General features: G+C 44.9%; 46 protein-coding genes and 1 other annotated feature (2 of these 47 cut by a window edge). Of the genes, 25 read left to right on the plus strand and 21 right to left on the minus strand.

Translation table 11 applies throughout. The features are described from left to right. A protein-coding gene (locus A0256_07935) for a transporter (protein ID AMR34473.1) crosses the window boundary here: on the minus strand, positions 1-571 show its 5' portion. It extends 320 nt beyond the left edge of the window; 571 of the gene's 891 nt are visible here — the first part of the coding sequence; the start codon lies at positions 569-571; the stop codon falls past the left edge of the window. 98 nt (positions 572-669) lie between these two features. Here A0256_07935 and A0256_07940 point away from each other — a divergent pair, with 98 nt between their 5' ends. The 3 genes from A0256_07940 to A0256_07950 all read left to right on the plus strand — a co-directional run bounded on the left by A0256_07940 (position 670) and on the right by A0256_07950 (position 4,655). Beyond that, on the plus strand, positions 670-1,548 hold the full coding sequence (locus A0256_07940; protein ID AMR31359.1) for a glycosyl transferase: 879 nt from the start codon (positions 670-672) through the stop codon (positions 1,546-1,548). A 241-nt stretch (positions 1,549-1,789) separates the two neighbouring features. Beyond that, the gene (locus tag A0256_07945; GenBank protein AMR31360.1) at positions 1,790-2,773 is read left to right on the plus strand and encodes a glycosyl transferase family 9; all 984 of its coding nucleotides are present in this window, start codon (positions 1,790-1,792) and stop codon (positions 2,771-2,773) included. A gap of 55 nt (positions 2,774-2,828) precedes the next feature. Continuing rightward, positions 2,829-4,655, plus strand: a complete 1,827-nt coding sequence (locus A0256_07950) for an antibiotic ABC transporter ATP-binding protein (protein ID AMR31361.1) — start codon at positions 2,829-2,831, stop codon at positions 4,653-4,655. Here the strand turns inward: A0256_07950 and A0256_07955 are convergent. The 5 genes from A0256_07955 to A0256_07975 form a co-directional block, all read right to left on the minus strand. Further along, positions 4,652-5,905 carry a hypothetical protein gene (locus tag A0256_07955; GenBank protein AMR31362.1) on the minus strand — a complete coding sequence of 418 codons (1,254 nt, stop codon included), beginning with the start codon at positions 5,903-5,905 and terminating at the stop codon, positions 4,652-4,654. The genes A0256_07950 and A0256_07955 overlap by 4 nt on opposite strands. After that, positions 5,902-6,585: a hypothetical protein gene (locus tag A0256_07960; protein ID AMR31363.1), complete on the minus strand. Its 684-nt coding sequence runs from the start codon at positions 6,583-6,585 to the stop codon at positions 5,902-5,904. Before A0256_07960 ends, A0256_07955 begins: the two co-directional genes overlap by 4 nt. After that, on the minus strand, positions 6,585-7,763 hold the full coding sequence (locus A0256_07965; protein AMR31364.1) for a hypothetical protein: 1,179 nt from the start codon (positions 7,761-7,763) through the stop codon (positions 6,585-6,587). The genes A0256_07960 and A0256_07965 overlap by 1 nt, the downstream gene beginning before the upstream one ends. Then, complete coding sequence (locus A0256_07970) at positions 7,760-8,854, minus strand: hypothetical protein (GenBank protein ID AMR31365.1); 1,095 nt, start codon at positions 8,852-8,854, stop codon at positions 7,760-7,762. The genes A0256_07965 and A0256_07970 overlap by 4 nt, the downstream gene beginning before the upstream one ends. Positions 8,855-8,984: 130 nt before the next feature. Further along, positions 8,985-9,668: a hypothetical protein gene (locus tag A0256_07975; GenBank protein AMR31366.1), complete on the minus strand. Its 684-nt coding sequence runs from the start codon at positions 9,666-9,668 to the stop codon at positions 8,985-8,987. 182 nt (positions 9,669-9,850) lie between these two features. Between A0256_07975 and A0256_07980 the strand changes: the two genes are divergently transcribed. After that, positions 9,851-11,569, plus strand: a complete 1,719-nt coding sequence (locus A0256_07980; protein AMR31367.1) for a glycoside hydrolase family 3 — start codon at positions 9,851-9,853, stop codon at positions 11,567-11,569. Between the two features lie 8 nt (positions 11,570-11,577). On the opposite strand, the gene A0256_07985 is transcribed toward A0256_07980, so the two are convergent. Beyond that, positions 11,578-13,158 carry a hypothetical protein gene (locus A0256_07985; protein ID AMR31368.1) on the minus strand — a complete coding sequence of 527 codons (1,581 nt, stop codon included), beginning with the start codon at positions 13,156-13,158 and terminating at the stop codon, positions 11,578-11,580. Positions 13,159-13,304: 146 nt separating this feature from the next. Between A0256_07985 and A0256_07990 the strand changes: the two genes are divergently transcribed. The 9 genes from A0256_07990 to A0256_08030 all read left to right on the plus strand — a co-directional run bounded on the left by A0256_07990 (position 13,305) and on the right by A0256_08030 (position 23,455). Then, positions 13,305-13,922, plus strand: coding sequence for a peptide-methionine (S)-S-oxide reductase (locus tag A0256_07990; protein AMR31369.1), 618 nt, complete (start codon positions 13,305-13,307; stop codon positions 13,920-13,922). Beyond that, positions 13,922-14,443 carry a peptide-methionine (R)-S-oxide reductase gene (locus tag A0256_07995; GenBank protein ID AMR31370.1) on the plus strand — a complete coding sequence of 174 codons (522 nt, stop codon included), beginning with the start codon at positions 13,922-13,924 and terminating at the stop codon, positions 14,441-14,443. Before A0256_07990 ends, A0256_07995 begins: the two co-directional genes overlap by 1 nt. Positions 14,444-14,626: 183 nt before the next feature. After that, positions 14,627-15,439, plus strand: coding sequence for an N-acetylmuramic acid 6-phosphate etherase (locus A0256_08000; GenBank protein ID AMR31371.1), 813 nt, complete (start codon positions 14,627-14,629; stop codon positions 15,437-15,439). A gap of 82 nt (positions 15,440-15,521) precedes the next feature. Next, entirely contained in the window at positions 15,522-16,091 is a 570-nt protein-coding gene (locus A0256_08005; protein ID AMR31372.1) for a hypothetical protein, read from the plus strand. A gap of 12 nt (positions 16,092-16,103) precedes the next feature. Further along, on the plus strand, positions 16,104-16,670 hold the full coding sequence (locus A0256_08010; protein ID AMR31373.1) for a hypothetical protein: 567 nt from the start codon (positions 16,104-16,106) through the stop codon (positions 16,668-16,670). A 101-nt stretch (positions 16,671-16,771) separates the two neighbouring features. Continuing rightward, entirely contained in the window at positions 16,772-17,512 is a 741-nt protein-coding gene (locus A0256_08015; protein AMR31374.1) for a hypothetical protein, read from the plus strand. Positions 17,513-17,745: 233 nt separating this feature from the next. Further along, positions 17,746-17,855: a binding site (SAM riboswitch class I), on the plus strand. A 166-nt stretch (positions 17,856-18,021) separates the two neighbouring features. Continuing rightward, positions 18,022-21,741: a methionine synthase gene (locus A0256_08020; protein ID AMR31375.1), complete on the plus strand. Its 3,720-nt coding sequence runs from the start codon at positions 18,022-18,024 to the stop codon at positions 21,739-21,741. Positions 21,742-21,865: 124 nt separating this feature from the next. Further along, positions 21,866-22,219, plus strand: a complete 354-nt coding sequence (locus A0256_08025) for a four helix bundle protein (protein ID AMR31376.1) — start codon at positions 21,866-21,868, stop codon at positions 22,217-22,219. A 279-nt stretch (positions 22,220-22,498) separates the two neighbouring features. After that, positions 22,499-23,455 (plus strand): methylenetetrahydrofolate reductase [NAD(P)H], encoded by a 957-nt coding sequence (locus tag A0256_08030; GenBank protein AMR31377.1) that lies wholly within the window; start codon positions 22,499-22,501, stop codon positions 23,453-23,455. Between the two features lie 199 nt (positions 23,456-23,654). On the opposite strand, the gene A0256_08035 is transcribed toward A0256_08030, so the two are convergent. Both A0256_08035 and A0256_08040 read right to left on the minus strand, forming a co-directional pair. Continuing rightward, a complete protein-coding gene (locus A0256_08035) occupies positions 23,655-25,304 on the minus strand; it encodes a hypothetical protein (GenBank protein AMR31378.1) in 1,650 nt (549 codons plus the stop codon). A 25-nt stretch (positions 25,305-25,329) separates the two neighbouring features. After that, complete coding sequence (locus tag A0256_08040) at positions 25,330-26,871, minus strand: aldehyde dehydrogenase (protein AMR31379.1); 1,542 nt, start codon at positions 26,869-26,871, stop codon at positions 25,330-25,332. 245 nt (positions 26,872-27,116) lie between these two features. On the opposite strand from A0256_08040, the gene A0256_08045 reads away from it, so the two are divergent. The 3 genes from A0256_08045 (at position 27,117) to A0256_08055 (ending at position 29,909) form a co-directional block, all read left to right on the plus strand. Continuing rightward, the gene (locus A0256_08045; protein ID AMR31380.1) at positions 27,117-28,520 is read left to right on the plus strand and encodes a hypothetical protein; all 1,404 of its coding nucleotides are present in this window, start codon (positions 27,117-27,119) and stop codon (positions 28,518-28,520) included. A gap of 271 nt (positions 28,521-28,791) precedes the next feature. Then, on the plus strand, positions 28,792-29,550 hold the full coding sequence (locus A0256_08050; GenBank protein ID AMR31381.1) for a phosphosulfolactate synthase: 759 nt from the start codon (positions 28,792-28,794) through the stop codon (positions 29,548-29,550). 92 nt (positions 29,551-29,642) lie between these two features. Next, entirely contained in the window at positions 29,643-29,909 is a 267-nt protein-coding gene (locus tag A0256_08055; GenBank protein ID AMR31382.1) for a hypothetical protein, read from the plus strand. Between the two features lie 70 nt (positions 29,910-29,979). Here the strand turns inward: A0256_08055 and A0256_08060 are convergent, their stop codons facing one another. The 7 genes from A0256_08060 to A0256_08090 form a co-directional block, all read right to left on the minus strand. Beyond that, a complete protein-coding gene (locus tag A0256_08060) occupies positions 29,980-30,747 on the minus strand; it encodes a phospholipase (GenBank protein AMR34474.1) in 768 nt (255 codons plus the stop codon). A 168-nt stretch (positions 30,748-30,915) separates the two neighbouring features. Beyond that, on the minus strand, positions 30,916-32,265 hold the full coding sequence (locus A0256_08065) for a beta-glucosidase (GenBank protein ID AMR31383.1): 1,350 nt from the start codon (positions 32,263-32,265) through the stop codon (positions 30,916-30,918). A gap of 109 nt (positions 32,266-32,374) precedes the next feature. After that, a complete protein-coding gene (locus A0256_08070; protein AMR31384.1) occupies positions 32,375-33,910 on the minus strand; it encodes a carbohydrate-binding protein SusD in 1,536 nt (511 codons plus the stop codon). A gap of 9 nt (positions 33,911-33,919) precedes the next feature. Then, a complete protein-coding gene (locus tag A0256_08075; protein ID AMR31385.1) occupies positions 33,920-36,919 on the minus strand; it encodes a SusC/RagA family TonB-linked outer membrane protein in 3,000 nt (999 codons plus the stop codon). 260 nt (positions 36,920-37,179) lie between these two features. After that, a complete protein-coding gene (locus A0256_08080) occupies positions 37,180-40,065 on the minus strand; it encodes a transcriptional regulator (GenBank protein ID AMR31386.1) in 2,886 nt (961 codons plus the stop codon). 104 nt (positions 40,066-40,169) lie between these two features. Beyond that, the gene (locus A0256_08085; GenBank protein ID AMR34475.1) at positions 40,170-41,135 is read right to left on the minus strand and encodes a hypothetical protein; all 966 of its coding nucleotides are present in this window, start codon (positions 41,133-41,135) and stop codon (positions 40,170-40,172) included. Between the two features lie 122 nt (positions 41,136-41,257). Then, entirely contained in the window at positions 41,258-43,738 is a 2,481-nt protein-coding gene (locus tag A0256_08090; protein AMR31387.1) for a hypothetical protein, read from the minus strand. 138 nt (positions 43,739-43,876) lie between these two features. Between A0256_08090 and A0256_08095 the strand changes: the two genes are divergently transcribed. The 4 genes from A0256_08095 to A0256_08110 all read left to right on the plus strand — a co-directional run bounded on the left by A0256_08095 (position 43,877) and on the right by A0256_08110 (position 47,275). Further along, positions 43,877-45,067 carry a glycine C-acetyltransferase gene (locus A0256_08095; protein AMR31388.1) on the plus strand — a complete coding sequence of 397 codons (1,191 nt, stop codon included), beginning with the start codon at positions 43,877-43,879 and terminating at the stop codon, positions 45,065-45,067. Between the two features lie 168 nt (positions 45,068-45,235). Further along, the gene (locus A0256_08100; GenBank protein ID AMR31389.1) at positions 45,236-46,276 is read left to right on the plus strand and encodes a phenylalanine--tRNA ligase subunit alpha; all 1,041 of its coding nucleotides are present in this window, start codon (positions 45,236-45,238) and stop codon (positions 46,274-46,276) included. Continuing rightward, a complete protein-coding gene (locus A0256_08105; protein ID AMR31390.1) occupies positions 46,277-46,690 on the plus strand; it encodes a hypothetical protein in 414 nt (137 codons plus the stop codon). It abuts the gene before it with no gap. Positions 46,691-46,693: 3 nt separating this feature from the next. Further along, complete coding sequence (locus A0256_08110) at positions 46,694-47,275, plus strand: TetR family transcriptional regulator (protein ID AMR31391.1); 582 nt, start codon at positions 46,694-46,696, stop codon at positions 47,273-47,275. Between the two features lie 7 nt (positions 47,276-47,282). On the opposite strand, the gene A0256_08115 is transcribed toward A0256_08110, so the two are convergent. Next, positions 47,283-47,888, minus strand: a complete 606-nt coding sequence (locus A0256_08115) for a hypothetical protein (protein ID AMR31392.1) — start codon at positions 47,886-47,888, stop codon at positions 47,283-47,285. Between the two features lie 189 nt (positions 47,889-48,077). Here A0256_08115 and A0256_08120 point away from each other — a divergent pair, with 189 nt between their 5' ends. Further along, complete coding sequence (locus A0256_08120) at positions 48,078-49,418, plus strand: hypothetical protein (GenBank protein AMR31393.1); 1,341 nt, start codon at positions 48,078-48,080, stop codon at positions 49,416-49,418. Positions 49,419-50,143: 725 nt separating this feature from the next. Next, a complete protein-coding gene (locus A0256_08125; GenBank protein AMR31394.1) occupies positions 50,144-50,836 on the plus strand; it encodes a hypothetical protein in 693 nt (230 codons plus the stop codon). An 86-nt stretch (positions 50,837-50,922) separates the two neighbouring features. Here the strand turns inward: A0256_08125 and A0256_08130 are convergent, their stop codons facing one another. From A0256_08130 to A0256_08140, 3 genes are all read right to left on the minus strand, one after another. Continuing rightward, complete coding sequence (locus A0256_08130; protein AMR31395.1) at positions 50,923-51,987, minus strand: branched chain amino acid aminotransferase; 1,065 nt, start codon at positions 51,985-51,987, stop codon at positions 50,923-50,925. Positions 51,988-52,095: 108 nt separating this feature from the next. Further along, the gene (locus A0256_08135) at positions 52,096-53,052 is read right to left on the minus strand and encodes a tryptophan 2,3-dioxygenase (protein ID AMR31396.1); all 957 of its coding nucleotides are present in this window, start codon (positions 53,050-53,052) and stop codon (positions 52,096-52,098) included. Next, the gene (locus tag A0256_08140) at positions 53,052-53,261 is read right to left on the minus strand and encodes a hypothetical protein (GenBank protein ID AMR31397.1); all 210 of its coding nucleotides are present in this window, start codon (positions 53,259-53,261) and stop codon (positions 53,052-53,054) included. Before A0256_08140 ends, A0256_08135 begins: the two co-directional genes overlap by 1 nt. A gap of 7 nt (positions 53,262-53,268) precedes the next feature. On the opposite strand from A0256_08140, the gene A0256_08145 reads away from it, so the two are divergent. Both A0256_08145 and A0256_08150 read left to right on the plus strand, forming a co-directional pair. After that, on the plus strand, positions 53,269-54,606 hold the full coding sequence (locus A0256_08145; GenBank protein AMR31398.1) for a voltage-gated chloride channel protein: 1,338 nt from the start codon (positions 53,269-53,271) through the stop codon (positions 54,604-54,606). A 57-nt stretch (positions 54,607-54,663) separates the two neighbouring features. Then, on the plus strand, positions 54,664-55,143 hold the full coding sequence (locus A0256_08150; protein ID AMR31399.1) for a hypothetical protein: 480 nt from the start codon (positions 54,664-54,666) through the stop codon (positions 55,141-55,143). 68 nt (positions 55,144-55,211) lie between these two features. Here A0256_08150 and A0256_08155 read toward each other — a convergent pair whose 3' ends face one another. Continuing rightward, positions 55,212-56,501 carry a phosphoserine phosphatase gene (locus A0256_08155; GenBank protein AMR31400.1) on the minus strand — a complete coding sequence of 430 codons (1,290 nt, stop codon included), beginning with the start codon at positions 56,499-56,501 and terminating at the stop codon, positions 55,212-55,214. A 205-nt stretch (positions 56,502-56,706) separates the two neighbouring features. Between A0256_08155 and A0256_08160 the strand changes: the two genes are divergently transcribed. After that, positions 56,707-57,671: the 5' portion of a 23S rRNA (uracil-5-)-methyltransferase RumA gene (locus A0256_08160; protein ID AMR31401.1), read on the plus strand. Its footprint extends 472 nt past the window's final position; 965 of the gene's 1,437 nt are visible here — the first part of the coding sequence; the start codon lies at positions 56,707-56,709; the stop codon falls past the right edge of the window.

Here is a 57,671-nt window from a genome sequence, read left to right on the forward strand (position 1 = left end):
CACGGTCGGCTTTGTTGATGATGAAGGCATCGGCAATTTCCATCAGTCCCGCTTTGATATTCTGGATCTCGTCGCCGGCTTCGGGCACCAGTACAACGAATGTAGTATTGGCAAGCCCGGCTATTTCAACTTCAGATTGGCCCACGCCTACCGTTTCAACAATAACATGGTCGAAACCGGATGCACGCAGCACATCTGTCATTTCAATAGTTTTAGCAGACAAACCGCCCAGTGAACCCCGTGTAGCCAGCGACCGGATAAACACGTTGGGATTATTGAAGTGTGCCGCCATCCGGATCCTGTCGCCAAGCAATGAACCAAAATTAAATGGCGAGGTTGGGTCTATAGCCAGTATGGCTATCTTTTTATCTTTCGCCAATAGTTTAGCTATTATAGCATTTACCAGTGTGCTTTTGCCGGCTCCGGGCGGGCCGGTAATGCCGGTTACCGGTATATTACTATAAGGAAGCGATTTTAAAATTTCTACGGCTCCTTGCAGGTTATTCTCAACAATAGTGAGTTTCCGCGCAACCGAGCGGAAATCTATCTCTCCATTGTTAATATGTTGCATTGCGTTTTCCATTTGCCGGTAGCCCATAAAGTAACAAAAATAGAAGTTAATTAAACAACTGGCAGATGAGTATATTTGCCGCAAACACTATTTGCTGAATGAAAGTATCCGGTTTTACGTTTATCCGCAACGCAGTTAAAAACGATTATCCTGTTGTGCAGGCCATTATTTCCATACTGCCCTTATGCGATGAATTTATTGTGGCGCTGGGAGATAGTGACGACGGTACTGCCGATCTGATCAAAAGTATCGGCTCTGCCAAAATACGCATCGTAGAAACCGTTTGGGATAGCAGCGAGCGCAATGGCGGAAAGGTTTTTGCCGACCAAACCGACATCGCCTTTAAAGCTATAGCGCCAGATAGCGACTGGGCCTTCTATATCCAGGGCGATGAATGTGTGCATGAGCAATATTTGCCGCTGATCAAAAAGGAGATGGCGGATAATTTAACGAATGCCAATATCGAAGGGCTGTTATTTAAATACCTGCATTTTTATGGCTCTTTTGATTATTACGGGCAATCGCGCAGGTGGTACAGAAGGGAGATCAGGATTGTGCGGAACAATACGGCGGTACACGCGTACAGGGACGCGCAAGGTTTTAGGTGGGATGGCCGCAAGCTTAACGTTAAACTGATAGACGCCTATATTTACCATTACGGATGGGCAAAACCCCCGGCCGGACTAAATAATAAGATACGCAACTTTAACAAGTTTTATCATAATGATGAATGGCTGGCACAAAATGTCCCTGATACCTACCAGTTTGATTATAGCAATGCCGACCGGTTGCTGCCATTTACCGGCACACACCCGGCAGTAATGCAAAAGCGGATAGATGCCACCCGCTGGAATATTGATCTTGCGGACAAGCAATTAGATAAGAGTATGACCTTTAGGCGGAGGGCGCTGCAGTTTATTGAAGACCTTACCGGCTGGCGAATCGGAGAGTATAGGAACTACAAAATAGTGAAATAACCGCGATTGGGGAGTCTGAATTGGACAGGCTGTTTCACTTTGTGAATGCGAATCGGGTGAAACAGTATTGTTTCTGATTATTAGATAGTTGCATTTTTTTGTGAATCACTTTGGAGCAGCCTTATTGTTGAGTGTAACAGCGTAAATGACTATTAGTCAGCAAAATAAGGAAATACGGGTTAGGTTAGTAAAACACCATGAAACAACTTCGTGAAACACTTTTGAAACAACAAACAGGTTAATGAAACATATATTGATCAGTCGTACGGATGCCATTGGCGATGTGGTTTTGACGCTGCCTATGGCCGGTTATTTACGTCTCCTATATCCTGCTGCCAAGATCTTGTTCCTGGGCAGAACTTATACCGGGCCGGTGATTAGGTGCTGCACCAGTGTTGACGAGTTTATAGATTATAACGACCTGTTAAAACTGGATGAAAAACAACAAATTGCTTTTTTAAAGCACAAGCACATCGACACCATTATTCATGTGTTGCCCAATAAGCATATCGCGGCTTTAGGCAAACGGGCCGGCATCAAGACCAGGATAGGTACCCGAAACCGTGTTTTTCATTGGTTTTCATGCAATGTTCTGGTAAAACTGAGCCGTAAAAAATCTGACCTGCACGAAGCGCAGTTAAACCTAGTATTATTAAAGCCACTTGGGCTGGAGTCGGTTCAAACCATTCCGGCCATTGTAAATCATAACGAATTTAAGCCGACCATCGCAATACCAGCCAGGTTAAATGAATTACTGGTAAAAGATCGGTTCAACCTTATCCTTCATCCAAAATCTCACGGTAGTGGGGTGGAGTGGGGACTGGACAAATTCAAACAACTGGCAGAGGCATTAGCTGCCTCCGGTGTTAGGATCTTCATTACGGGGTCCGACAAAGAGCAGGCCTTATTGGCAGACTGGGTAAAAACCCTCCCCGCAAATGTAACTGATGTAACCGGGCAATTGACACTGGATGAACTGATCGCTTTTATTGCGGCATCCGATGGTTTGGTGGCATCCGGTACCGGTCCGCTGCATTTGGCTGGGGCTTTGGGTGTGCATACTTTAGGTTTATTCCCGTCATCGCGCCCCATCCATCCCGGCAGGTGGGCTCCAATTGGGAAAAAAGCCGAATATTTGGAAAGTGACGGCGGTGATTTGCGAAGTATAACGGTGGATATGGTAGCTAATAAAATTAACACCTGGCGCAGTGGATGTCGGCCATAAACGAGTGTTAATATACATCAGCTAAATTGTATAATTTTGTAAATTAATAATTTAAATGAAGACCTACTTTCGTCTGCTATCTTATGCAAGGCCAATTGGAAAATTTGCAGTCCCTTATATAATTTGCACGGTACTATATGTGATTTTCAGTACAAGCGTGATCGTGTTGATCGGCCCTCTTTTAAATACGCTTTTCCACATTGGAGGCCCGGTGTCGGGTGCAGCAAATGTGGCTAACCCGGGAGCGCTCGATCTTTCGGGCTGGTTTCAGCATTACCTCCAGTATTTTTTACATACTTACGATGAATGGACGGCTTTAAAGTTTGTTTGTGCAGTATGCGTTGCCTCGGTGTTTTTAGGAAACTTTTTCAGGTATCTGTCGCAGCGTATTATGGAAAACTTGCGTGTCTACACCCTATTGAACCTGCGCCGCTCGGTGTTTGATAATGTAATGAACCTACACCTCGGTTTTTTTAATAACGAGCGTAAAGGAGACATCCTGACGAAGGTTGCATCTGATGTTCAGGTGGTGCAATTCTCAGTAACCAGCACTTTACAGGTTGTTTTTAAAGAACCGCTACAACTTATTGGGTTTTTAGTGGCGCTTTTCTCTATCTCCGTAAAACTCACTTTAATTTCCTTACTGGTATTACCGCTATCCGGCTTTATTATCTCCCGCATCGTAAAACGGCTAAAGGCACAGGCTATAGCAGGGCAGCAATCCTATAGCAATATGATCAGCTACCTGGACGAGGCTCTTTCCGGTATTAAAATCGTGAAAGGTTTTAATGCTACAGATTTTGTTAAAGATCGCTTTAACGCCGAGAACGAGCGCTACTCTAAGATTTCAAAATCGATAGCCAAAAGACAGCAATTGGCGTCTCCAGTGTCCGAGGCATTATCTATTACTATGGTAGCTTTTATCATGCTCTATGGTGGTTACATGATCTTTCATAAGTCATCAGAATTATCTCCTGGTAGTTTTGTGGCTTACATTGCTTTGTTTTCGCAGTTAATGCGCCCGGCAAAGGCAATAACGGATGCGTTCAGTAATATCCATAGCGGTATCGCAGCGGGCGAGCGTGTGCTGGAACTAATAGATCAAAAGCCAGCTGTTACAGACGCGCCATGTGCAAGTACGCTCGACGTTTTTAGTGAATCAATGCGTTTTGAAAATGTGTCGTTTGCTTATGAGGAAAAGCAGGTCCTGAAAAATGTAAGCATAACGGTGCCAAAAGGCAAAACAGTGGCGTTAGTCGGCCCATCCGGCGGTGGTAAATCTACCATGATGGATATGATCCCTCGTTTTATGGATCCACAGCAAGGTAAAATAACTGTTGATGGGCACGATATCAAAATGGTTACTGCCAGTTCGCTGCGTGCATTGATGGGCATAGTTAACCAGGAATCAGTATTGTTTAATGATTCCATTTATAATAACATTGCCTTCGGTAAAAAAGGGATAAGCCGCGAGGAGGTAGAAGCAGCAGCCCGCATAGCAAATGCCCACAACTTTATTTTGGAGACGGAAAAAGGATATGAAACCAACGTCGGGGATCGTGGCGCAAAATTATCTGGCGGACAAAGACAAAGGATCTGTATCGCTCGCGCGGTGCTAAATAACCCGCCTATTATGTTGCTGGACGAAGCCACATCGGCCCTGGACACAGAATCGGAAAAGCTGGTGCAGGATGCTTTAAACAACCTGATGAAGAACCGCACCTCCCTGATCATCGCGCATAGGTTAAGCACCATTCAAAATGCCGACTTGATCATTGTGCTGGAAAGCGGTAAAGTGGCCGAGCAAGGCACCCATCAACAATTACTAAAGCAAAACGGAGTTTACCGCAAGCTGATAGATATGCAAACCTTTAACGATTAATCAAAATTGTTGCTTTTTATGTAGTTGATCATCTTATTAAACTTATTAATGACCGTTTCCCAGGTGTAATTTTTGGCAACGTATTTTTTAGCGTTGCTGCTTAACAGAGCAACATCAGTTTGTTGTTTAATGATCTTATCTGCGGCTGTTTTAAAACCAGCATAATCATGGTAAACAAAACCGGCCTGGCTTTTATCTATATGATCTTTTAAAACCTCGCAGCCTTCATTGGCAATTACCGGAATACCATAAGCCATACTCTCCAGCGTTACCATTGACAGACTTTCGTAGAACGACGGCATTAAAAGAGCCTGGGCATTTTGTAATAGGTTTATTTTGACGTCCTCATCCACAAAACCCATTTCAATAATAGCAGGGTGCCGCGGGATTTTCATGAAAGCCTGCCCTACCAACACCAATTTCACATCGGTTGTGGTAGCTTTTACATATGCCAAAAAATGATCGAACATTACTTGGCAACCTTTGCCACTATCTATCCGACCAATGTAAATGAAATAAGGTGCATCGGTTTTCAGCAAAGTTTTTACATCGTGTTTTACCGCAGGCTCGGTGGCTTCTACACCAACACCGGCAATGTTGCTGTAGATATCGCCATTATTAAAAAGAGTGTTCACGAAGCTTTTCTCGCTTTCGGTATTGTACATGATCGCCTTGGGCGTTTTAAAAAAGGGCTTAAAAAAGGGAAAGTAAATGGGGGCTTCGTCGTGAGCAGTTGGGATCAGTATCGATTTTTCGGGCGCTACTTTTATACCGAAAATGGTGGGGTGATATAAATAAGTGAAAAAGATCAGAGCATGATATTGCTGTTGATTTTCTTCCAGGTAATTTATAAGGCCCGGCAAATAAGGCCCTTGTTCTTTCACCCAGTTGTCGTTATCCTCCTGCGTAATGTTAGAGGGGACGAGCTTTTCGTAAAAATCAAGCAAGCCCAAATAGCGAAGCACTTTTTGATAGGGTTTACGCTTTTTAAATTTGCGGTTTAGCACCCGGAACTTTTTACGATCGCGCATGGTGTTCGTAGCGAAGCGGATCACTTTAATATCGTTGATTAGGGTTTCACCTTCCGCGTATTCATCCGCCCAGGTAAGGTAATTTTTGGCGCAGGAAGTTAATACTGTTACATCATAGGTGTCTTTCAAATGCTCGGCCAGAATGCGGCAATGAAATTCGGCTCCGCCGTTTACCTCCAGGCCGTAGCGTTGAACTATAAAGGCTATTTTCTGTTTCAAATGCTTGCTGGCTTTTTATTATCGTCTGTTGAAAGGCTGTCGTAAAACTCGTTTTGCTTTTCTTGCCGTACTATTTCCTTAACGTGTACAAGGCAAAACTCTTCTGATTCTGCGGGCAGGTGAAAAGATTTTTTAAAGCCGCACAACTTTTCGTGCACTTTATAGCGCCATTTAATTTTTCCATTCAGCCTGAATAACCTGAACTGGTAATCTGGGTAGTTTACCCGGTTCTGCTCGTCGCGGGTCCAGTTCCATTTCGTTATGTGCTCGTCGGTTAGCCCGTTTACAATATTAATGCGGGGCACCAAAAAACACTCAGCTTTTACTTTCCTGCGCACAATGCGTTTTATGTTTTTTATTAATGATGGCTTCGGGATCTCATCGGCATCTATCTGGAAAAGATAGCTACCCGTTGCCTCGGCTATCAGTACGTTTTTAAAAGTAGCAAAATCGCCATCCAGTTTGGCTCTAACATGTTTAATGCTTACTTTATATTTAGCAATAATTTCGTTCACTGCGGCATATTCCTGGGTTGTATCCTGTAACACAAGGACACTGTCGCGTTTACCAATCAGTGGGATCAGTGTACTTAGTAACTCATCCAATTCGCGCGCCTCGTTGCATACGGTTATGCCGTAAGTGATGCGGATCTGTTTAAACAAATTATAAAATATGCTCATCATTTACGGTAGTTATAAATCAACTCGGCTTCGTGCGTTGTTGATTGCTGTACCTCGAATTTTAATGCGCGGTGCTTAAAACTGGTTTTAGTTTCCCCTATAATTTTTTTCAACAGGGGCACTTCGCTATTTAAATGTTCTGTTATCACCTTGCTCAAATTTTCGATAACATGATACGATTTATGATTGAAGATTTCGCCGTTGATAGCTATTAAAACACCGTTAGTTTTTGGGGCATCATATGGCTTTATTTTATCGGCCAGGGCGAACGCCGTATTCGGTTGTTCATTGGCGATGTAAGGAGCGCAATCAAAATCGGTATACAAGGTACTGCACCAGGGCTCCAATTTATATAGAAGGTCGTCGGTCATGTTGGTTATGCAAAATCCAATATCGTAACGCTTTTTCACCGGCGAAAAATTAGCGAAGCCCCACTTACGTACAAAGTTACGGTTAGAATTTACTTCGATGCGTTTGGTAGTGGCCTGGTATTCTGCCGAAAAGCGGGACGTTTTACTTACAAAATGGTAAGCAATGGCATCCAGCGCCGTAAAAAATTTGAGGCCCGATAACTTTAGGCGCAGTAAAAGGTCGTCGTCTTCGCAAAACATGGGTTTAAAAAGCGGGTCGAGGCCGCCTATTTTCAAGAGTTTATCTCTATCGGCACATAAAAAAAATGATACATCGTCTAGGTGGGTAGTGCCGGCGGCTCTTTTGCTTGTTTCTTCGGCGAAGCTATACAGGTCGTTTAGCCTGAGGTTATCCAAGCTCTCTCCAAAGTCCTTAACAATTTTGCCTGGCCTTACATGGTCCGAAAATATCGGGGGCTCGATAGTAGTATAATAAACCACGTTTTGCGGCCCGGCATGCTGCAGTATATTTTGTATAAAGCCGGGCGTAAGCACCACGTCGTTATGGGCAAATGTCACATACGGTCTGGTCGCCAGCTCGGTACATTTATTATAGGTTTGGGCAAAAGTTTTATTCTCTGCCGAGTGAAAAGCAATGAGGTTTTTGTCGTCCAGTGAGTCGAGCCATTCGTGTGTGCCGTCGGTGCTGTTATAGCTGACGAATACGATCTCTACATCGGGATACAGCGCCCGGGTAGTCGCATAAAAATGCTTGCTGTAATCCAGGTTGTTCTTCAATCCAACTAAAAGCGATACATTGTAACTCATGCTGATGCTCCCGTTTTGGCTATTGTTTCGCTTAACAATTCCTGGTACAATCCTAAATAATTAAACGCTGTTTTATCCCAGGAAAATTGTGCCGCTCTTGCTATGCATTTGCCCGCCATCTGCTCTTTCTCAAATTTGTCCATCCCGTTTTTAAAAACGCTTTGCATATCCGCGGGCTCAAAGCTTTTAAAGTAAAACGCCTCATCGCCGCCAATTTCCGGCAGCGATGTTTTGTCTGATAAAAACACAGGCTTGCCAAACGCCATCGCTTCTAAAACCGGCAGGCCAAACCCTTCGGCCAGCGAGGGGAACAAAAAGGCACTGCAGTTTTTATAGTACCAGGCTTTTTCATCGTCGCTTATCGGCCCGGTAATTTGGATGCGGTTAGACGCACCATATTTTTCGGCTTCTGCCAAAAGTAATTCTTTATAAGCTAATACAGGTGTGATACCTGATATCACCATTTCGTAGTCATTATCCTTTAAAAGCGACGGTAAAACATGGAAGTTTTTTTTCTCGTTAAGCGGCCCCAGCGTAAAAAGAAATTTTTTTCGAGGAATGTAGGCAGGCTTAAAATCCGGTGCCACGGTAAGATCATCGGCTCCGTTATAAATTACACTTATCTTATCCGCACTTTCCGGGAAATTTCGCCTCACATCATCTGCTACAAAGTTTGATATTGCTATTACCTTATCGCAATATCTAATGCATTTTGCTAATTTCAATTTATACTTCTTTTTAAAATCATCACTGTAACCGGGTTGGTGCAGCTGGTTAAGATCATGTATGGTTAGTACCTTTTTCCCGAGTACTTTCCATGGCCGCAGGCGGCAATTTTGGTCGCTAAAATGTACGATATCGAAACGATAAAAAAAAGGGAAAAAAACTTTATGGAACTTGTACAGGTGGTATAACGCTAAGCCTTTAGAAAAAAATCCTGACTTGTCTTTTATATAATAATTTAGTTTAAATCTGCCCTGATTATGCTTATTTATATGTCCAAACAGTGCTTTCCCGAAATAATAGAAACCTGTATTGGGATCTTTCATCGAATCAAGCGTTAATAGCAGTTCGGGCTTTTTTATTCTCATCATATACTTACAGAGTTGTAAAGATACCAAACTTACAATAATGCCCTGAAAGTAATTTTGCTACGTCGCATTTGTAAAAAAATAAGGCCATCCTGATTGGACGGCCTTATCTGTGTAGCAAAAATTCTTCTTACTGAAACTTAAACCCAATTCCCACCTGGAACACCTGGTTTCGGAAATCAGGCAAACTAGAGTTATCGTCGCCACGGTTTTGGCTCAGATCCAGCGCGTAGCGGAAACGGAGTTCGGTATTGCGGTTGAGATCAATGCCCAAACCTATGAGGCCGGATATATAGCTTTTATCCCGCAGGTTATCGTAGTTGTCACGGTAAATGGTGTTGAAGCCATTATCATAAGTATTGCGTGTGGAAGTTTGGAACGTTAGCTGCGGGCCCACTACAAAGTTAAGTCCCCGTGTAACGCGGAACTTGGCCAGTAAAGGGATATCGATGAAGTTGGTACGGGAACGGAATGTACCGTCGACAGTTTCGGCTTTATAGCCCTTTTGCGAAAACAAAAATTCAGGCGCGAAAGATAGGGGATAAACGATAGGCAGCTCGAAAGTAAGCCCCACATGTGCGCCGGCGATGCTGCTGGTACTAAAATCGGAGTTATAGGCGTCAACCGTATTGCTGATATTTAACCCGCCCGCGACCCCTACTTTAGGGCGATACCAATCGTCCACCTGGCGTTCCCGCTGCTGATTGGGTAAGTGCCTGACTATGCGGCGCGGATAACGGCGGGGGCCATATTGCGCACTTGCAGTACCCGCTAAAGTTAACAGGCCCAGGGCTAAAAAAAGAAGTTTTTTCATCATGCTTGTTGTTTAATGGTTAAGAAGCCCACAGGGGTTTTACCCGGGCCGGTAGGCCTCTGTTGTAAATTTTTATAGCTTATAGAATGTTTTTTTTCGCCAAGGTTTATTTAGGTTTACAAAAAATTGGTACGTGTAACAAAACAATTACCCGCACCGCTTATTAAGCTACAATTACTACAATGCGATATAAACTACACTTTATCTACAGCCTGCTTTTGTTGATGGCTGGCACAGCCACCTCCTTCGCGCAAAAAGCAGCGTTCATCAGCTCTTTGTCCGAGCAAAACAAATGGGTAGATTCTGTTTATAATAAGCTTAACAGGCGCCAGCGTGTAGGGCAGTTGTTTTTTGTACGGGCGCATACCAATAAGGGGCAGGCCTATGCAGATTCGGTAGCGGATGTGATTAAAGATGAGCATGTTGGCGGACTGGTTTTTTTCCAGGGTGGGCCGGGCAGGCAGGCTAATCTCGTCAACTATTACCAGTCGGTTACCCGGGTGCCCCTGCTGATCGCTATGGACGGGGAGTGGGGCCTGGGCATGCGGCTGGATTCTACCGTTTCTTACCCGTACCAGATGACTTTAGGCGCTATACAGGATAATAACCTGATCTATAAAATGGGGGAGATGGTGGCCTATGATTTTAAACGCCTGGGGGTACAGGTTAATTTTGCGCCCGATTTCGACGTGAATAATAACCCGGAGAACCCGGTGATCAACTACCGTTCTTTTGGTGATAACAAGTTTAACGTGGCCCGTAAGGGAATTATGTATATGAAGGGGATGCAGGACGCGGGACTCATCGCGATAGCCAAACATTTTCCGGGCCATGGTGATACCAATGTAGATTCGCACTTTGATCTGCCTTTGCTGCCCTTCACCCGCGAACGGCTGGATTCGCTGGAAATGTACCCTTTTCGCGAGGCTATTAATGCCGGTATAGCAGGGGTGATGATAGCGCACATGAACATTCCGGCGCTGGATGCTACAAAAAATTTACCGTCTACATTATCCCGCCCCGTAATTACCGGTATCCTGAAAGATTCGCTGGCTTTTAAGGGGATAGTGGCATCTGATGCGATGGAAATGAAAGGTGTTACCAAGTATTTCCCTAACGGAGAGGCCGATTTGAAGGCCTTTTTGGCGGGGATGGATCTGATCGAACTCTCTACCAACTCAAAAAACGCAGCTAAGCTGATCCGCAAGGCGGTGCGTCACAACCAAATCTCGGCAGGAGAATTTGAAGTCAAAGTGAAGAAGATCCTGGCGGCAAAATACTGGGCCGGTTTGAACAACAAAGCGCACATTGCGCCCGGGGGCCTGGTGCAGGACCTTAACCGCCCGGCCGCCGCCGAACTGGTGCAGCAGCTGAGCGATGCCGCCGTTACCATGCTGAAAGGCGACAGCAGGACGATTAAACAGGATACCACCAAAAAAACCGCCATCATCAGCATAGGCGTTTCGGAATATACCACCTATCAAAAAGAACTTTCCAAAAGCTATCCCAACAGTAAAATGTATACGGTGGCAAAAAATGCCACAGCTACCAGTTTAAATAGCATGCTGGCCATGTGGAAACAATATGATCAGGTGATCATCGGTATTCACGATGCCCGCCTGCGCCCCCAAAGCAAACTGGATTACAGCAGCGATGTTAAATTGCTGATTGCGGATCTGGCCTCAAAAAATAATTCGGTAATCAGTGTATTTGCCAACGCCTATACCATTGCCGGTTTGCCTGGGATAGAAAAGGCAGGTGCCTTGCTGGTTTGCTACCAAAAGGATGATGCCCTGCAGCGCGCAGCGGTGAAAGTGATCACCGGTAAAATTAAGCCCACAGGTAAACTGCCGGTAAGCGTAAATACTTTCTTTACTACCGGGGCAGGTGTAAGCCTTTAAATCTTAAATTAAAGTGTCATTGCTTTTTTAAAGGTGTTGTCATCCTGGTTAAGCACTTCATAGTAAACGCTGTTGCCCCATTTAAAACGGGCAGCATTTGCTTTGATCAGTGTTTTGATGAGCCCCTCAGAGATCTTCATATCCTTTGCGCTGATCTCCTGGATGGTTTTTGCGGCATATTGCACAAAGGCCTCCAGTTCGTTGCTGGTAACGTTATATTGTTTCAGGAAGTCGGCCTTCGAGTTGTATTTTTTGAGCAGCGGCTGCAGCCGGTCAATCACGTAGGCGGTGAAAAGTTGTTTATCCGTTAGGTCCTCCAGCAACTGCGTGTTCTGCGAGGTATCTGCAGGCACAAAAACATCCGGCATAATACCGCCCGAGCTAAACACTCTGCGGCCGTTGGTGGTATGATAGGTGGATGCGCCAATAAAAGCGCTATCCGCCAGGCTGCTGCCAGCTGATAGCAGCTCGCCTTTTCTAACGCGGTCGGCCAGTTCATGGCGGTAGCTTTGCGCCCCGTTTTTGTAAGATTTTTGGATGGAGCGGCCCGATGGCGTATAATACCTGGCCACGGTTAAATTAATGGCGGTACCATCTCCAAAGGGAAACTGCTGCTGAACCAACCCCTTGCCAAACGACCGGCGGCCCACCAGGGTGGCCCTGTCCAGGTCCTGCAGCGCGCCGGCCAGGATCTCGCTTGCGCTGGCAGAGTATTCATCTATCAATACCGTGAGTTTTCCGTTTTCGTACAGGCCCGAATCGGTGGCGAAATAGTCGGTACGCGGTTCGTGCACGCCTTTGGTGTAAACGATGAGTTTGCCTTTACTTAAAAATTCATCGGCCATTGCCGTTGCGGTGTTTAAATAACCGCCACCGTTACCGCGCAGATCAAGCACCAGGTGTTTCATGCCATCAACCTTTAAATAGTTAAGGGCCGTTCTGAAATCTTTGTTGGTTGTGGAGGCGAACTTGCTTATTTTAATATAGCCCGTTGTGCCGGTTAGGTACGATGCATCCAGGCTGCTCAGGGCCACGCGGCCGCGTTTGATGAGGTAATTTTTACCGGGTTGGTTATTCCGCCGGATATTGAGTGTTACCTCTGAATCCTTTTCGCCGCGAAAGGTTTTACCGATGCGCAGGGGAGTTAGTTTTGTGCCCGAGAAGGGTTTATTGTCAACCAGCACCACTTTATCACCTGTCATTAAACCGGCTTTTGCGGCTGGTCCGTCCGGATAGATCTGGGTGATCACCAACGTATCGCGCAGTAACTGGTACTCCAGCCCGATGCCGTTGAAACCGCCACCGAGTCGCTCGTTTATATTTTGGGCCTGCTGGGCGGGCAGGTAAATAGAATGCGGATCGAGGCTTTGCAGCATATCGTTTACCGTTACGCCTTCAATGCTATCTGTGTTTACCGAATCTACGTAGTTGTTATTTACCAGGTTGAGCACCCTTGAAATTTTATCGCTTTGGGCAGGGGCGCCAAAAATTGTATGGCCATTAAAATCGCGGGTCATCAAAATCCCGATAGTAACGCCGATCAGTATCAGTAATATAGTTCTTAAAATAACCCCTGCAGCCTGTTTCATGTAGATAGTGATGGCAAATTTAAACAATAGCCACAATAGCGTATAATTTATATCATCTTCGTTAAAGGAGTTTTCGCTATTGTCAAACTGTTATCATAATGATGGCCTGAGATATCTTTAAGGCACTTACTTGCGTATCTAAATTGATGAAGAAAATATTTTTATTTGCTGCGTTTCTGATTATTTCGGGTGTCGCCGTTTTTGCAAAAAGCAATCCGGTGCCTAAAAAACCGGTGCTGGATACGGCCACATTTGCTACAGGCTGCTTTTGGTGTACTGAAGCAAAATTTAAACAATTAAGGGGTGTAAAGTCGGTCGTGTCCGGCTTTAGCGGAGGTACAACCGTAAAACCCACTTACAAAGAAGTTTGCACCGGCAAAACCGGGCATGCCGAAGCTTGTAATATCGTTTACGACCCGAAGGTGATCTCATACGATGAGCTGATAGCGGCCTTTTTTGTAGCACATGACCCAACCCAGTTAAACAGGCAGGGGAACGACATCGGCACACAATACCGCTCGGCTATATTTTACCATAGCTTGGCGCAAAAGCAAAAAGCTGATTATTACATCGCGAAGCTGAACACCGAAAAAGCTTATCCGGCTAAAATCGTAACCCAGGTGGTGCCCTACAAAGTGTTTTATAAGGCGGAAGATTACCACCAGAATTATTTTGCACTGAATGGCAATCAGCCCTATTGCAAATCGGTTATCCAGCCGGAAGTAGAGAAGTTTAAAAAGATATTTAAAGATAAACTGAAATAATGAAGAGTTTGATCATGATGCTGGTAACGGTTTTGTCTCTGGGTGCAAGCGTCAACGCACAGCAGTTGAAATCACCTGCGGGGCATCAGAATAATCCTTATTATTCCAATACGGATACTAAGCATTTAAACGTAACAAATGACGAATGGAAAAAGATATTGCCTAACGACCTGTATGCCACTGCGCGCGAGCAGGCTACCGAGCGACCTTTTACCGGCCAATACTGGAATAAAAATGCAAAGGGAACCTACTATTGCGCCGTTTGCGGTAACAAGCTGTTTCGGTCGGATGCCAAGTTTTCGAGCAATTGCGGCTGGCCCAGCTTTTACGAACCGGTGCGCAAAAATAGTGTGATCTATAAAGAAGATAATTCCGTTGGCATGAAACGCGCGGAGGTGATCTGTGCGCGTTGTGATTCGCACCTTGGCCACATCTTTAACGATGGCCCTCCGCCAACCCACAAAAGGTTTTGTATGAATTCCGTTTCGCTGGATTTTCAACCGGACGGTTTGGGGAAATAGTTATTTGGACCGAATTCATAATAGTGAGATTTTCACGCTCTTTGCGCTTGAGTAGAAAGTTCGCGCTTTGAGTGCCTCGGGGTGAGTCGCCTTTGCGGGCGAGATAAAATTCCAAGCCCAATCCAAACACTTTTCTTTGCTTTGCTGATTTTTGCTCAATTTTGTAAAAATCAAATAGCCTTAATGGAAAGAACTACCGAAAAGGACTCTAAATACAACGGCCTGGAAACAATGTCGTTGCTGGAGATCCTTACCAATATCAATAAAGAAGATCAAAGTGTACCCTTGGCCGTTGAACAGGCCCTGGAGCAGATAGAGGACCTGGCCACCATCGTATCCGAAAAGATGCGGATTGGCGGCAGGTTATTTTACATCGGCGCTGGCACCAGCGGCAGGCTGGGCGTGGTTGATGCATCAGAATGCCCGCCTACCTTTGGCGTGCCCTTTGATTTAGTGGTGGGCATCATCGCCGGGGGCGATCGCGCTATCCGCAGGGCCGTAGAGTTTGCCGAAGATGACCGCGAGCAGGCCTGGAAGGATCTGCTGGAATTTGATATCAACGAAAAGGATGTGGTTGTAGGGATAGCAGCTTCGGGTACTACGCCTTACGTTATCGGTGGTTTGCAAATGGCTAATGAGCAAAATATTGCAACAGGCTGCATTGTATGTAATGCCAAAAGCCCGGTGGCGGCAGAGGCGCAATACCCGGTTGAAGTAATTGTAGGCCCCGAGTTTGTAACCGGCAGCACCCGCATGAAAGCCGGCACAGCGCAAAAACTGGTTTTAAACATGCTGAGCACAAGCGTAATGATTCGCCTGGGCCGTGTAAAAGGTAATAAAATGGTGGATATGCAGTTAAGCAATAACAAACTGGTAGCGCGCGGCACCAAAATGGTGATGAGCGAAACCGGCCTGGACGAAAAAACGGCAGCTGCTTTACTGAAACAGCACGGAAGTGTAAGGAAAGCGGTGCATTTCCATACAGCCAATAAATAAGCATATGCGATTTATTCCAATCCTATTAATTTTTCTGACTCTTGTTAACATTGGCTGTTCGCAGCCTTCTGGTAAGTCGACAGTGGCTCCATCTGCTGCATTTAAAAAAAGTATTAAAATGGATGACGCTGAATTTTGGAAAATTATCGATTTTGCTTTTAAGGTTGCCGGAGAAGATCAGGAAAAAGAACAAAAAATTATAACTGAGAAATTATCAATGTATACTGCTGAGCAAATAATAGCGTATGAATTGATATTTAGCAAAAAACTTATTGAAGCTAATGATTTTAAGATGATTGCTGCAGCCCGGATAATTGACGGTTCGGTTACTGATGATGGCTTTTTGTATTTTAGGTGTTGGTTAGTAAGTCGCGGTAAAAATACATTTGAAGGGGCCATGAAAAATCCTGATTATTTGGCGCAGGTGACTGACCGAGGAGTTGTTGCCGATTTTGAAAGCATGTTGTATGTTTCAACCGAAGCTTATAAGACCAAAACCGGGAAAAAAGAGGAGGATGATTCCTTTCCTCGCAACGTCGCTTACAAAACAGGTTTGAATTATGAAATGGGCGGACAGCCAACCGCTGGCGAAGATTGGAAAGAAGAAGACCTGCCTAAGTTATATCCAAAACTCTGGAAGAAATTTAATTAAGAAAGCAACTCAATGCACGCAATAGAACCCTACTATAAATGGCGCGATGATTACATAGCTGCAGAGGACGAGTACTCGCCCTTTTACGCTACGCAATACAACGAGTTTGAATTTGATAAACAGATCTATAATTACCTGCTGCATCCGCAGTGGGATTCGTTCGGATCTAACACGCTGTATATGAAAGTGCTGTTTGTTGATTACGACAAAGGGTACAGCATTATTGAATTTATTGGCGAATGGAACGATGCCATCAACAACGATATCATGCTGCTGAAGCGGGAGATCCTGGAGCTGATGATAGATCAGGGCGTTACCAAATTTGTGCTGATAGGCGAAAACGTGCTTAACTTCCATCACTCAGATGATAGCTACTACGAGGAGTGGTTCCAGGATGTGGAGGATGGCTGGATTGCCGGCATCAATTTCCAGGACCACGTGATCAAAGAATTCAAGAACAGTAATATCGATTACTACATCAACTTCGGCGGGCAGCTGGATGAACTGAACTGGCGGGCGCTTAAACCTGTGCAGGTATTTAAAAAAGTGGAAGAGCAGCTGCAGAAAAGATTAAATTGAGATTTACATCCCATTGTAAGCTTTAAGCAGGTTTATAACAATTCAATCGCACTTAACGTTTCAACTTTACTATATTCGTATTAAATAATCCTAAATAAAAAATGGAAACTAACACTTCTGATTTCGTTTACGCAGACAAGCCGGGCATCGTTGAAAATGCTGAAGCGTCGCGTAAATTTATAGCTAATGTATTCTTATGGATGTTTGTGGCGCTGGGGCTGTCTTCTGTATGTACCTATATTTTTGCATTCAATCCCGAACTATCTGCCATAATTCGCGATCCGCTTACTAATCACAATACCATTTGGGGTACCGTGGTTACCTTTGCGCCGCTGGCATTTGTGTTCTTAATTTCCGGAGCATTTAACAAGTTTAGCTTCGCCGGTCTGCTTATCGCTTTCCTTGCTTTTTCTGCATTGATGGGGATGAGTTTGAGTAATATATTTTACATGTATTCGGTTGCTACCATATCTGGTACTTTCATCACTGCGGCAGTGGTATTTGGCGTAATGGCTGTAGGCGGTTATATCACCCACCAGGATCTAACCAAGTTTGGTTCTATCCTGATCATGCTATTGATCGGTATCGTTGTGGCTACCCTGCTCAACGCTTTCATATTGCATAGTGGTAGCCTTGGTTTAATTATCAGCTATATTGGGGTTGCTGTATTTGTGGGCCTAACGGCGTACGATGTTCAGAAGCTTAAACGGATGGGCGCAGTAATTGAAGCCGGTGATGAATCAGGCAAAAAAATGGCCATCATGGGTGCCTTAACTTTGTACCTCGATTTTATTAACCTGTTCCTGATGCTGCTGCGCGTATTTGGCGGTAACAGGAGATAATCGGATCTCAAATAGATTTTGAAAGCTACCTTCGGGTGGCTTTTTTTGTTTGTCGTGCGCAGGAACGAGGCATCTTTAACCGATAAGCAACCGTAGCAAAATTCGTTATCAAACCCTGCGTTCCTTAAGGGTGACACTTTTACGATTTTGCATTCCTACTTATCCTAAGACAACTTCATTCTGCCCCCAGGCACTCCATTTGCACAATACAACATTAATAATCATATTTGTGATGCTTATGGAGAAAGGCGGAGGGATTAGACCCTGCGATGTCTTGGCAACCTGTGCTTACAAGGTGCTACATTCTACTTAGCCGGGAGAAATCGGTTAGGAAAGATAAGCGGAAGTCATTATTACAGCCTGACTTTTCGAAATAAGTTTTATAAGTATCAAGTAGTTAGTATCAAGTAGCAAGATGGTATACCGTCTGTTCTGGATCCGAATAAACGCTTTTGTTTAAGCACCAAATACTTGCTACTTGATACTTGATACTAGCTGCTAAATACCAAATGGATATTAGAAAAGAATTAGAAAAACGCATCCTGGTTATTGATGGGGCGATGGGTACCATGATCCAACGGTATGAACTAACCGAGGAGGATTTCCGTGGCGAGCGTTTCCGTGATCATGCTTCAGACCTTAAAGGCAATAACGACTTACTGAATATCACCCGTCCTGATGTGATCAAGGCTATCCATGCAGAATACCTGGATGCCGGTGCCGATATCATCGAGACCAATACTTTCAGCACGCAAAAAATCTCCCTGGCGGATTATCACCTGGAAGAACTGGATTACGAATTAAGTTACGAAGGCGCCCGCATTGCCCGCGAAGTGGCGGACGAATACACTGCTAAAGACCCAAACAAGCCCCGCTTTGTAGCCGGTGCTGTTGGTCCTACCAACCGTACCGCATCTTTATCACCGGATGTAAACGACCCGGGGTACCGCGCAGTTACTTTTGATGATTTAGCCGATGCTTATTACGAGCAGGTACGCGGACTGGTTGATGGCGGTTCGGACGTGCTGCTGGTTGAAACCATATTTGATACCCTGAATGCGAAAGCAGCTTTGTTCGCTATCGACCGGTATAAACAAGAATGTAAGGCAGCAGGTAAAGATTACCTCGCCTTTCGTGATACCGGCGGCGTGATGATCTCCGGCACCATTACCGATGCTTCCGGCCGTACGCTTTCGGGCCAAACAGTGGAGGCCTTCTGGAATTCTATCAGCCATGCCAACCTGTTATCGGTTGGCTTGAATTGCGCTTTGGGTGCCAGGGAAATGCGCCCGCACCTGGAAGAACTTTCCGAGAAGGCTGGTGTATATATATCGGCTTATCCTAATGCGGGCTTACCCAATGAGTTTGGTGCTTATGATGAAACACCGCACGAAACCGCCCACCAGGTTGATGATTTCATCAAAGCCGGGTTGGTTAATATTGTAGGCGGCTGTTGTGGTACTACGCCGGATCATATCCAGTGTATTGCCGAAAAAGCCGCCAGATACAGTCCCCGGAAAAAACCGGAGATAGCGCCGTTTTTACGCCTCAGCGGACTGGAAGCCGTTACCCTTACCCCAGAAACAAACTTTGTTAATATAGGCGAGCGTACCAATATTACCGGGTCGCCAAAATTCTCCAAACTCATCCTGTCCGAAGATTACGAGGCTGCGCTCACCGTTGCACTGCAACAGGTAGAAGGCGGGGCGCAGGTCATCGATATTAACATGGATGAAGGGATGATCGATTCGGAAGCGGTGATGGTGAAATTCCTGAACCTGGTTGCCTCCGAGCCGGATATTGCCAAGTTGCCGATCATGGTGGATTCCAGCAAGTGGACGGTTATTGAAGCAGGTTTGAAATGTTTGCAGGGCAAGGGTATCGTTAACTCTATCTCGCTAAAAGAAGGCGAAGAGAAGTTTAAAGAATATGCCCGTAAGATCCTGAGCTATGGTGCTGCTACGGTAGTGATGGCCTTTGACGAAACCGGCCAGGCAGATTCATTGGAGCGCCGTAAAGAGATCTGTGAACGCAGTTACCGCATCCTGGTGGATGAGGTTGGCTTCCCGCCGCAGGATATCATTTTCGACCCGAACATCCTTACCGTTGCAACCGGTTTGGAAGAGCATAACAACTACGCGGTTGACTTTATTGATGCTACGCGCTGGATAAAAAATAACCTTCCCTACGCCAAAGTAAGCGGCGGGGTAAGTAATATCTCCTTCTCGTTCCGTGGTAATAACGTGGTGCGCGAGGCAATGCACTCCGCCTTTTTGTATCACGCCATCAAAGCCGGGCTGGATATGGGTATTGTGAACGCCGGGATGCTGGAAGTTTACGAGGAGATCCCTAAGGATTTATTAGCGCTTGTGGAAGATGTGTTGCTGAACCGCCGCGATGATGCTACCGAGCGTTTGGTTGAATTTGCAGATACCATTAAAAGTAAGGGCAAAGAGATTGTTCGGGATGAGGAATGGCGCAAGAACCCGGTGGAGCAGCGCTTATCGCACGCTTTGGTGAAAGGTATCATCGAATACCTGGATGACGATGTGGAAGAAGCCCGCCAGAAATTTGCCAAGCCACTGGAGGTGATAGAAGGCCCCTTGATGGATGGCATGAATGTAGTGGGCGACTTGTTTGGTGCCGGGAAGATGTTCTTGCCACAGGTAGTAAAATCTGCCCGCGTAATGAAGAAGGCGGTGGCCTACCTGCTGCCATTCATCGAACTGGAAAAACAGCGGGTGATAGATGCCGGGGAAGATAGCAGCGGCAGCCGTGCCAACGCCGGCAAGATCCTGATGGCCACCGTAAAAGGCGATGTACACGATATCGGCAAAAATATTGTTGGCGTGGTGCTAGCCTGTAACAACTTTGAGGTAATAGATCTTGGGGTGATGGTACCGGCGCAGCGCATTATAGAAGAAGCTAAAAAACACGATGTAGATATAATTGGCTTGAGCGGATTGATCACCCCATCACTGGATGAGATGGTGCACTTTGCCAAGGAGATGGAACGCCAGGAGTTTACCATACCGCTGATCATTGGCGGGGCAACTACTTCGCGTATCCACGCAGCCGTTAAGGTGGCGCCCAACTATTCGGGTGCTGCAATCCACGTATTGGATGCATCGCGCAGCGTAACTGTTTGCAGCAGTTTGATGAACCGCGATGGCCGCGATGCGTATATCCAGGGCATTAAGGACGAATATGCCAAGGCCCGCGAGGCGCATGCCAATAAAAAGAACGATAAGCGTTTTGTAAGTATAGAAGAGGCGCGGGGCGGCAAATTCCAGATCAGTCTGGATGGTGATATTGCACCAAAGCCTGCCATTATTGGCACAAAGGTTTTTGAAAGTTACCCGCTGGAAGAGCTGGTGCCATATATCGACTGGACGCCATTTTTCCATACCTGGGAGCTGCGCGGCAGTTATCCGAAGATATTCAACGATAAATACGTAGGCGAAGAAGCGAAAAAGCTATATGATGATGCACAGGTTTTATTGAAACGGGTGCTGGATAATAAACTGCTTACTGCAAGCGGCGTCATTGGTTTTTGGCCGGCCAACAGCGTGGGCGATGACATCGAAATATATACTGACGATACCCGCACTACACTGCTTACCCGCATCCATACGCTGCGCCAGCAGGCAGAGAAGGCTAAGAATGAGCCATATTATGCCCTATCGGATTTTATTGCACCGAAAGATAGCGGTATACCCGATTACTGGGGCGGCTTTGCCGTAACTACCGGGATAGGCTGTGATGAATTAGTAGCCGAATTTGAAGCCGACCATGATGATTATAACAGCATTATGGCCAAAGCAATTGCCGACCGTTTGGCAGAGGCATTTGCCGAAAAAATGCACGAACTGGTACGTAAAGAGTACTGGGGCTACAGCAAGGGCGAGCAGCTGGCTACCGAGGAGCTGATTAAAGAAGAATACCAGGGCATCCGCCCGGCACCGGGTTATCCCGCCTGCCCGGATCATACCGAAAAAACTACTTTGTTCGAAATCCTGAAGGCAGAGGATAATGCCCACATGCAATTGACAGAAAGCCTGGCCATGCTGCCGGCTGCTTCGGTAAGCGGGTTCTATTTTGCGCACCCGCAGGCGCGCTACTTCGGTCTGGGTAAGATCAGCAAAGACCAGGTGGAAGATTACGCAGTAAGAAAAAATATGAGTGTTGATACCGTAGAACGCTGGTTGGGGCCGAATTTGAATTATTAGGAGACAGTAGCAAGTAGTTAGTATCAAGTATCAAGACAAGAATTGTTCCCGGGGGATTAATTAGGAGAGCTTCGCTTGACACGTACAAATTGCGAAATTATATAACCAAGTATCAAGACAGGAAATGCATAATTTTAAGGAGTTAAAAGTATGGAAGGCTGGGATTGAAGTAAGCAAACTTACTTTTAATATCACCAGAAATTTCCCGTCTGAAGAACGGTATGGGCTGATATCCCAGATGACACGGTCAGCCGTTTCTATACCATCTAATATTGCCGAAGGTTGCGGACGAAAATCTAATAAAGAGTTATATCATTTTTTAAATATTTCTCTAGGCTCGGCATTTGAATTGGAAACGCAGTGTATAATTGCAAAAGAGTTTGGTTATATGCCTGAAATTCAACTTAACGAAATTACCGCACTACTATCCGAAATACAGAGAATGATCTATGGCTTGCAGAAAAGTCTAAATATATAATCAAGTCTTGATACTTAATACTAAATACTTGTGTCTGAAAGCCAACTTAACGAAATTACCGTACTACTATCCGAAATACAGAGAATGATCTATGGCTTGCAAAAAAGTCTAATTATATAATCAAGTCTTGATACTTAATACTAAATACTTGTGTCTGAAAGCCAACTTAACGAAATTACCGCACTACCGTCCGAAATACAGAGAATGATCTATGGCTTGCAAAAAAGTCTAATTATATAATCAAGTCTTGATACTTGATACTAAATACTTGCTACTATAATGAAGATTACAGAACATATCGCGAACGCCAACGGCAAAACACTTTTTTCATTTGAACTTATCCCGCCTTTAAAAGGCGAGAGTATCCAGGGGATCTATAACGCAATTGATCCGCTGATGGAGTTTAAACCGCCGTTTATTGATGTTACTTCCCTTCGGGAGGATTATATCTATAAACAACACGAAACCGGCTTGCTGGAGAAACTGGCTTATCGCAAGCGTCCGGGTACCATTGCCATTTGTGCTGCGATCATGAACAAGTACAAAGTAGATACCGTTCCGCACTTGCTTTGCGGCGGCTTTACTAAAGACGAAACAGAAAACGGCTTGATCGACCTGCAGTTTTTGGGAATAGAAAATGTATTGGTATTACGCGGCGATGCGCGACGGGGTGATTCGTCTTTTGTGCCTACACCCAACGGGCATTGTTATGCTACCGATCTGCTGCAGCAGGTATCCAATATGAATAAAGGGATTTACCTGCACGAGAACCATGAAGGGATTCTGAAAACTGATTTCTGTATCGGTGTAGCAGGTTATCCCGAAAAGCATTTTGAGGCACCAAACTTAAAAACAGACTTTAAATATCTAAAGCAAAAGGTGGATATGGGGGCAGGCTTCATTGTAACCCAGATGTTTTTTGATAATCAGAAGTACTTTGATTTTGTAAACAACTGCCGCGCCAATGGCATCAATGTGCCGATCATACCGGGACTGAAACCGATCACCACGTCAAAGCAGCTGGTCAACCTGTCAAAAACATTCCATATTGATATTCCCGAAGAACTGAGCGATGCCATCCAGGATTGTAAAGTAGAGAAGAATGTAAAAGATATCGGGATTGAGTGGATGATTAACCAGTGTAAAGAACTGGTGAAGTTCGGCGCGCCGGTACTGCACTTTTATACAATGGGTAATCCCGGCCCAACCAAGCGGATAGCTGAAGCTATATTTTAACGGGCAATGAAATGTCCAAATTGTTGTCCAGAACCATGAACGAGGAGGGTTTTCTGCACTAGTATCTCTTTGATGTTTTTGCGCAAAAGCATATCACAGAATAACTCTGATAGTCTCGCTTTTAACTGAACGACACAAGTATCAACGCAAAAAGCCGGTCCTTTACAGAGCCGGCTTTTTGCGTTAAATAGCAATTGACTTAAATGCCTGCTTTTTCTCCCTTTAATTTAGAAGCGATCACCAGCGCACGGTAGGCATTAACAATACCTCCTGTTTTTGATAGGGTTGTAAAATCAACTTTTTCTTTGGTGCCCGGTTTTAAAACCATCGTTCCCTTTAGCGGCGTAGCCGATTCAAGAATTACCTGCTTCAACTGTTTGGCGCTCAGGTTAGGGTAATACTCCAATACCAATGCAGCGATGCCAACCGTAATTGGCGAGGCAAAGCTGGTGCCATCGGCCGTGTTGAATTCAGCGTTGGTATCAACAGACGTAACCTTTACGCCCGGCGCAAAAACGTCCACGTTCTTTTTACCATAGTTGCTGAACGAGCCTGCCAGATTTTCATCGTTCTTTGCGGCAGAAGCACCTACGCTTATCACGTTATCTGCATCAGTTGCAGAGCCGTCGGCAAACAGATCATTCGGAAATTCAGGTTTTGCATCCACGTCCTGGTTATCATTACCTGATGCCTGGATCAGCAATACATCTTTAGATGCTGCATATTTAAAAGCTGCATCAACCCACTCTTTGTGCGGGGATAGTTTTTTACCAAAACTCATATTTACTACCCGGGCACCGTTATCAACTGCGTAGCGGATCGCATTGGCAATATCTTTATCATACTCGTCGCCATTGGGTACCGCTTTGATAGCCATAATGCGCACATTATCGGCCACGCCGTTAATGCCATAGTTGTTGTTACGTACTGCACCAATTAAACCCGCAACACCGGTACCGTGCGATGCATCGGCAAATTTTAAGATGTTGTTACCGTATGGTTTGCCGTCCTGTACATCGGGGTTATCACCTACTATGCGTTTGCGGGCATCCAGATCCGGGGTAACATCATTATTCAGCTTAGCCAGGTACTCGCTTAAGTCGGTAATTATTTTAGCATTGGTTGCGCCTCCGCCTTCCTGCCCAAATACCGATGTCCAAACATATTTGCTGCGGTTTAATGTGTCGTTACTGGTTTTGATCTTATCCAGATCTTTTGCGGTAAAAGAATCATCTGTTTTTAAGTTCAGGGCCCTTTTAATATAACCGCTGGTAGCCATTAAAGCACTCATGGCCGGCTGTAACTGCGCAATTTCTTCGGTAGATTTGCGCAGGGTTTCATCATGTGTAAGCTTTACTTTTTCCCAGTAAGCAAACTCTTTTTCCTGCCCGGCGGGGGCTGAGGTAAGGCTCATGTATTTGCCTTTGAGCTTATTGTACTCGCGGATCTCTTCGGTCGTTTCGGTATAATCACATTTGCCACCCGGGCCGCCAAGGAAATCCCAGCCATGCACATCATCTATATAACCGTTGTGGTCATCATCAATACCATTACCCGGGATCTCTTTTAAATTTACCCAGAGAACAGACTTCAGATCATTTTGGGCGGTATCTATACCGCTATCTATCGTAGCAACTACTACCGTTTTGCTTCTTTTACCGGCTACAAACTGGTAAGCCTGTTTACCGCTGATGCCGAAAAACCCATCGGTTTTAAGGTCCATCAGGTGCCACGCTTTAGGCGGCTCGGGGGTGGCAGCGGGGGCTACCTGCGCATAACTGTTAAAGCCTGAGAATAGTACAGCGCTGCACAGCACCGCGCCGGAAAAATAATTACCAAATTTGTGCATATAAAAATACGTGTTGTTTTAAATGTTAAAGATCAAACTTGATCCCTTGTGCCAAAGGCAACGTTTTTGAGTAGTTTATAGTATTGGTTTGGCGCCGCATGTACACTTTCCACGCATCCGAACCTGATTCGCGACCGCCGCCGGTTTCTTTTTCTCCACCAAATGCGCCGCCAATTTCTGCCCCGGATGTACCGATGTTCACATTGGCAATTCCGCAATCAGAACCAGCGTAAGATAAAAATGTTTCCGCCTCGCGCAGGTTATTGGTCATGATGGCCGATGATAGCCCCTGGGGTACGCCATTTTGCAGGTAAATGGCTTCTTCTATGGTTTTGTATTTGATGAGGTAAAGGATAGGGGCAAAGGTTTCATGCTGCACAATCTGGTAATGATTTTCTACTTCGGCAATGCAGGGTTTTACATAGCAGCCTGATGAGTAGGCGTCACCTTCCAGCTTGCCGCCTGCTACTACAAAATTACCGCCTTCGGCCTTGCATTTTTCTATCGAATCCAGGTACAATGCAACTGCGTCCTGGTCTATCAGCGGGCCCATGTGATTTTCCTCGTTCAGCGGGTCGCCGATCTTGATCTGTCCGTAAGCATTAACTAATTTCTGTTTAAATGCGTCGTAGACACTTTCGTGGATAATGAGCCTGCGTGTGCTGGTGCAGCGCTGCCCGGCGGTACCAACCGCCCCAAATACAGCGCCGATGAGCGACATATCCAGGTCGGCATTTTCTGTAATGATGATCGCGTTGTTCCCGCCAAGTTCCAGCAGGCTTTTACCTAAACGTGCGCCTACGGCTACGCTCACTGCTTTACCCATCCGGGTAGATCCTGTAGCAGAAATCAATGGTACGCGGGTGTCTGCCGCCATCAGTTCTCCAATCGCTCTGTCTCCAATTACCAGGCAGCTTACGCCTTCGTCAATATTATTCGCTTTAAAAACGGTTTGCGTAATATGCTGACAGGCAACGGCTGTTAAAGGCGTTTTTTCTGAGGGCTTCCAGATGCAAACATCGCCGCAAACCCAAGCCAGCATAGCGTTCCAGCTCCATACCGCAACAGGGAAGTTAAAGGCTGAAATAACGCCAACAATCCCAAGCGGATGATACTGCTCATACATGCGGTGTTCCGGGCGTTCACTGTGCATGGTCAGGCCGTATAACTGGCGGCTCAGGCCCACCGCAAAATCGCAGATATCGATCATTTCCTGTACTTCGCCGTACCCTTCCTGCAGGCTTTTGCCCATTTCGTAAGATACCAGGGCGCCAAGTTGCTTTTTGTTTGCCCGCAATTCGTCGCCAATCTGGCGTACAATCTCGCCGCGCTTAGGCGCGGGGACAGTGCGCCATGTTTTAAAAGCTTTCGCAGCGGTATCCACAACACGGTTATAGTCGGCAGCGGTGGCGAATTTTACGGCGGCTATCTTTTTTCCATCGGTAGGAGAAAAGATGTCTTTTACCTCAGCATCAGGGCTGCTACCCCAGTTACTGCCGGTGCTGAAGGCTTCGTTTATGTCGTTAATATGTAAATGATCCAGGATGTCGGAGATTATTACGCTCATAATTGGTACTTTTGTCAAAGTTAAAAATCTTTAGGGCAAATAAAATCACTACCCACCGCCTCCCGCTTCAATTGCTTTACATTTATTATCAGCCACTTGTCATTAAGGGTGTTAGTAATGTGTGTATGTTGAAAACTTATTTGCTTTAACGATTCTTATTATTGTAATTTGAACTCATAGCGTAAGCTTTAGGCGGTATGGACGTGCCTGAGGTGTATTATATGATGTTCTGCAAAAAAACTTGAATGGAAGAAGAATTTGAATTTGGTTTTACCGAAGATCCAAAGTTTTCGGTAGAACGATACGAAGAGATGATCCGCAATCATGATCAATACTTTTTTGATGCGCAGGCTTTTGAAAACATCATCGACTACTATATTGAAAAGAATGATCCGGCGAAAGCCCTGCAAGTTTCAGAGTACGCCCGTAATCAGCACCCATTTGCTGCTGTGTTTTTTATAAAGCAAGCGCAATTGCTGGTGGTAACCAACAGGTCATCAGAGGCCTTTGCCGCCTTGGATAAGGCCGCCATGCTGGAGGCAAGCGATGCAGACATTTACATTATCAGGGGCAACCTTTATGAAAGTATGGAACGCAACGCCGAAGCCCTGGAGAATTATGAAAAGGCACTTGGCCTTGCCGAAGAAACCGACGAGATTTTACTGCACATTGCCTACGTTTACCAAAACATGGGCGAGTATGATACTGCGATTACCTACCTTAAGCTGTGCCTTAAACAGAATATGGAGAATCAGGATGCCCTGTACGAACTGGCATTTTGTTACGATGTTTTGGATAACCAGCAGGAAAGTGTTCAGTTTTATCAGCAGTATATCGATAATGAGCCTTACAGTTACGCGGCCTGGTACAACCTGGGTAACGCGTACACCAAACTGAGCCTTTTTGAAAAAGCGATAGATGCTTACGATTATGCTATCCTGATCAAAGACAGTTTTGCATCTGCCTATTTTAACAAGGGTAATGCCCTGGTTAACCTGGAGAAGTATGCAGAGGCTATTGATGTTTACCGCGAAACCTTTGAGTACGAACAGCCCAATGCCGATACCTATTGCGCAATTGGCGAATGCTACGAGAAGCTGGAGCAGATGGATGAGGCGCGTTCGTTCTATAAAAAATCTGTTAAGATGGATCCTAAGCTGGCAGATGCCTGGTTTGGTATTGGTGTGACACTTGATTTTGAAGAACGCTATTTCGAGGCGCTGCATTTTTATAAAAAAGCACTGGATCTGGATATCGCCAACGCTGACTATTGGTTTGCAATTGCCGATGCCGAATACAAACTGGGCCACATGGACGAGTCTGAAGCGGCCTACGAAAAGGTGGTGGAACTCAACCCGCTCGATGTGGATGCCTGGCTGGATTACTCATCTATTTTATATGAGCAGCAGCGTTTGGAAACAGCGATTGAGATTATTTCATCGGCTATAAAAAACAACCCCGAAGCAGCAGAATTGTACTACCGTATGGTGGCCTATCTTTTTGCCAAAGGAGAATATAATGAGGCGCTAAGCTATTTGGAAGTCGCCCTAACTTCAGACCCCGAGAAGCATTTTATTCTATTTGATTACCTGCCCCAGCTGCAGGAAAATAAAGTGATCATCGATATTATTAACCGGTATACGAAGTAAATGTGCGAATGTGCACATTTAAAATGTGCAGATTTTAAATGTGCGGATGTGCAGATTTCAAATGTGCAGATGAGGAATCATCTGCACATTTTTTTTGCAGCTGTTCCAGTCAGTTGCACATCCGCACATCCGCACATCCGCACATCCGCAGCACATCTCCACATTTGTTTTCATCTTAACAAACCCTTAACATTTCGTTATTGGATATCTGCATATCAAAGCGGATATTTGCGGCATTAATACTTTTAGTTATAAGCTATAACCTGCTAAGATGAATTACGAGATAAAAGGCTTGCCGGAACGTACTGCTAAACCCAGGAATAAAGGGTTGACGATGGTGATGGATAAGGGCCTTAGCCTTCGCCAGGCGGAAGATTTTATTGAAATGGGTGCTGGTTATACCGACCTGGTTAAACTGGGCTGGGCCACGTCCTATGTTACGCCAAACCTGGATGCCAAGTTAAAGCTTTACAAAGATGCCGGCCTGCCGGTTTATTTTGGTGGTACGCTGTTTGAAGCGATGATCGTGCGGGGGCAGTTTGATGATTACCGACGCATCCTTGATAAATACCAGATGCAATATTGCGAGGTGTCTGACGGTAGTATTGAGATTGAGCATGAGGAGAAATGCGAATATATCCGTAAGCTGAGTAAGCAGATTACGGTGATATCTGAAGTAGGATCAAAAGACGTGCAGAAGATCTTTGCACCGTACAAATGGATCAAGCTGATGAATGCAGAGATAGAAGCCGGATCCTGGAAGGTAATTGCCGAAGCCCGCGAGAGTGGCAACGTTGGGATCTACCGCGATTCAGGGGAAGTAAGGCAGGGGCTGGTTGATGAGATCCTGACTCAGATCCCCGAGGAAACCATTATTTGGGAAGCCCCGCAAAAAGCACAACAGGTATGGTTTATCAAACTTATCGGTGCTAATGTAAGCCTGGGTAACATCGCCCCGGCGGATATCATCCCGCTGGAAACGCTTCGGTTAGGTATCCGGAGCGATACGTTTGAGCATTTTTTGAAGTAAAGGGTTTTTATAAGTTCGTGCCTCGAAATGACGCTTTTTTAAGTTGAAACAACGCTCCCTGCCATCTGTTACCTCAATAAACAACAGTAATCATGAGCGACCCAAAAGACAAATCGTCCTTAAATAATCCGCCGGGCATATCTGATGTGGATGCCGAACAGGATGTAATTACCAACAGCGAAGAAATTGTGAACCAGGAAGGCGTTGTTGCCGATACCGACGGCATTACCGAAACGTTTAGCGAATCTGAACCATCAACAGCCGTAAACGCAGCGCATACTTCATCAACCGAATCACAACCCGCGGGTGGCGATACCATTTCGGATGCCGATGTTGCGGGAGATGACAACATTATTTAAGCCGGAATAAATTACCAAAAGAGGCAGCCTGAATTTTAGACTGCCTCTTTTGCTTCTCGTAACCAGCTAATTACTTCTTATGCGAAAATAGCCACGGAATTAGCCCTGGTTCGTTAAAAGCATCGTCCCAGCTGTTGTGGCCGTCGTTGGGGTACACGGTATATTTTGGCTCGGCCCCCGCATCCTTCAGCGCAGCAACCATCACGTCTGAGTGATCTATCGGCACCACGTTATCCTTTCCGCCATGGAAGATCCACATCGGTACCTTTTTAGCGAAAACAGCCGCGTTATTGGTGTTATCGCCTCCGCAAATACTAAACGCCGCGGCAAAAACTTTTGGTTTGCGCCTCAACAGTTCAAACGTACCCATACCGCCCATAGAAAGGCCTCCCACATAAACCTGCTTTTTGTTTACAAAAGGCTTATCCAACATTTGATTTACCAGGCCCAGTAATGCACCCATGGCGCTGGTTGGTTCGCCGCCTTGCTGGAAATGGAAGGTTCGTTTACCGCCTGCTGTATCAATTTTTACATTGCTCCAATAGCTGCCGGCGGGGCATTGCGGGTAAACTACGATAGCCGGGTAATTTTGGCGAATCGTATCGTTAAGGAAAAGTTTGGGGCCGTAAGCCAGTTGTGCATTGTTATCCGTGCCCCGCTCACCGGAGCCATGCAGCACAAAGATCAATGCGTACTTCTGGGCGGGATCAAACTTTTTAGGGAACAGGATGCGGTAGGGCAGCGTATCTTTCCCGGAGATGAACGATCCCCTGTCGAACGCGCCATTAACTTGCGCTTGTGCAAAAACAGGAAATGCCAGGTGCAAGGCACCCAGCATTCCAATTACTAATATTTTTTTGAAGGTCATAGTGCCTGTGTTAAGATCGGTGAATAATTGGCTTGCATTCTAAACGTAAATAATTAAAAATCGATTTATGCAGGGCCAAATATATTTTACCGGCTTTAACCGTATCGCTCCAAAATAAAAGAGTTGATCATTATTGGTTTAATTTTTTCCTAAATACGGGCTCTGGAAATTCAATTTCTTGAGACCACTTTGCACTTCGGGTGCGCTCATGAACAGGTTCCATAACAGGCCCGAGCGGTAGTTTTCTATCATCACTATTTCCGGCCCCTGGTCAATTGCCAGGTACGATTTTCCGTACCAGCCCTTTGATTCGCTAAAGGCATCGGTAAAGCCATATTCGCCCCAGATCTTGTCGCCCAGGTCATAATAAAAATGGCGCAATGCCAGCATCGAATACTTTGGCGAGTAAGGGAATGCGGAGATGGCGGCCGTTGGCGTTATCACCCCCAAATCGTTTGTAGGCGAGTGGGCATTGTAACCCTCGTAATTATCACTTGCGGTAAGTCCCCAGCAGTTTTCACCGTAGCCTTTAAATTTCTTAGGATTGGCAACACAGTAGGCATGATTAATAAATGTATGGTTTTGATTCTGCTCCCAGTAATCAGCATATTGGTCCTTAAGCCCGGTAGGGTTTAGGCCCAGGAACGAGTACTGCGAAAAGAAAAGCGGGCCACCATAATCAAAACCTAAAGGCAACTTAAAGCCATAAAAGGTTTGGCCGTTTTTAAAGAAATCACTTTGTGCCCAGCCGCGGTGATATACATCGGTAACCGGCGCATGATTTGCAGAGCTTGCGGCAAGAATGTAGGTGATCAAACATTCGTTAAAACCACGGATAGGGAAATTCATCGACCAGCCATAGTTAGGGCTCCAGTGCCAGTACAGGTTGTCGCGGTTATCCTGTGTAAACCATTGCCAGTCCATTTCGCCCCACATCCAGCTGATCACATCGCGTATGCGGCGCTCTTTAGAATCGTTGGCAGTGAAGTATTGTTTGGCGCACAATAGCCCCTGGAACAGGTAGGCCGTCTCCACAATGTCGGCACCATCATCACGGCGGCCAAAGCGGATAGTTTTGCCCGTTTCGCCATTCAGCCAGTGTGGGAAAGCGCCATGGTAAGAATCGGCCTTGTACAGAAAATCCACAATTTTTACCATCCGGTCAACCGCTTGGGCATGCGTAACAAATTTACGGTGATCAGCGGCAATCAGCGCCATAATGCCAAAGCCCGAGCCGCCGGTGGTAACCACCTCGTTGCCATAATCGAAGGCTGCATTGCTGCGTTCACGGGCAAGGCCGCTGGCAGGGTGCCCAAAATCCCAGAAGTAACGGAAGGTTTGACGCTGAACCACATCGAGGAGTGCGCTATCGCTCAGGTTTTTGATGATGCCAACGGGTTTGATGCCGTCGGTTGGTTTCGCTTTCTTTTGGGAAAAGCCGCTCAGTACGATGAACAACAACAGAAAGGTTGATGCAAATTTTTTCATTTCGGAAGAATTTATTGAAGTATTTGGCTAAATAAAAGCCATTTTGATTTAATGAAAGAGGCTGCCTGCATAATACAGGCAGCCTCTCCAATCTACTGGCGGGTATTTATTAATAACCCGGGTTTTGTGTTAGCCTGCCTGCGCTAAGATCTATCTGCGTTTGTGGTATTGGGAACAGCGCAGCCCTATCCGTCCAGGTTTTTCCGTGAGCCGCAAAAGCAGCAGCAGCCCGGCCTGGCTGTACGGCGTTTTGCCGCACAATGTCGAAGAATCTGTCATGCTCTTCGGCAAGCTCCATACGGCGTTCGTGCCATATAGCTGTTAGGGTTGGTGCTACGGTACCTAAGCCTGCACGCTGGCGTACTAAATTTAAGTTAGTAGCGGCATCGCCCAGCTGGCCTGTTTGCAAAGCTGCTTCGGCATTGATCAATAATACATCGGCATAGCGTAAAATACGCACCTGCTTAGGTAATCTGTCTGTGTTACCACCACAGTTATCTTCTGCAGTGCGGCTATGGTAAGCTTTGTAACTGTAACGATCATTCTCCACAGAATCGCGGCTCGGGATGCGGAATCCATCGAATAAAGTGGTGCCGTTTGGCTGTATGGTTATAACCGTCGCAGCTTTTCTAACATCATTCGGTTCGTACTCATTCATTAAACTTAAAGATGGATTGTTAAAGCCAAATCCAAGATCCGACCAGCCGTATTTGCCACCGGCACGAGGGCCCTGAGACACTGTGTATAAATTTATACCCGCTGAACAGTTTTTGTTAATGCCTGCCTGGATCTCGAATATAGATTCTGAATTATTGTTACCACCATCACCGTTTACAGCTCTTTGTCTCCATATCAGCGAATAGTCTTTAACCAAAGAATAATTGCCGCTGGTAATTACAGTTTTGGATAAATCGTAGGCTTTTTGGTAATCCTTCATATAAAGGTAAACCTTCGCCTCCAGCGCCTGGGCGGCGCTCCTGTTTGCCCGGCCTACATCGGTTGCATTTTTATCCGGCAGGTTGCCTACGGCAAAATCAAGGTCGGAGATAATGAATTTATAAATATCTGCAGCGCTTGCGCGGGTTTGATATTTGTCTTCATTTGCTTCGCTGGCCAGTGGTAGCTTATCTAATAAAGGTACACCACCGTACAAGCGAACCAAATTGAAATAAAAGCAAGCTCTTAAAAATCTGGCTTCCCCAATTAACGCATTTTTTGTACCAACATCAAATTGCGCCGCATTGAGTTTATCCAGCGCCTGGTTGGCACGGGCAATACCCTGGTAGTGGCCTGTCCAAACATTGTTGACAACCCCATTGGCGGCTGATGTTGTTAAATTGTCAATTTGCATCGCGTCGCCATAATCATTGGGCGTACTGCCCTTATCGGCATCATCCGATGCGATATCTGACATGATCACAAACTGAAAGCTATCTATATCCGGATCAAACCCGCCAATATAAAACACATTATAAATGCCGGTAACTAAATTTTTTGCCTGGGCAGGGTCAGAGGCAATCTGATCTTGCGTAATTGCCCCCTGCGGATCTACCTGCAAGTAATTTTTGCAGGCACTAAATGTGCTTGCAGCAAATGCCGCACTTATAAAAAGCAATGTTGATTTTTTGCTATATATCTTTTTCATCGTTGTATCTTATTTAAATTGAACATTTACACCCAGGGCAAAAGTTCTGGTAACAGGGTAATTTGTAGCATCGATACCGGCAGCAAGTATATCCGTACTAAACAATTCCGGAGAGGAGCCGCTATACCGTTTAGCGGTAAATAAATTCTGTGAGGTTAAGTACACTCTTAGCTTAGCCATACCTATCCGTTTCGCAATATCAGCCGGCACAGTATAACCTAACGTTAAGTTGTTTAAACGAAGGAAGGCGCCAGACTCAATAAAGTAAGTGGATGGCGGCGTGCTTTGTGTAATCACATCCGGATCTGTTGATGATGGATTGGCAGTAGTATAACGGGCACTAGCGTAGCCGGCTTCAATGTTATCATTGTTGCTGCCTCTGGCATTCTTTTTACCATTATAAATTTTGTTGCCCCAATTGCCATAAAAATCAGCACTTAAATCAAGGCCGTTGTAATTAACCCCAAAATTAAATCCACCGAAGAACTTAGGCTGATAAGATCCTGCATAGATGCGGTCATTCGCATCTATCTTGTTATCGCCATTCACATCCTGGTATTTTAAGCCACCAACGTGGTTTGCTTCAAATGTATTAGCAGGCGCTGCTGCTACTTCGGCTGCTGTTTGGAAAACACCCGTAGCATTTAAAACATAATAGCTGGCAATGGGCTGCCCGTTAGCTGTGCGGGTAATGGTTTGCCCGTTGGCACCACCAGCATTAAGTGCCTGCCCGCCATTTAGGCCCAAAACCGTGTTTTTATTATAGCTGATGTTTGCGCCAATGTTGTAAGAAAATTTAGGGCTGATATTATCTCTCCATCTCAGGGCAAATTCAAAGCCCCTGTTGCGGTAAGATGCCGCATTGGTGATATAACGGTTATCAGGGTCACCCAATATGCCCGGAAGGGTTACATACGTTAAAGCGTTGTTCACTTTTTTATCGTAATAATCGGCCTCACCGCTCAAGCGATTGTTTAAAAATGCAAAGTCTAAACCGATGTCCAGCTGTTTAGTGGTTTCCCACTTTAAATTGGTGTTTTTAATATCCTGTATTACGGTACCGTTAGCTAATGTGCCATTGTTAAAATAGTAGGGCTGGTAAGGTACACCGGTTACCACAAACAGGGATGGGTCAATATTATCGTTACCCAATTCACCATAGCTTGCACGTAATTTTAACTGATCGAAGATGCCACCTTTAACAAACTCTTCTTCGGCAATATTCCAGCCTGCACCTACGGTAAAAAAGTTAGCATATTTTTCACTGAACTTAGAACTGCCATCCCGGCGAAATGATCCGCTTAGCAAATATTTGCCTGCGTAATCATAATTTACACGGCCAATAAATGATTGCCTTGTAAATAATGAGCCATTGTTACTGTTCGATGCATTCAGATCCGGGTTGCCCAGATCTAAAAACCATTGGTCCTGATTAGCCGGTACATCAATCCGGGTTCCGTTGATGTAATTAGACCGGCCCTTTTCAGTAACAATACCACCTAAAACTGTGAAATGATGCTTATCAAATGTTTTATCGTACGTCAGCGTATTATCCCACTGGTATTGGTATGAATTATCATTCTGAACAAATAAAGAGCTGTTTGTTTGGCGCTGATTACCTCCACCTACCGTAAAGGTATTGCCATCGGCATCAAACTGGTAGGAGTAATTTTTAGCATTATTGAAACGGGCATCCAGGTTAAATGCAGAATGGAAGGTAAGTGCTTTAATAGGGTTATAATCAATAGCAACATTACCGAGCACGCGGTTATTTAAGGCAAAATTATTGGTTTTGTCTAATTGTAGTAGCGGGTTGCCTACGTTACCCCATGCAGATGTATTGCCGTATTTTCCATCCAGGATAGCAGGAATAATTGGTGCTGCACGATACACGTTACCGTAAACTGCACCGATGTCTACCGCTCTTTCTGCGCCGCGGGTAAGCGACAACTGATCAGAGAAACGCAACTTGTCGGAGATTTTTACGTCGTTGTTTGCACGCAGACTAAAACGCTGAAAGTTGTTGGTTTTTATAACACCGTTTTCATAAATGTAATTTCCGCTGATGAAGTAGGTACTTTTATCCCCACCGCCAGAAACTGAAATGTTATGATTAGTTTGTAGTGCCTGTCGGGATATCGCATCGGCCCAATCGGTAGTCCCGGGAATGGTGAGCGGCGACTTATCATCCGCGGTTATCCTGCCCGGATTAGCTACGTTCAAATAGTCAACATATTGCTGCCTGTCGGCCAGTTTTATCTGGTTGGCAACCTGGCGAAAACCAACGTTGGCATCATAACTAACCACAGCAGGGCCAGCTTTACCTTTTTTAGTGGTTACGATAATTACACCGTTTGCTCCCCTCACACCATAAATAGCTGCTGATGCATCTTTCAAAACATCCAGACTAACGATGTCGGCGTTGTTTATGTTGCGGATGTCATCAGTTAAAACACCATCAACAACGTAAAGGGGATTGGCTCCTGCTAAAACCGAACCCGTACCCCTGATGCGTACTATAGGTGCAGAGTTTGGCTGCCCGGAGGAAATAATTTGCACGCCTGCAACCTTGCCCTGTAAGGCCTGGGTAGCGGTCTGTACGGGTTGTTTGGCTAATTGGTCGCCGTTTACACTGGCAACGGCTCCCGTTACATCGCGTTTACGCTGGGTGCCGTATCCTATAACAACAACCTGCGCCAATTCAGTTGAGCTACCGGCCAGCTTTACTTCAATGGTAGTTTGGCCATTTATGGCAATTTCCTGAGTGGTATATCCAATATAGGAAATTACTAAAGTGGCTGCTGATGGTGCGCTTAATGTAAAACCGCCGTTAACATCAGTTTGGGCTCCGTTTGTTGTTCCTTTTAAGCCAACTGATACACCAACAAGTGCTTCGCCGGTTTTAGCATCTGTAACTTTACCTTTAACAGCAATGTTTTGTGCGTAAGCGAAAGTTGACAGAAAAGTAAACAATAGGAATAACCCCGAGATGGTATAAATTCTCTTCATAGTGGGTAGATAATTAAGTAGTACGTAGATTTAATTGGTTTCTGTGGTTCAAAATTGCAGAGTTATTGCAGGTTAAGCAAATATTGTTCCTCTACATTAATACATCAATGCTAAAACGCTTTCTCAAATCATTTTTCAAAAATTCAGAAAATGCTGATAATTAAGAAATTGTATTGAAGTTAGTGTGTTTAGTACATACTACAAATGCGACCTGTTGTTTGTTTGCTCCGAAAGGGGCTATGAGTGGTAATGATGTAGTGTTACAGCTCCATGAGAAACTCCGTGAGGTTCTTGTCATGGTCTAGATTGAGCTTTTTGCGCAGGCGATAGCGCCTTATTTCCACCCCGCGTAAAGAGATGTTTAATAACGATGCCATTTCTTTACTGCTCATGTTCATACGCAGGTAGGCACAAAGTTTCATATCATTTGGTACAAGGTCGGGATGATCGTTTTTAAGCTTTTTGAAGAAGTTCTCGTGGGCTTCGTTAAAACTGCTTTCAAATATGTTCCAGTCTCGCTCATCGCTCATACCCTCATCAATCACTTTGTGCAATTTTTTAAGTTGCTCTTCAGGAAGTTTTTTGCCCGCGCTATCTTTAAAAGTATTGATCTCTTCGCTTATCTTTTGGAGCAATTCGTTCTTATAAACAATGTTCATGGCCGAACTGGCCAATTCGCGGTTCTTGCTGGCAAGGTCTGCCTGTAGTTGCTCGTTCTTTATGGTAACAATTTGTTGCTGGTTGGCAATGGCTTCCTGGCGGAGGAACTCTTCTTTCTCCCGTTGTAATTTTTCCTGGATCTCTGCCTGGTGGCGTTTCAATTTAAGGCGGTAGTAATACCGGCTGGCATAGTAGGCTAATATGGCCAATAAAGTATAAAACAGGAAAGCCAGGTTGCTTAGGTACCATGGCGGCAATATTTTAAAAGTTAGTGAAGTTACCGGGGAAATATGCTCATCATTGATTTTAGAACGCACTTTAAAGTGATAGGTGCCCTGGCTTAAATTGGTAAACTCACGCTGGCTTTGCGGGCTCCAGTCGCTCCATTGCCTCGAGTAACCCTCCAGGTAGTACTGAAACTTTATTTTTGATTGCCGGTAATAGGGCAGGGTATAAGCTATCCGGATGTTGTTTTGGTTATAGGGAATTTCGAGATCGTTGTTGCCTGTGCTGATATCGCTGATCACCGTTACCTTGTCTGTAATGTTTTCTACCTTGCGGATGAGTACCGAAGGGAGTTTAAATTGCGCCTGCTGCCGGGCGTCAGCATCGTTAAGGATCACGAAACCATCATCCACACTGATGAGATAGGTGAGGTTATTGATGAGGTTGATGTTCTCGTAATTCTGCACCATTTGGCCGTTAAGCATACTGAACCGGTTAGAATCGATAGTGAGTTTGCCGGGGATAGACAGATCTGCCAGGGCCACCCTGCCATGGTTAATGAACCAGTATTTTTTGCCGATTGCAGCGATAACCTTGTTGGAAGATGAGAAGCTATGCAGGCGGGTATTCAATTGTGTGTATTTGTAAAAGCGGTCGGTAATGTCATCGTAAACGTAAAAACCCGAATCTGAAGAAAACACGATGCGATTATCAAGACTGAACACGCCCACATTATAGCTATCCGGCAAACCGGAACTTTTATCGTAATATTTTTGAGAGATCACTTTCCGGGATTCGGCGCTAAGGGTTAGTTTATAAATGCCCTTATAGGCATGGCTTACCCATATTTGCCTTTTGCTATCCTGCTCCACATACCGGGAGGGTTCGCCAAAGCCTTCAACCTTATGATCAAATATCCAGTTACCGCCGGCATTTTTATGATAGATAATGAGGCCGTTGTATGTGCCCTGGATCAGCTGGTCGGCATTAAACTTTTTGAGTGTCCAACCGCCGCTAAGCGAGCTTATTTTGGTAATGGCGTCACCGTTAACCTGGAAAGTGCCGTCGTTATGCCCGCAAAGCAGTCGGCCATCCTGCAATGATAGCTCCCAAACCTGGCCCTGCGAACCGGGGATAAGCTTAAAGTCAAAAGACTGGAACAGCCGCTGTGGGCCGGAACTGAGCCAGTCGCTGTAAAATAGCCCCTGGTTGGTACCCAGGTAAATTTTGTTATTAAAAATAATGCTGGAGTAAACGGTGCCAAAGCGGCCGGTTTTATCAAAATAGAAATAGAGGGGAGAGTTAATTTCAATCCGGTCGATCCCGTTATCCAGGCCTGCCCACAAATTCTGCTCGGTATCTACATAAAGGCTTAAAACGGTGTTGTTTTGAAGCCCGCTGGATTTATTGATATGCTGCACCACATTGCCGGCAGTATCCATCATAATGATACCGTTTAAGATGGTGCCGTAAGCGATGTACTTGTTGCTTATAAGCGCGCCATTGTTTAGCTGGTAGGTTTTCAGGAATTCATTAGCCTGGTTTACCCATGGCTTTACCTGTACACCATCATAAACAAATAAACCGTTTTTTGCAGTACCGATGAGGTATTTGCCATTTTGAAAAGGCAATATTGATAGCACCCGGGCGGCCAAAATATTGCTGCCCTGTACATAGACTAATTTGTTTCCTTTCAATTCAAACAGGCCAGCATCAACCTGCTCTACAAAATACCTGCTGCCCGTTTTAAACAGAAAGAGGAAAGGTTTAGGCGCCTGTACAACCTCTACGTGGTCATTGGCATAAATATATATCGCACCGAAGGATTGAAATATAACCCTGTTTTTTTCCACATAGATCTTCCAGGTTTCTTCTTTTATAGGCTGGTGTTTTTTTGGCACCAGGCTGCTAAGCGAATGATATTTAAGAAAGCCATCCTTGTTTTCCCAATAGCCGAAATCGCCAAACCCACCGGAATAGATCTTACCCTTGCCATCTGCAGCAACCGAGCGTACAATGAGGCCATTGGGCATCCGGTTAAGCTGCCAGTATTTCCCGTCGAAGGATAGCAGTCCTTCATCATTACCAAAATACATTACGCCATGCTCATCCCGCGTAACCGACCAGTTTTGGTTACCCGACTGGTATTGTGCTTTGCTATAATTTTGCACGTAAGGCACCCCAATACTTTTAATATCAACGGCATAACTGCATGCTGATATTAGTGCGAAACAGGAAAAAAGCAAAAGCAGTTTACGCATAAGTAGAGTATAGCCCTGGGTAAGCGCTGGTTATTTTACGAAAATACAGTTTGAGATTGAATAAACAGAAAAGCTTACCTGGTTTGGTAAGCTTGCTGTATCTGTTAATTCCCTGCTAACTGGAGTCTTTCTCCCTTTTTTGCAGTATTTACCGGCTGAGGTACTTTTACATAATAACCTGTGCCATCATAAGTGCGCTTGCGCGGATGCTCTTTGCAGGCATCACAGCAGCAGCCGTCCATAGCTGTTCCGCAATCATCGCATTGGGTAAAATGTTCGTTGCACTCGGGGTTGGCACAGTTGATCATTTTAGGCGTAACCTTACCACAATTGAAGCAGGTGGAAATTACTACCGGGTTCACACTGTTCACATCAACCGAAAGGCGGTTATCAAACACGTAGCATTTACCATCAAAATCTTCTCCGCCGGTTTCTTTGCCGTATTTAATGATACCGCCGTGGAGCTGGTATACATCGGTAAAGCCTTCATGCAGTAACAGGGCCGATGCTTTTTCGCACTTGATGCCGCCGGTGCAGTAGGTGAGGATCTTTTTATCTTTGTATTGCGCCAGTTCGTTGATCATCGCCGGGAAATCCCTAAAGTTCTCGATATCCAGCGTAACCGCATTTTTAAACCGGCCCAGGTTATGCTCGTAATTTGATCGTACATCTAAAACCACCACATCGTCGCGGTCTTTCATTGCCAAAAATTCGGCAGGTTCCAGGTGTTTGCCGGTTTGTTTTTGCGGATTGATCATATTGGGATCGCGCAGGCCGGAGTGTACAATCTCTGATTTGTAGCGGCAGTGCATCTTTACAAAGGATGGCTCATCAACCACATCGATTTTAAAGTCGATGCCGGCAAAGCGCTCATCAGCATGTAAAGTATCCATATAAGTTTTGCAAGCTTCAGCCGTGCCCGAAACAGTACCGTTAAGGCCTTCTTCTGCCACAATGATCCGGCCGGTTAACGCTAAACTTTTACAGAATTTTAAATGATCGGCAGCAAATTGCTCCGCATCGGCTATTGTTGAATAACAATAGTATAGTAGTGTATTGTAAGTTGCCATAAACATCGATACCGCTGCAAACGGTGTTAAATGAGGCGCAAAGATAAGGAATTGAGCGTAAAGGAAAGAGACCAAAGCAAAAAGCATTTCGCGGCTTCATGCTTTGGTCTTATGCTATGCGCTTACCTGATACCGTAGAAGATCCTGAATCCCTGCAGGTACTTGTTGTTTCCCGCGTAAGAAACACCGTAATCTACACGGAAGATGAGGCGCTGCACCCCGACGTAGAACTCCCTGTAGTTTTTGTTGCCTTTGGTGGTTAAATAGTTTACCCCAATTAACTCTTCGAGTTTCAACTTGCGGAGCAACGGGATCTTGTTAAAGATGGAACCGGCAAAATTATGCTGGTAATGGCCCTCGAAAAATGCACCATTTGTACTGTAGGTATAAAATGGCAGGAAGTGGAAGCTGCCAATATAGGTAGGATCGAAGGTGGTACCCTGGTTACCTAAAAAGTGGTAGTAATCCATGTAGTATACCCGCTTGTTATTGAAGAAACCGCCAGCCGTTAGTTTAAATGATGAATAGCCGAACAAACCAATTCGCATGTTGTACTGGGACAGATCTGCAGAAGCGAAATCATAATTTACATCTGATCCTAACACGTTATCAAAGCCTTTACGATAATTAACCGTAAGGGTAGGATATTTGGATGGCAGGTTGAACTTACCGGTTGGCCGGGTAATATAATGCTGATCGAACGTGAATGCTAACGAAGTATTAAAAGTTAATGCCTGGTGCTCCGGAAAAAGGAAAGAGCGGTCATCTGCCGGGGTGCCTGGTGGCGCCAGCGGGTTGTTGGAAGTATATTGCGAGCTGCTTACATTAACAATATGGCCCAATGCGGTATTATACAACTGCATCCGGCTGGAGTAACTGAGGCTACCCGTCCACAATATGCCATTGGATAATTCCCGCTGATAACCGAAGCCGCCGTATTGAGAGCGGTAGTATTTAACATAGTTGTTTTTGCTTAAAATGGTGCTTAGCGTATTGAAATACAAGGAACGGGTACCCACATTGTTCAGATCCAGCACATCGCTGCCAAAGTTTGCCCACCATTTAGAGTTGTGGAATGGATCATCCTTATATTCAAACAACATATTAGCGCTGAATAACCGGTTAGAGAATCCGTATCGGATAGCCGGGGTCACTGAAAAGGAATGGAAATCATCTATGGTGCGGGTGTAGCGTACTTTAGCATTTATCCCAAATCCCTCCACCGTGTTATAGTAAAATGTTTGCAGGAATGGGAATACATAAAGCGAGTCTTTTTGATTACGGCTGCTGGCGTTGTAACCGAAAATTAAATACCCGGGATAGTTAATATTATTTTTGGTATGCTGCAGTTCATCTAAATAGGCGTCGGTTTTTTTGTACGTTGCTAAACTGTCTTTTTTGAAATAATCGCGTACTTCCTGCGTGGTTAACGGTACAGGGCGTGTGTTATCCCAATAGTTTTTAGATTTTATGTTGGCTGCGGTATCAACTTTCAGCACTTCGCCGGTAAAAAACTTATCAGGAAAGGTAGGGTTAATTTTATAATTGTTGTAGATGCCGGAGTAGTAACCGCCGAACTTAAAGCCAAGTACTGTGCCTTTAAAGTTGAAACTTACCGATAGCGGCATCCATACACTATCTGTAATAGGGATGTATTGCTGTTTTACCTGTAAGGTATCTACCAGGTTAAGGGCATTCGTTTTTTTATCGAGATAAAGATCTACGCTGTAAATTCTCCAATCGCCTTCTAAAATATACACATAACCCTGAAAGTATTGGCCATAGTTATGCTGTGGAATAACCTGGATCTTATCAATGGTCCGGCCGTTCTGTATCGTGCTGCCAATCAGCTTGTATTTGTAATGCCTAAACCCGGTTTCGCCCAATGGAGATACGTAGCCCCGGGTGCTTAAACCGTTTATGCTAAATATATTATTATAGAAATTTACCTGCAGATCTGAAGCTTTGCTATAGTCAAAGGCGGTATTAACACCCGCAGTTTTAGAGGCGATGGTTATCTCCCGCACTTTATCCGGGCTTTTAAAATTAAAATCGGAAAGTGATTCCGACTGATACAAAATCCCCCGGCCCAATGAATCTAAGTCGAGTGCTTTAGTAACCGCCTGGCTGGCCAGTGATTTTGGCGAACTCAAAAGTTTTTGTACCCCCTTAATATATACTGCGCAGGAATAGCTTGTGACTTCTTTCATGTGCTTTTCGCGGTTGGCCATAACCATACGCATAATGGTGTCGCCGGGGTCGGCATTGTATTTCCATTTGTCAGAAACTTCGCTGAGTCGGAACGCCTCTCCAATAAACTGGATATCCTTTACTTCATTATGATCACTTACCGCAATAGTAGTTGACTGCTCTGCATACCCAGGCGAACGGTAAACCACCGTGTACGTACCCGGGCTTAATTTAAACTGGTAGTAGCCTTCTTCGTTAGCAATGGTGCCGTAGGTTGAATTTCGGATATATACGGATGAAAACGGAACCGGGTCGTTTTTTGGCCCCGTTAATTTGCCCGACAAAGTAAATTGCTGAGCAGAAGCCGTGATGGCAGTAATTAAAAATAACAGGAAAGGTAAGGATCTCTTCATGAGGGATTCGTGTATAGCTTTCGATTTAAATATCTGTTTGCCTCAAAATGTTTGTTTATAGCGTTAATATATTTAAAATGGGGCATATAGGTGTTCATTTGGGGTTAATGTTTAATTTTGCAGCCTTAAAATAAGATTATGTACAAAACATTGCAGCCGGTTTTACAGCAAGAGCTGGCCGATATTGAAAACGCAGGGTTATTTAAAAGAGAAAGAATAATTACCTCGCCGCAAGGAGCAGATATTACCGTGGAGGGAGGTAAGGATGTGATCAATTTTTGTGCAAATAACTATCTGGGCTTATCGGCACACCCCAAGGTAATTGCCGCTGCAAAAAATGCTATGGATACCCATGGTTTTGGCCTTTCATCCGTGCGCTTTATTTGCGGAACGCAGGATATACACAAAGAACTGGAGCAAAAGATCTCTGAATTTTTAGGTACCGAAGACACCATTCTGTATGCTGCTGCATTTGATGCAAATGGCGGTGTTTTTGAACCGCTGTTTAACGATCAGGATGCCATTATCTCTGACGAGCTGAACCATGCCTCAATTATTGATGGGGTGCGTTTGTGCAAGGCTCAGCGCTACCGTTATAAACATGATGACATGGCCGACCTGGAAGAGAAACTTCAGGCTACACAAGGGTTGCGCCATCGCATTATTGTAACCGACGGCGCTTTCTCTATGGATGGCACCATAGCGCAGCTGGATAAAATTTGTGTGCTTGCAGAGAAATACAATGCCCTGGTAATGATAGATGAGTGCCATTGCAGTGGCTTTATGGGTAAAACCGGCCGCGGCACACATGAGCACCACAACGTGATGGGCCAGATTGATATTATAACCGGCACTTTGGGTAAGGCCCTGGGTGGTGCGTCTGGCGGATTTACATCGGGTCGTAAAGAAATTATCGATATGCTGCGCCAGCGGTCGCGACCATACTTATTCAGTAACACACTGGCCCCGGCCATTACGGGTGCATCGATAGCGGTGTTGGATATGCTGAGCGAAACCACCGATCTTCGTGATAAACTAGAAACCAATACCCAATATTTCCGTGAGCAAATGACCGCGGCAGGTTTTGATATTAAGCCGGGTGTACACCCTATTGTACCGGTAATGTTATATGATGCCAAGCTGGCGCAGGAGTTTGCAGCCAAAATGCTGGAAGAAGGTATTTATGTTATCGGTTTTTACTACCCGGTAGTACCGCAGGGTAAGGCCAGGATCCGGGTACAGATCTCAGCCGCACATGAGCGGGCGCATTTAGATAAGGCCATTGCAGCCTTTACTAAGGTTGGTAAGGATTTAGCGGTAATTAAATAAACATTAAATTAATTCCAATTAAAAAGCGCTTAACTTTATACCTGCACCGATAGAAAGGTTGGAAGACCTGGCTTAGCAGCTGAGAAACTCTGTATATCAATTATTTGCAGATACCCGAGTAGGTTAAACTAAAAAGGAATTGGGATAACGTCCACTACAAGAAACATTATAATGCAATCAAAAATAGATCAATATACCAGCGAGATCAAAGCTTTTTCTGCAGCTAAAGCAGACGAACTGGAAGCTTTCCGCATTAAATATTTGGGTACCAAGGGAATTATCAAGGACCTGTTTGAACAGTTTAAAACGGTAAGTGCTGACGAGAAGCGCACTTTTGGTAAAGTGCTTAACCAGTTTAAGCAGATGGCTGAGGCGCGTTATGAAGAAATTAAAGAATCACTTACTTCAGAAATTGCAGATCCCAAATCCGAGATTGACCTGACCTTGCCGGGTGATGGTTTTGAAGTAGGCTCTCGCCATCCGCTTTCGCTGGTACGTAACGAAATTATTGACATATTTAAACGTTTGGGCTTTGTGGTAGCAGAAGGACCGGAGATAGAAGACGACTGGCACAACTTTTCTGCCTTAAACTTCCCGGAAGAACATCCTGCCCGTGATATGCAGGATACTTTTTTTATCCGCAAAGGCGATGAAGAAAAAGGCGATATTGCTTTGCGCACCCATACTTCATCGGTACAGGTACGCATGATGGAGAATGGTAAACCACCTTTCCGCGCTATTATGCCGGGCCGGGTTTACCGTAACGAAGCCATTTCGGCACGTGCCCATTGCTTCTTCCACCAGGTGGAAGGGTTGTATGTAGATGAAAATGTATCGTTTTCGGATTTAAAACAAACGCTTTATCACTTTGTGCAGGAGCTTTATGGCGAAGGTACCAAGGTACGTTTCCGCCCTTCCTATTTCCCTTTCACCGAGCCTTCGGCCGAAATGGATATCTCCTGTACGATTTGTAAAGGAGCGGGCTGTAATATGTGTAAGTATAGCGGTTGGGTAGAGATCCTGGGCTGTGGGATGGTTGATCCGAACGTTTTGGAGAATTGCGGTATCGACAGTAACAAATTTACCGGCTTTGCTTTTGGTATGGGGATGGAAAGAATTGCCAACCTGAAATATGTCATCCGCGATCTGCGTTTGTTCTCTGAGAACGATGTTCGCTTCTTAAAACAATTCCAAACAGAGATCATCTAAATGAAGCAGGCACTTACCTTTGTTATTGTAGCTTTTATATTTCTATCCTGCGGCAAAACCGAGGGTTTGGTGCCCAGTGTGCCCGTTAACTTCCAAGCCTCTAAAACCGATCCGCGATTGGCTGCACTCAACAGCCCGGGCGGTTCGGTCATCATCTCCGGCTATGGCATTGCGGGCTTGCTGTTATACCGGCAGGCCGATGGTACCTACTCCTGCTATGACCGGTGCAGCAGCTATCAGCCCGAAAAATTGTGTGCAATAACACCTGATGCAAGTGGGTTTACCGCTACCGATCCATGCAGTGGGGCAAAATTTTCTTTATCAGATGGCAGCCCCGTTAAGGCCCCTGCCACAAAATCTCTTCGCGCTTATACCGTAAATGTCAGTAATTTTGAGATATTTGTTTCAAACTGATCCATGGAGGCCGACAAAATTAAAGATAGTATCAAGCGTGCAGCGCAGGATTTGTTTCGCAAGTTCGGTTACCATAAAACAAGTGTAAACGAAATTGCTAAGCGGGCCAAGATTGCAAAGGCTACTATTTACAAATATTTTGAGAGCAAAGAAGCCATTTTGCACGTACTGCTGATGGATTACATTAAGGCAAGCGTGGACGAATTGGTTAACACGAAGTTGCCGGAGATGGATGAAGAGGCCTATCTCAATAGCCTCATCATGAAAACCTGCCGCTTATCCTACACGGTTTGCAATGAATTTATCGGCTGGGATTTTATCCGCGAAAGTGCCAACTCGCAGGATTTCCTCAAGAACCTATCCAACGAATTGGAAGATCTGCTGGTAATGAGTTTCACCCAACTGGCCGGCATCCGCAAGCACGAAACCTATCCCCAACGCCTTCGCTTTTTAATTAAATGCAGTAAGAGCATTGTATTCAGCTTCGCGTTTACTTCTGTAAGCGATAGCGATGTTCGAAAAAACTTCGTATCCTTTCAAAAAGAGATTCTGCCTTATTTGGTGAAGGCGGCGATATTGGTGTAAATTTCATTTACGCTATTTGTACGATCCGGGCGTTTTCGCATTCGGGATCAGTTGCTAAGAGTTCTGTAATTGCCAATCTCATGTTGACGAATGATGGTCCATAAAAATATAGCGCTGTTTCCGTATTCCCCTGCCAATGCCTAAATATATCACTGCTTAAACCTGTTAAATGCTTTATTTTATCTGCCACAGCTTCAGCATCTGAATTTTTGTAAACTTCATCTGAGAGGGTTATTCCGTCTAGATAGACAGCCATACCTTCCAGCTTTCCAAATGGAATTTTTTGTCCGGAAGATTCAATGATAAGTTGCGAGCCCTTTGGCGCACCCAGTTCTTCAAGCTTAGCTATAATTTCTGATACAGCCTGCTGGTTAAATGTTTCGTCGATCACTTTAATTTCGATATCACAATATTCGTTTTCCCCACTTTCCGAAAGTAAAGTACCTCCTCCAGTTACTCGCCCATAATATTTCATTTTTAAAAACTCATCAAGCGGGTCTCCGTAAATTTCTACACGGTCAATAGGCATTATCTTGTCGTTTAGTTGGGCAACTATGTATTTATCCTCGTGACGGGAAGGCTTAAAGTATTTTTTAAGTTGGGTTTTAGTCATAATCTTAGTTTAGGAGATGTAAATATAATAGCTGGGTATCACATAAAAGAAAAATGAATAGTTGGAACTATATATAATATTTATTTACTTTGTAATTCAAAGTACTTTAATAAATATCGCTTGTCTTTCAGCAAGCGTCTATTTTTGATTATTTACTTTGAAATACAAAGAACTTTCAAAATAAAAAAAATGATAGAACAATTTCAACAAGAGCCTAAGTGGTACCAAGGGTCCATATTGGTAAAATTAGGGGTGATCACTTTATTGATCCTTTTGCTACTCATCCCGTCCTCGTGGATCCAGAATTTGATAGATGAAAGGCAGGAAAGCCAGTCGCTGATGGGGCGCGGCGTATCTGACAGCTGGTCGGGCAGCCAATTGGTTCAGGGCCCGGTACTGATATTGCCTTATAGAAAACAAGTAATTGCCCCGGCAGATTCCGGTAGGATGTCCGGCACAAAAGAAACTACCGGCTATATTTACCTGTTGCCAGAGGATGTGAAGATCAAAGCCGACTTGAAAACCCAGCAGTTTAAACAAGGTGTGTTTGACGTTACCGTTTACAATTCCAAAGTAGGGGTGGCGGGAAACTTTACACAGCCGGACCTGGCCAAACTGGGTATCGACCCAACCCGGGTAATGTTTGATAAGGCCAGGCTGTTGTTCAGTATCTCTGATTTGAAAGGCTTGAAGAATAACCCTGCGGTAAAGATCCAGGGACAAACCTACACACCAGAGCCAACGTCCGGTGAGGTAAATCCTTTTGAGAGATCGTTGCAGATTAGTTTCGTTTTGCCAACCACCGGAAGGGTCGCCTTTAATTATGAAATGGATTTGAAAGGCAGTAACGATATCAACTTCCTACATGTTGGCAAAACTACGGAGGTAAACTTTACCAGCGACTGGCAAACGCCAAAATACAACGGCCGCTACCTGCCGGATACCCGCGACAGCACAAAAAGCGGATCGGCAGCTAAATGGCATATGATGTATTATAACCGGCCGTTTCCGCAGCAATGGGCAGATAATGATAAGGTTTTGAACAACAAGAAATCTATAAAAGAAGCCAGTTTTGGTGTTCGCCTGCAGGTGCCCATTGATGAGTACCGTAAAATTATGCGTACCACTAAGTACTCCACGTTGATAATCCTGCTAACTTTCGTGGCACTGTTTTTAACGGAACTCGTCCGCAAGCAAAACATTCACCTGATTAATTATACGCTGATAGGTGCGGCTATGATCGTTTATTATATCCTGCTGCTCTCTTTCGCTGAGAAGATTGGTTACAACTATGCCTACCTGCTTTCATCAACCGCAACTATCGGGCTAATCTCCTTCTTCACGGCATCGTTGCTCAATAATAAGCCCGCTGCGGCACTGTTCGCGTTTATTTTAACCCTGTTTTACGGTTTCATCTTTATCATTATCCAGCTGGAAGAATATTCGCTTATGGTGGGGGCTATCGCCTTATTTGTGATCGTTGCCACGCTGATGTATTTTTCGAGAAAGATCGACTGGGATAATCAGTAAAAATACTACCGGCGGGTGATCCTAAACCTGCCCGCCGGTAAAAGTTTATTTAATTCAAAATACCGTTTTGGTTTTCGGTATGTTTTTGCTATGTTAGCATAATAAAAACATACCGCCATGAGCCAGGAATTAATTGATTTTTCGGAGCAGATTGATGAGCAGTTTGAAATGCCCGATATTATTATCGAAGTTTATTTTGATAAGCTGATGAGCTTTTTTCTGTAAACCAGTCTATTCAGCATGCTTTGATTTAACCGCAGCGTCCGCAGAGAAATCCCGGAGTTGCACAGCATTTTTATGGCAGTTTGCTAACGACTGCTGCTCAAGAGAGTATGTTTCATTAATAACCTTTTCTTGAATTTTCTAAGATCTCTCGCAAGCTCCATACCTTCTTTGTTTTCTTCTTGTTAAAAACACCGTAAAACCTAATTTACCTTCTTTCACCAAACAGAATTATTTAAAACATTTAACCCCAACCGCATATTATATACCTTATAAATAAATCATCAACTATGAATTCATTACTGTATATAATAGCTGTTATCCTTATTATTGGCTGGGCCGTAGGTGTGTTTTTTACCGCAGTTGGCGGACTAATCCATGTGTTATTGGTATTGGCTGTTATAGCTTTAGTACTAGGACTTATCCGCAGGCCAACAGCTGTATAATAAATAAATAGTTACAGGTAGCCTGTTTCGCCTTCACCGACCTATAATAGCTGATTCATGAAAATTCCATTCACTCCACAACTCTTGGGCGACCTGATAGAAAAAGGGTACACTTATTTGCTGGCTAACACTACTGCAGATCCCTCTATGGAAACCGCTATCACACTAAAGCCGGTTCGGCAAGAGCCATCGCTTAATCATCTGCCCGATGGTTTTGAAACGTATTATAAAATAACCCGCGAGCCAATGGTAATGGCGGCCGGTATCAGCGAAACTATCATTATGGTTGATTACGATACCATAAGCGATGAAATTACCAGTGAAGATATTTTCGACGACAGTTATTTCAGGATGAGTGAGGCCTTTTTTAAGCAGGTGCTGGAGAGCCTGGAAGATTATGCCATTATCACTACCGATAAAAATGGCGATATTAACAGCTGGAATGCCGGTGCAGAAAAAGTTTTGGGCTACACCGAAATAGAAGTGATAGGCCGGTCCGCACAGATATTCTTTACACCTGAAGATATTGCTGCAGGTGCGCCCGAAAAGGAATTAAGCGGTGCCCTTAACAATGGCCGTGCTACAGACGAGCGCTACCACATGCGGAAAGATGGTTCGCGGTTTTGGGGCAGTGGCTTAGTTTTTCCGTTGCATGATGAAAACCAACGGCATCGCGGCTTTACTAAAATAATGCGGAACCTGCGCGAACGCGAACAGGCCGAAGAAAAAGCAAGCAAGGGAGAAGTATAGGCTTCCAGGTTTGTTTTTATCAAATAGCATATTAACAAAAAGCCCCGCATTATTAATGCAGGGCTTCATTGTTTAATAGCTGAAAATTAAACGATATAATTCCAGCCGTGAGTATCAGGCGTGGTGCCATATTTAATAGCATCCATTGTCTTAAATATGCGTTGTGAAAACTCGCGGGTTGCAGGATCACTCAGGGTATACTCTTCACCATTGTAAGTGATAGAGCCAACCGGGGCAATAGTAGCTGCGGTGCCGGCGCCAAACGCGTCGGTTAATTTCCCGTTTTTAGCACCCTCTATAATTTCTGCGACAGATACTTTACGTTCCTCTACCGTAATGCCCCATTCTTTGGCTAAAGTAATTACCGTATCGCGGGTTACGCCATCCAGGATAGTATCTGTTGCTTCGGCAGTGATCAATTTACCATCCAGTAAAAACATGGCGTTGGCAGCGCCCATTTCTTCGATGTAGGCATGCTCTTTTGCATCCGTCCAGATCAGTTGGTCAAAACCTTCTTCAGCAGCTTTACGGGCAGGCAGCATAGATCCGCCGTAGTTACCGGCAGCTTTTGCATAACCCATACCGCCTTCAGCAGCGCGTGTATATTTAGTTTCTATTTTTACGCGCAGTGCTTTAGAAAAATAAGGGCCTACGGGGCCGATCAATACCATGTATTTGTAGGTGGTAGATGGTAATACGCCCAAATATGGGTCGGTAGCAAACATAAACGGTCTGATATATAAAGCATGGTTGGCCTTTGTAGGGATCCATTCACGGTCAATATCCACCACTGCTGCAATACTTTGCAGAAAAAGATCCTCCGGCAGCGCTGGCATACAAAGGCGCTCAGCAGATTTGTTAAAGCGGATCGCATTTTTGTCGGGGCGGAAAATAGTGACCTTGCCATCGGCATGCTTGTATGCTTTTATGCCTTCAAAAAATGCCTGGCCGTAGTGCAGGGCAGAGATGGCAGGGCTCAGCTCAATTGGGCCGTACGGTAAAATTTCAAAATTCTTCCATTCGCCGTCGGCATAATCAGCCACCAGCATATGATCGGTAAAAGTGCGCCCGAAGGGCAGGTTATCAAAATCTGTTTCCGCTAAGCGGGAATGTGCAGCTTTGGTTAGTTTGATGTCCAATGTTTCGGTCATGGCAGTGCGTGTTTTTCTAAAAACGGCAAGTTAAAAAAATAATAGGTAATTTTTATTCCTGGCTTGTATAAAGTATATCAGAAGAATAGCCGGTAGCTCGGCCCTCTGCTACCGCAAACTGCTCACTGCTTTTTCAACCCAGGCTTTACCCCAGTTCTCCAGTTCTACTGCCGACCAGAGCGAAGGATAAAATATGCGTTTTTGAAAACGCGGAGGCAGGTATTTTTGCCAGTTGGTGCCGCCTGTCGCTTTTATTTCCTCAGGCTCGCGATGCAGGTAACGTACTGCAGATTTATAGTGTGATAAAGGCCAGTTAACGTTCACATTCACGTCCAGCTGCCTTAGCTGTTCTTCCAGTGAAGCAGTATGCTGACTATTTTTCTTAAGCTGATTTAGTAAGCTGTAGAAGTTGGTTGTCGCAACGCTTTTGCCCAGCTCTACAAAAGTTGTAGCGTATTTCTTCTCGAACTGTTTCAGGGTGAGTGTTTTCTTCCCGGTAGATAATTCGGTGGCGCCAAATTTCCAATAGATATATTCAAACTGATCTGCTATGCTCCTGCCGCGCATGGCTTCGCGCTGGCCTTTTGCCACCAGGTTAATGAAATCAGTTGCATAGATCTCTATCATACGATACTGCCCGCTTTGGAATCCACTGGCCGGTAATAACGACATTCGGAACTGCAAAAACTGCTCTTTCTCCATTCCATCCACCATGATCTCGAACGAATTGGTCAGGGCTTCAAAGTAGCGGTTGATGCGTTTGACACGGGCGATGAAAAATTCTGCTGTTAAAGGCTCAGCGGCAGCAATCTGTTTACATTCGTGCAGGGCAAGTTTAAAGTATAGCTCCGTTATCTGGTGATACATAATAAAGATCTCCTCATCCGGAAACGGCGTTTTAGGGCTTTGCAAACTCAGCAAGGTGTCCAGGTGAATGTAGTCCCAATAGGTTAGGAAATCGGCATGTAATAGCCCGTCCAGATAAGAACTCATATCCTGCCCCATTGCTTCGTATTTTTCCTGCAGCAGGGCTATCTTTTGTTCTATTTCGGGAGAGATGCTCATCATGTAAAAGTAAGAAGGTATTTTGAATTCCGAATGTTCGATTTCGGATAGCTGAATGATAACTGTACAAGTAATTCCGAAATCAAAAATCTGAATTCCGAAATAAAATTTATATTTGCTTCATAAAAACAAGGCAATGGTGTTCTGCCTATTTGAACCGCTGCAAAGCTGATGACGCCTACCCAAATAAGTTGTTTATTTATTTGCATGTAGGTTATGTTTAAAATATTCTTTTCCAGTCAGCTCAATCTCGTAAAATATCTTATTCGTTGGTTGGTTATCCTTCTCCCGGTTGCTGTTGCAATTGGCAGCATGGTGGCGCTTTTTCTATGGTTGTTAAGCTGGGCCATTCATTACCGTTTCGCGCACGCATGGTTGTTATACTTGCTGCCGCTGGCCGGTATTGTTATTCATTTGCTTTATAAATGGTACGGGCAAAGTGCCGAGCGGGGAAATAACCTTATTATCGATGAAATTCATCAAACCGGTGCCGGTGTGCCCAAACGGATGGCACCGCTGATTTTGATCACCACTGTTATTACCCATTTATTTGGTGGTTCTGCTGGTCGCGAGGGTACGGCTGTGCAAATTGGCGGCAGCCTGGCTCACCTGTTCGCGTCGCTGTTTAACCTTAGCGAAGCCGATAAAAAAATTGTACTCACCGCTGGAGTTGCCGCCGGTTTTGGCGCAGTGTTTGGTACCCCGCTGGCCGGGACGATCTTCGCATTGGAGGTGATTGCAATAGGCCGCATTCAATACACCGCGTTAATGCCCTGTTTAATTGCCGGCTTAGTTGGTGACATTACGGTTGCTGCCTGGGGTATTAAACACACCCTATACCATATAGACGTGGTGAATACCGGGCAGGCGTTCTATGGTAATCACTTGCCTTTAAGTTTTTTGCTGCTGGGCAAGGTAATCCTGTCTGCGGCCCTTTTTGGGCTGGCGAGTTACCTTTTTGCAAAGTTTGTGCACCTGGTAAAAAGCACTGCCCTTAAGTTGATCAAGATCAGCTGGCTCATCCCTGTAGCAGGTGGACTGATCATCATTGGCCTTACTTTTTTACTAGGAAAGCCGGATTATTTAAGCCTGGGTGTTGAGGCAGAGCACCCGGAGGCGGTAACTATCCTATCCGCCTTTCAGCAGGGCGGTGCCGATGCATTTAGCTGGCTGTGGAAGCTGGTGTACACCGGTATAACCTTAGGTACAGGCTTCAAAGGGGGGGAGGTTACCCCGCTGTTTTACATAGGGGCCACCTTGGGTAATACCCTGGCCGGTTTGCTGAATGCCCCGGTGAGCCTGTTTGCCGCGCTTGGGTTTATAGCAGTTTTTGCCGGGGCAACCAATACCCCGCTGGCCTGTACTTTAATGGGGATCGAGCTTTTTGGCGGTGAGTACGCCCTGTTGTTTGCGGTGGCTTGTTTTACGGCGTATTTTTTTAGCGGGGAAGGGGGCATTTACCCGGCCCAGTTAGTAGCGCATCCTAAAATTCCTGCGGAAGAAGGGCAAAAGCAGGATTATGTAAAACGAATGCTCTCAAAATATAAATTATAGCCTAAAACATATTGCCGCAGTATTGTTATTGTAGTGATATTACTAATCCTTATAAACATGCATATCAACAAAATTCTTATCGGTATAGACGACAGTAAATATGCCGAGTACGCAGCTGCTTACGGTTTTGATTTGGCAAAAAGTTTTAATGCCCATGTTGGGCTGGTGCATATTGTTGAGCCGGCAGTAAGTCCGGTTACCACCAATGATACGATCACCGGTTTGCCATTCCCGGATTCAGGAATAGACGAGGTGGAGTTGTTAAATATCCAGGAGGATATGTCTGAAAATATAGTTAACCGCACGATCAAAAAATATGCGGGCGATTTGCAGGTGACACACTTTAACGAATTTGGATCAACCGCAGAGGGGATTTTAAGCTGTAGCAGACAATTCGAGGCGGACCTGATCGTGATAGGCACGCACAGCCGCAGCGGTATCGATAGGTTACTAATGGGTAGTGTAGCCGAAAGTGTAGTGCGCAGCTCGGAAATTCCCGTATTGGTAGTTCCATTGAAGGAAAAACTTAACGGGTAATATTTAATGGTTAATAGACCGGGGCGTTTAACACTTGCCACGACCTATTAACCATCATCTGCCATTATCTAGTAAAGCAGCCTGAACTTGATCGTATGATCTATTGCTTTTAATTCATTTAATACGCCTGCTTCGTACCCAACATTTACATCGGTAATTACATAGCCTATTTGTGGGTTGGTTACCAAAAACTCCCCAACAATGTTGATGTTGTGGCGGGCAAATACTTCGTTTATTTTAGCAAGGATCCCAGGTACGTTCTTGTGGATGTGGATCAACCGGTGGGCGTTGTTGTTGCGTGGCGGCTGCAGATCAGGGAAGTTACAGCTCATGTGCGTACGGCCCTCATTCATGAATGCAATTACCCTTTTCGGGATGAAGTCACCGTTGCGCGGGTTATCTTTAGGGTCATCAAAAACAATGATGCCGGCATTGCAGGCGGCTTCAGCAAGTTTACGGTTGGCTTTGCCAAAGCAGCCTATTACTTTTAATCGCCCGGCATTTTGAATCTGCTCAACGCTTGGCTGGTTTTCCTCATCGCAAATTAATACACCGGCTTCCTCCAAATATTTATCGGCTATCGCTTCTTTGTGGCGCAGATTGTACCCTTCGCGTTTCATTTGCGCTAATGCCTCATCGTCAATTCCACCTACTACTAAACATTTAATGCGGTTTTTAGGGTAAGAAATAGCCCTTGGCAGTTTGTTGATATATAAAAATTCATCAAAGCTTGGGGTGATATGGTCGGCTTTTTCAGCTACGGATTTACGTTCGATATTCTCGGTAAAGGCGAAGAATTTTTTGATCATGCCCGATTCCTTTAGCTGAAAATCTGAATAACCATCTCCAATACCAAAGATCTCGCCCGGGAGGTTCAGCTCCTTAAGCAGTTTAACCTTACCGCCCTCCTGCGATAACGGGTTAGTTTTATCATACCCTACAATATTGCCTTCTTCATCAAACTCAAAAGTATTGGCGTAAATATTCTCTCTTTTGATGTGGTACTCGGTTACCACCGGGATAATGAATTCTTTAAAGCCGCCCGATACGATTAGCACCTCTTCCTGGTGGTTTTTAAAGAATATGGTGTTTCTGGAAAAGGATGTAGACACCTTCTTTTTAAGGTGGCTAATCAGTTGCTTCAGGTGATTGCGGTTAGCGCATAGTAGTTTTACCCTTGCCTGCAGGCTCTCGGTAAAAGAAAGGCGGCCTTCCATTGATGCATTGGTAAGGTCTTCTATCTGTTTGTAAATGGCCTCCCTGTCGGGATGATTTTTTAAGGAGATTCGGGCAAGTTCGTCTAAAGCTTCAACCTGTGTAAAGGTACTATCGAAATCTATGATGAAATACTGATCCATTGGGCTATGCAAATATGTGCCGACCACGTCGGGACACAAATGTGCAAATTTTTGCGGGAACAGAATTGCCGGAATTATAAACATTGCAGATCTCTGTTTTTTTAACATAGCGGTCACAGCAAGGAAATACGGACGTGTGCTGTTAAATAACCACTCCTCTCAACACAATATAAAATTTAATAAATACGCTTACCTTTGCAGGCTTATGGGCAGATCTGGTAAACCACGGGTAAATAAAGTTTTTGAGAACGTTACAGTAATAGACATCGCTGAAGAAGGCAAAGGTGTTGGCAAAGCAGATGATTTTGTTTTGTTTATAGAAAAAGCCATTCCCGGTGATGTGGCCGATGTAGAGGTTTACCGCAGCAAAAAGAATTTCGGCGAGGCGAAGATCACCCGTTTAATCCAGCCTTCCGAATACCGTACCACCCCGTTTTGCGAACACTTTGGCACCTGCGGCGGTTGCAAATGGCAACACATGACCTATGATGCCCAGTTGAAGTTTAAGCAAAAGGCCGTACACGATGCCCTTACCCGCTTGGCTAAGATCGATGTGGAGCATATGGATGCCATTGTACCATCCCCGGCCGATCGCTATTACCGCAATAAACTGGAATATACATTCTCCAACAAACGCTGGCTATACGATGGCGAAAACCGGGAAGATGAAGCGCTGGATATGAATGCGCTCGGTTTCCACATTCCCGGCCGTTTTGATAAGATCCTGAATATTAATCATTGTTACCTGCAGGCCGAACCATCTAACGATCTGCGCAATAGCATTAACCAATATGCCAAAGAGCAGGGTATCAGTTATTACGATGTTCGCCAGCATACGGGCGCATTGCGTAATTTGATCATCCGTACCTCGTCTACCGGGGAGATCATGGTGATCGTAGTTTTCGCTCACGCAGATGAAGAGCAGGTGGCTAACCTGATGACATTTGTGGATACGAGATTCCCGCAGATCACATCTTTGCTGTATATCCTCAATACCAAAATGAATGATACCATTTTCGACCAGGAGGTGAAAAGCTGGAAAGGCCCCGAGTATATTCACGAGGAAATGCCAGGTGGAAATGGCAAGGCGATCCGGTTCAGAGTTGGCCCTAAGTCGTTTTATCAAACCAACTCTATCCAGGCTTTGAAACTGTACGAGATCACCCGCGA

This window comes from Mucilaginibacter sp. PAMC 26640 (assembly GCA_001596135.1).
Classification (GTDB): Bacteria; Bacteroidota; Bacteroidia; order Sphingobacteriales; family Sphingobacteriaceae; genus Mucilaginibacter.

What these genes read in the sequence shown, in the direction of transcription:
- A0256_07940 (AMR31359.1), top strand. Translation starts at nt 670, where the DNA reads ATGAAAGTATCCGGTTTTACGTTTATCCGCAACGCAGTTAAAAACGAT.
- A0256_07945 (AMR31360.1), top strand. Translation starts at nt 1,790, where the DNA reads ATGAAACATATATTGATCAGTCGTACGGATGCCATTGGCGATGTGGTT.
- A0256_07950 (AMR31361.1), top strand. Translation starts at nt 2,829, where the DNA reads ATGAAGACCTACTTTCGTCTGCTATCTTATGCAAGGCCAATTGGAAAA.
- A0256_07960 (AMR31363.1), bottom strand. Translation starts at nt 6,585, where the DNA reads ATGAGCATATTTTATAATTTGTTTAAACAGATCCGCATCACTTACGGC.
- A0256_07965 (AMR31364.1), bottom strand. Translation starts at nt 7,763, where the DNA reads ATGAGTTACAATGTATCGCTTTTAGTTGGATTGAAGAACAACCTGGAT.
- A0256_07970 (AMR31365.1), bottom strand. Translation starts at nt 8,854, where the DNA reads ATGAGAATAAAAAAGCCCGAACTGCTATTAACGCTTGATTCGATGAAA.
- A0256_07975 (AMR31366.1), bottom strand. Translation starts at nt 9,668, where the DNA reads ATGAAAAAACTTCTTTTTTTAGCCCTGGGCCTGTTAACTTTAGCGGGT.
- A0256_07980 (AMR31367.1), top strand. Translation starts at nt 9,851, where the DNA reads ATGCGATATAAACTACACTTTATCTACAGCCTGCTTTTGTTGATGGCT.
- A0256_07985 (AMR31368.1), bottom strand. Translation starts at nt 13,158, where the DNA reads ATGAAACAGGCTGCAGGGGTTATTTTAAGAACTATATTACTGATACTG.
- A0256_07990 (AMR31369.1), top strand. Translation starts at nt 13,305, where the DNA reads ATGAAGAAAATATTTTTATTTGCTGCGTTTCTGATTATTTCGGGTGTC.
- A0256_07995 (AMR31370.1), top strand. Translation starts at nt 13,922, where the DNA reads ATGAAGAGTTTGATCATGATGCTGGTAACGGTTTTGTCTCTGGGTGCA.
- A0256_08000 (AMR31371.1), top strand. Translation starts at nt 14,627, where the DNA reads ATGGAAAGAACTACCGAAAAGGACTCTAAATACAACGGCCTGGAAACA.
- A0256_08010 (AMR31373.1), top strand. Translation starts at nt 16,104, where the DNA reads ATGCACGCAATAGAACCCTACTATAAATGGCGCGATGATTACATAGCT.
- A0256_08015 (AMR31374.1), top strand. Translation starts at nt 16,772, where the DNA reads ATGGAAACTAACACTTCTGATTTCGTTTACGCAGACAAGCCGGGCATC.
- A0256_08020 (AMR31375.1), top strand. Translation starts at nt 18,022, where the DNA reads ATGGATATTAGAAAAGAATTAGAAAAACGCATCCTGGTTATTGATGGG.
- A0256_08025 (AMR31376.1), top strand. Translation starts at nt 21,866, where the DNA reads ATGCATAATTTTAAGGAGTTAAAAGTATGGAAGGCTGGGATTGAAGTA.
- A0256_08030 (AMR31377.1), top strand. Translation starts at nt 22,499, where the DNA reads ATGAAGATTACAGAACATATCGCGAACGCCAACGGCAAAACACTTTTT.
- A0256_08035 (AMR31378.1), bottom strand. Translation starts at nt 25,304, where the DNA reads ATGCACAAATTTGGTAATTATTTTTCCGGCGCGGTGCTGTGCAGCGCT.
- A0256_08040 (AMR31379.1), bottom strand. Translation starts at nt 26,871, where the DNA reads ATGAGCGTAATAATCTCCGACATCCTGGATCATTTACATATTAACGAC.
- A0256_08045 (AMR31380.1), top strand. Translation starts at nt 27,117, where the DNA reads ATGGAAGAAGAATTTGAATTTGGTTTTACCGAAGATCCAAAGTTTTCG.
- A0256_08050 (AMR31381.1), top strand. Translation starts at nt 28,792, where the DNA reads ATGAATTACGAGATAAAAGGCTTGCCGGAACGTACTGCTAAACCCAGG.
- A0256_08055 (AMR31382.1), top strand. Translation starts at nt 29,643, where the DNA reads ATGAGCGACCCAAAAGACAAATCGTCCTTAAATAATCCGCCGGGCATA.
- A0256_08060 (AMR34474.1), bottom strand. Translation starts at nt 30,747, where the DNA reads ATGCTGGGTGCCTTGCACCTGGCATTTCCTGTTTTTGCACAAGCGCAA.
- A0256_08065 (AMR31383.1), bottom strand. Translation starts at nt 32,265, where the DNA reads ATGAAAAAATTTGCATCAACCTTTCTGTTGTTGTTCATCGTACTGAGC.
- A0256_08070 (AMR31384.1), bottom strand. Translation starts at nt 33,910, where the DNA reads ATGAAAAAGATATATAGCAAAAAATCAACATTGCTTTTTATAAGTGCG.
- A0256_08075 (AMR31385.1), bottom strand. Translation starts at nt 36,919, where the DNA reads ATGAAGAGAATTTATACCATCTCGGGGTTATTCCTATTGTTTACTTTT.
- A0256_08080 (AMR31386.1), bottom strand. Translation starts at nt 40,065, where the DNA reads ATGCGTAAACTGCTTTTGCTTTTTTCCTGTTTCGCACTAATATCAGCA.
- A0256_08085 (AMR34475.1), bottom strand. Translation starts at nt 41,135, where the DNA reads ATGGCAACTTACAATACACTACTATACTATTGTTATTCAACAATAGCC.
- A0256_08090 (AMR31387.1), bottom strand. Translation starts at nt 43,738, where the DNA reads ATGAAGAGATCCTTACCTTTCCTGTTATTTTTAATTACTGCCATCACG.
- A0256_08095 (AMR31388.1), top strand. Translation starts at nt 43,877, where the DNA reads ATGTACAAAACATTGCAGCCGGTTTTACAGCAAGAGCTGGCCGATATT.
- A0256_08105 (AMR31390.1), top strand. Translation starts at nt 46,277, where the DNA reads ATGAAGCAGGCACTTACCTTTGTTATTGTAGCTTTTATATTTCTATCC.
- A0256_08110 (AMR31391.1), top strand. Translation starts at nt 46,694, where the DNA reads ATGGAGGCCGACAAAATTAAAGATAGTATCAAGCGTGCAGCGCAGGAT.
- A0256_08115 (AMR31392.1), bottom strand. Translation starts at nt 47,888, where the DNA reads ATGACTAAAACCCAACTTAAAAAATACTTTAAGCCTTCCCGTCACGAG.
- A0256_08120 (AMR31393.1), top strand. Translation starts at nt 48,078, where the DNA reads ATGATAGAACAATTTCAACAAGAGCCTAAGTGGTACCAAGGGTCCATA.
- A0256_08125 (AMR31394.1), top strand. Translation starts at nt 50,144, where the DNA reads ATGAAAATTCCATTCACTCCACAACTCTTGGGCGACCTGATAGAAAAA.
- A0256_08130 (AMR31395.1), bottom strand. Translation starts at nt 51,987, where the DNA reads ATGACCGAAACATTGGACATCAAACTAACCAAAGCTGCACATTCCCGC.
- A0256_08135 (AMR31396.1), bottom strand. Translation starts at nt 53,052, where the DNA reads ATGAGCATCTCTCCCGAAATAGAACAAAAGATAGCCCTGCTGCAGGAA.
- A0256_08140 (AMR31397.1), bottom strand. Translation starts at nt 53,261, where the DNA reads ATGCAAATAAATAAACAACTTATTTGGGTAGGCGTCATCAGCTTTGCA.
- A0256_08145 (AMR31398.1), top strand. Translation starts at nt 53,269, where the DNA reads ATGTTTAAAATATTCTTTTCCAGTCAGCTCAATCTCGTAAAATATCTT.
- A0256_08150 (AMR31399.1), top strand. Translation starts at nt 54,664, where the DNA reads ATGCATATCAACAAAATTCTTATCGGTATAGACGACAGTAAATATGCC.
- A0256_08155 (AMR31400.1), bottom strand. Translation starts at nt 56,501, where the DNA reads ATGGATCAGTATTTCATCATAGATTTCGATAGTACCTTTACACAGGTT.